The organism is Actinomadura nitritigenes (genome assembly GCF_017573545.1).
Lineage (GTDB): Bacteria > Actinomycetota > Actinomycetes > Streptosporangiales > Streptosporangiaceae > Spirillospora > Spirillospora nitritigenes.
In genome coordinates, this window is sequence record NZ_JAGEOK010000050.1 from 1 (window position 1) to 53,274 (window position 53,274).

At 72.2% G+C, this 53,274-nt stretch carries 54 protein-coding genes and 1 pseudogene; 22 read left to right on the forward strand and 33 right to left on the reverse strand.

The annotated features are described in order from the left end of the window. Nucleotides 1–120: 120 nt before the first annotated feature. Nucleotides 121–408, reverse strand: coding sequence for a helix-turn-helix domain-containing protein (locus tag J4557_RS44765; protein WP_208273288.1), 288 nt, complete (start codon nt 406–408; stop codon nt 121–123). A 99-nt stretch (nt 409–507) separates the two neighbouring features. On the opposite strand from J4557_RS44765, the gene J4557_RS44770 reads away from it, so the two are divergent. The 4 genes from J4557_RS44770 (at nt 508) to J4557_RS44785 (ending at nt 2,812) form a co-directional block, all read left to right on the forward strand. After that, complete coding sequence (locus tag J4557_RS44770) at nt 508–927, forward strand: ATP-binding protein (RefSeq protein WP_208273290.1); 420 nt, start codon at nt 508–510, stop codon at nt 925–927. A gap of 286 nt (nt 928–1,213) precedes the next feature. After that, nucleotides 1,214–1,483 (forward strand): hypothetical protein, encoded by a 270-nt coding sequence (locus J4557_RS44775; protein ID WP_208273388.1) that lies wholly within the window; start codon nt 1,214–1,216, stop codon nt 1,481–1,483. After that, nucleotides 1,476–2,081: a DUF6879 family protein gene (locus tag J4557_RS44780; RefSeq protein ID WP_208273292.1), complete on the forward strand. Its 606-nt coding sequence runs from the start codon at nt 1,476–1,478 to the stop codon at nt 2,079–2,081. Before J4557_RS44775 ends, J4557_RS44780 begins: the two co-directional genes overlap by 8 nt. Nucleotides 2,082–2,095: 14 nt before the next feature. Next, entirely contained in the window at nt 2,096–2,812 is a 717-nt protein-coding gene (locus J4557_RS44785) for a DUF6082 family protein (protein WP_208273293.1), read from the forward strand. A gap of 101 nt (nt 2,813–2,913) precedes the next feature. Here the strand turns inward: J4557_RS44785 and J4557_RS44790 are convergent, their stop codons facing one another. The 7 genes from J4557_RS44790 to J4557_RS44820 form a co-directional block, all read right to left on the reverse strand. After that, on the reverse strand, nt 2,914–3,279 hold the full coding sequence (locus tag J4557_RS44790) for an MmcQ/YjbR family DNA-binding protein (RefSeq protein WP_307800570.1): 366 nt from the start codon (nt 3,277–3,279) through the stop codon (nt 2,914–2,916). Between the two features lie 151 nt (nt 3,280–3,430). Further along, complete coding sequence (locus J4557_RS44795; RefSeq protein WP_208273295.1) at nt 3,431–4,258, reverse strand: TNT domain-containing protein; 828 nt, start codon at nt 4,256–4,258, stop codon at nt 3,431–3,433. Nucleotides 4,259–4,546: 288 nt separating this feature from the next. Continuing rightward, nucleotides 4,547–5,236 (reverse strand): class F sortase, encoded by a 690-nt coding sequence (locus J4557_RS44800; protein ID WP_208273297.1) that lies wholly within the window; start codon nt 5,234–5,236, stop codon nt 4,547–4,549. A 4-nt stretch (nt 5,237–5,240) separates the two neighbouring features. Continuing rightward, on the reverse strand, nt 5,241–5,906 hold the full coding sequence (locus J4557_RS44805) for an SH3 domain-containing protein (protein ID WP_208273299.1): 666 nt from the start codon (nt 5,904–5,906) through the stop codon (nt 5,241–5,243). Nucleotides 5,907–6,298: 392 nt separating this feature from the next. Next, a complete protein-coding gene (locus tag J4557_RS44810) occupies nt 6,299–6,793 on the reverse strand; it encodes an SH3 domain-containing protein (RefSeq protein WP_208273300.1) in 495 nt (164 codons plus the stop codon). A gap of 369 nt (nt 6,794–7,162) precedes the next feature. Next, on the reverse strand, nt 7,163–7,642 hold the full coding sequence (locus tag J4557_RS44815) for a hypothetical protein (protein WP_208273302.1): 480 nt from the start codon (nt 7,640–7,642) through the stop codon (nt 7,163–7,165). 369 nt (nt 7,643–8,011) lie between these two features. Next, nucleotides 8,012–8,491 carry a hypothetical protein gene (locus J4557_RS44820; protein WP_208273304.1) on the reverse strand — a complete coding sequence of 160 codons (480 nt, stop codon included), beginning with the start codon at nt 8,489–8,491 and terminating at the stop codon, nt 8,012–8,014. A 308-nt stretch (nt 8,492–8,799) separates the two neighbouring features. Between J4557_RS44820 and J4557_RS44825 the strand changes: the two genes are divergently transcribed. After that, nucleotides 8,800–9,567, forward strand: a complete 768-nt coding sequence (locus J4557_RS44825; protein WP_208273306.1) for a creatininase family protein — start codon at nt 8,800–8,802, stop codon at nt 9,565–9,567. On the opposite strand, the pseudogene J4557_RS44830 reads toward J4557_RS44825, so the two are convergent. The 9 genes and pseudogenes from J4557_RS44830 to J4557_RS44870 all read right to left on the reverse strand — a co-directional run. Continuing rightward, nucleotides 9,559–10,395: pseudogene (locus tag J4557_RS44830) on the reverse strand (lysylphosphatidylglycerol synthase transmembrane domain-containing protein); the annotation flags it as partial. The gene J4557_RS44825 and the pseudogene J4557_RS44830 overlap by 9 nt on opposite strands. Beyond that, nucleotides 10,323–11,120: a methyltransferase domain-containing protein gene (locus tag J4557_RS44835; protein WP_208273308.1), complete on the reverse strand. Its 798-nt coding sequence runs from the start codon at nt 11,118–11,120 to the stop codon at nt 10,323–10,325. The pseudogene J4557_RS44830 and the gene J4557_RS44835, both read right to left, overlap by 73 nt. Then, nucleotides 11,117–12,208: a glycosyltransferase family 4 protein gene (locus J4557_RS44840; RefSeq protein WP_208273310.1), complete on the reverse strand. Its 1,092-nt coding sequence runs from the start codon at nt 12,206–12,208 to the stop codon at nt 11,117–11,119. Before J4557_RS44840 ends, J4557_RS44835 begins: the two co-directional genes overlap by 4 nt. Then, the gene (locus J4557_RS44845) at nt 12,205–12,603 is read right to left on the reverse strand and encodes a 6-pyruvoyl trahydropterin synthase family protein (protein ID WP_208273312.1); all 399 of its coding nucleotides are present in this window, start codon (nt 12,601–12,603) and stop codon (nt 12,205–12,207) included. Before J4557_RS44845 ends, J4557_RS44840 begins: the two co-directional genes overlap by 4 nt. Before the next feature lie 95 nt (nt 12,604–12,698). Next, nucleotides 12,699–13,679: a zinc-dependent alcohol dehydrogenase gene (locus J4557_RS44850; RefSeq protein WP_208273314.1), complete on the reverse strand. Its 981-nt coding sequence runs from the start codon at nt 13,677–13,679 to the stop codon at nt 12,699–12,701. Further along, nucleotides 13,636–14,424, reverse strand: coding sequence for a CDP-alcohol phosphatidyltransferase family protein (locus J4557_RS44855; protein WP_243777365.1), 789 nt, complete (start codon nt 14,422–14,424; stop codon nt 13,636–13,638). Before J4557_RS44855 ends, J4557_RS44850 begins: the two co-directional genes overlap by 44 nt. Continuing rightward, nucleotides 14,421–15,086: a GTP cyclohydrolase II gene (ribA, locus tag J4557_RS44860; protein WP_208273317.1), complete on the reverse strand. Its 666-nt coding sequence runs from the start codon at nt 15,084–15,086 to the stop codon at nt 14,421–14,423. The genes J4557_RS44855 and ribA overlap by 4 nt, the downstream gene beginning before the upstream one ends. Nucleotides 15,087–15,253: 167 nt before the next feature. Continuing rightward, nucleotides 15,254–16,000 (reverse strand): nucleotidyltransferase domain-containing protein, encoded by a 747-nt coding sequence (locus tag J4557_RS44865; protein ID WP_243777366.1) that lies wholly within the window; start codon nt 15,998–16,000, stop codon nt 15,254–15,256. Further along, a complete protein-coding gene (locus tag J4557_RS44870; protein ID WP_208273319.1) occupies nt 15,997–16,686 on the reverse strand; it encodes a nucleotidyltransferase domain-containing protein in 690 nt (229 codons plus the stop codon). The genes J4557_RS44865 and J4557_RS44870 overlap by 4 nt, the downstream gene beginning before the upstream one ends. Before the next feature lie 198 nt (nt 16,687–16,884). Here J4557_RS44870 and J4557_RS44875 point away from each other — a divergent pair, with 198 nt between their 5' ends. The 10 genes from J4557_RS44875 to J4557_RS44920 all read left to right on the forward strand — a co-directional run bounded on the left by J4557_RS44875 (nt 16,885) and on the right by J4557_RS44920 (nt 28,848). Next, complete coding sequence (locus tag J4557_RS44875; RefSeq protein ID WP_208273321.1) at nt 16,885–18,234, forward strand: ABC transporter substrate-binding protein; 1,350 nt, start codon at nt 16,885–16,887, stop codon at nt 18,232–18,234. A gap of 5 nt (nt 18,235–18,239) precedes the next feature. Beyond that, entirely contained in the window at nt 18,240–19,265 is a 1,026-nt protein-coding gene (locus tag J4557_RS44880; protein ID WP_208273323.1) for a carbohydrate ABC transporter permease, read from the forward strand. Then, entirely contained in the window at nt 19,262–20,092 is an 831-nt protein-coding gene (locus J4557_RS44885; protein ID WP_208273325.1) for a carbohydrate ABC transporter permease, read from the forward strand. The genes J4557_RS44880 and J4557_RS44885 overlap by 4 nt, the downstream gene beginning before the upstream one ends. Nucleotides 20,093–20,137: 45 nt before the next feature. Further along, the gene (locus J4557_RS44890) at nt 20,138–21,775 is read left to right on the forward strand and encodes a glycoside hydrolase family 13 protein (protein WP_208273327.1); all 1,638 of its coding nucleotides are present in this window, start codon (nt 20,138–20,140) and stop codon (nt 21,773–21,775) included. A gap of 10 nt (nt 21,776–21,785) precedes the next feature. Continuing rightward, the gene (locus J4557_RS44895) at nt 21,786–22,847 is read left to right on the forward strand and encodes a LacI family DNA-binding transcriptional regulator (RefSeq protein ID WP_208273337.1); all 1,062 of its coding nucleotides are present in this window, start codon (nt 21,786–21,788) and stop codon (nt 22,845–22,847) included. Between the two features lie 155 nt (nt 22,848–23,002). Then, nucleotides 23,003–24,292 (forward strand): ABC transporter substrate-binding protein, encoded by a 1,290-nt coding sequence (locus J4557_RS44900; RefSeq protein WP_243777367.1) that lies wholly within the window; start codon nt 23,003–23,005, stop codon nt 24,290–24,292. Between the two features lie 99 nt (nt 24,293–24,391). Further along, complete coding sequence (locus tag J4557_RS44905; RefSeq protein ID WP_307800571.1) at nt 24,392–25,384, forward strand: carbohydrate ABC transporter permease; 993 nt, start codon at nt 24,392–24,394, stop codon at nt 25,382–25,384. Beyond that, entirely contained in the window at nt 25,381–26,274 is an 894-nt protein-coding gene (locus J4557_RS44910; RefSeq protein ID WP_307800572.1) for a carbohydrate ABC transporter permease, read from the forward strand. Before J4557_RS44905 ends, J4557_RS44910 begins: the two co-directional genes overlap by 4 nt. A 5-nt stretch (nt 26,275–26,279) precedes the next feature. Beyond that, a complete protein-coding gene (locus J4557_RS44915) occupies nt 26,280–27,713 on the forward strand; it encodes a GH1 family beta-glucosidase (protein WP_208273398.1) in 1,434 nt (477 codons plus the stop codon). A 124-nt stretch (nt 27,714–27,837) separates the two neighbouring features. Continuing rightward, complete coding sequence (locus J4557_RS44920; protein WP_208273342.1) at nt 27,838–28,848, forward strand: LacI family DNA-binding transcriptional regulator; 1,011 nt, start codon at nt 27,838–27,840, stop codon at nt 28,846–28,848. Between the two features lie 35 nt (nt 28,849–28,883). Here the strand turns inward: J4557_RS44920 and J4557_RS44925 are convergent, their stop codons facing one another. Beyond that, nucleotides 28,884–29,666 carry an SAM-dependent methyltransferase gene (locus J4557_RS44925; RefSeq protein ID WP_208273344.1) on the reverse strand — a complete coding sequence of 261 codons (783 nt, stop codon included), beginning with the start codon at nt 29,664–29,666 and terminating at the stop codon, nt 28,884–28,886. A 52-nt stretch (nt 29,667–29,718) separates the two neighbouring features. Here J4557_RS44925 and J4557_RS44930 point away from each other — a divergent pair, with 52 nt between their 5' ends. Together J4557_RS44930 and J4557_RS44935 are read left to right on the forward strand one after the other, a co-directional pair. Beyond that, complete coding sequence (locus J4557_RS44930; RefSeq protein WP_208273346.1) at nt 29,719–30,201, forward strand: nucleoside deaminase; 483 nt, start codon at nt 29,719–29,721, stop codon at nt 30,199–30,201. Nucleotides 30,202–30,284: 83 nt separating this feature from the next. After that, entirely contained in the window at nt 30,285–30,755 is a 471-nt protein-coding gene (locus tag J4557_RS44935) for a nuclear transport factor 2 family protein (RefSeq protein ID WP_208273348.1), read from the forward strand. Nucleotides 30,756–30,777: 22 nt separating this feature from the next. On the opposite strand, the gene J4557_RS44940 is transcribed toward J4557_RS44935, so the two are convergent. From J4557_RS44940 to J4557_RS44980, 9 genes are all read right to left on the reverse strand, one after another. Next, nucleotides 30,778–31,323, reverse strand: coding sequence for a TetR/AcrR family transcriptional regulator (locus J4557_RS44940; RefSeq protein ID WP_208273350.1), 546 nt, complete (start codon nt 31,321–31,323; stop codon nt 30,778–30,780). Nucleotides 31,324–31,335: 12 nt separating this feature from the next. Then, the gene (locus tag J4557_RS44945; RefSeq protein WP_208273352.1) at nt 31,336–31,968 is read right to left on the reverse strand and encodes a hypothetical protein; all 633 of its coding nucleotides are present in this window, start codon (nt 31,966–31,968) and stop codon (nt 31,336–31,338) included. A 115-nt stretch (nt 31,969–32,083) separates the two neighbouring features. Then, a complete protein-coding gene (locus J4557_RS44950) occupies nt 32,084–35,077 on the reverse strand; it encodes a glycoside hydrolase family 3 protein (RefSeq protein WP_307800573.1) in 2,994 nt (997 codons plus the stop codon). 108 nt (nt 35,078–35,185) lie between these two features. Beyond that, nucleotides 35,186–36,220, reverse strand: a complete 1,035-nt coding sequence (locus tag J4557_RS44955; protein WP_307800574.1) for a LacI family DNA-binding transcriptional regulator — start codon at nt 36,218–36,220, stop codon at nt 35,186–35,188. After that, nucleotides 36,217–37,590: a GH1 family beta-glucosidase gene (locus tag J4557_RS44960; protein ID WP_208273356.1), complete on the reverse strand. Its 1,374-nt coding sequence runs from the start codon at nt 37,588–37,590 to the stop codon at nt 36,217–36,219. The genes J4557_RS44955 and J4557_RS44960 overlap by 4 nt, the downstream gene beginning before the upstream one ends. Further along, nucleotides 37,590–39,881, reverse strand: coding sequence for an alpha-xylosidase (gene yicI, locus J4557_RS44965; RefSeq protein ID WP_208273367.1), 2,292 nt, complete (start codon nt 39,879–39,881; stop codon nt 37,590–37,592). The genes J4557_RS44960 and yicI overlap by 1 nt, the downstream gene beginning before the upstream one ends. Next, nucleotides 39,881–40,771, reverse strand: coding sequence for a carbohydrate ABC transporter permease (locus J4557_RS44970; RefSeq protein ID WP_243777368.1), 891 nt, complete (start codon nt 40,769–40,771; stop codon nt 39,881–39,883). The genes yicI and J4557_RS44970 overlap by 1 nt, the downstream gene beginning before the upstream one ends. Continuing rightward, on the reverse strand, nt 40,768–41,730 hold the full coding sequence (locus J4557_RS44975) for a carbohydrate ABC transporter permease (RefSeq protein WP_307800575.1): 963 nt from the start codon (nt 41,728–41,730) through the stop codon (nt 40,768–40,770). The genes J4557_RS44970 and J4557_RS44975 overlap by 4 nt, the downstream gene beginning before the upstream one ends. Continuing rightward, entirely contained in the window at nt 41,727–43,013 is a 1,287-nt protein-coding gene (locus J4557_RS44980; protein ID WP_208273369.1) for an ABC transporter substrate-binding protein, read from the reverse strand. Before J4557_RS44980 ends, J4557_RS44975 begins: the two co-directional genes overlap by 4 nt. A 527-nt stretch (nt 43,014–43,540) precedes the next feature. Between J4557_RS44980 and J4557_RS44985 the strand changes: the two genes are divergently transcribed. Further along, entirely contained in the window at nt 43,541–43,996 is a 456-nt protein-coding gene (locus J4557_RS44985; RefSeq protein WP_208273371.1) for a hypothetical protein, read from the forward strand. Nucleotides 43,997–44,079: 83 nt separating this feature from the next. Here the strand turns inward: J4557_RS44985 and J4557_RS51370 are convergent, their stop codons facing one another. Genes J4557_RS51370 through J4557_RS45010 form a run of 5 tightly spaced genes read right to left on the reverse strand, consistent with a single transcriptional unit; the run spans nt 44,080 to nt 49,028 of the window. Continuing rightward, complete coding sequence (locus J4557_RS51370; RefSeq protein WP_279576420.1) at nt 44,080–45,468, reverse strand: protein kinase domain-containing protein; 1,389 nt, start codon at nt 45,466–45,468, stop codon at nt 44,080–44,082. Between the two features lie 20 nt (nt 45,469–45,488). Beyond that, nucleotides 45,489–46,280, reverse strand: a complete 792-nt coding sequence (locus tag J4557_RS44995) for a putative hydro-lyase (protein ID WP_208273373.1) — start codon at nt 46,278–46,280, stop codon at nt 45,489–45,491. Beyond that, nucleotides 46,277–47,182 carry a 5-oxoprolinase subunit C family protein gene (locus J4557_RS45000; RefSeq protein WP_208273375.1) on the reverse strand — a complete coding sequence of 302 codons (906 nt, stop codon included), beginning with the start codon at nt 47,180–47,182 and terminating at the stop codon, nt 46,277–46,279. The genes J4557_RS44995 and J4557_RS45000 overlap by 4 nt, the downstream gene beginning before the upstream one ends. After that, nucleotides 47,179–47,787, reverse strand: coding sequence for a 5-oxoprolinase subunit B family protein (locus J4557_RS45005; protein ID WP_208273378.1), 609 nt, complete (start codon nt 47,785–47,787; stop codon nt 47,179–47,181). Before J4557_RS45005 ends, J4557_RS45000 begins: the two co-directional genes overlap by 4 nt. 8 nt (nt 47,788–47,795) lie before the next feature. Further along, complete coding sequence (locus J4557_RS45010; RefSeq protein ID WP_208273380.1) at nt 47,796–49,028, reverse strand: NRAMP family divalent metal transporter; 1,233 nt, start codon at nt 49,026–49,028, stop codon at nt 47,796–47,798. A gap of 101 nt (nt 49,029–49,129) precedes the next feature. Between J4557_RS45010 and J4557_RS45015 the strand changes: the two genes are divergently transcribed. Next, nucleotides 49,130–49,885, forward strand: coding sequence for a GntR family transcriptional regulator (locus J4557_RS45015; RefSeq protein ID WP_307800576.1), 756 nt, complete (start codon nt 49,130–49,132; stop codon nt 49,883–49,885). Nucleotides 49,886–49,967: 82 nt separating this feature from the next. Here the strand turns inward: J4557_RS45015 and J4557_RS45020 are convergent, their stop codons facing one another. Next, nucleotides 49,968–50,600: a GntR family transcriptional regulator gene (locus J4557_RS45020; RefSeq protein ID WP_307800577.1), complete on the reverse strand. Its 633-nt coding sequence runs from the start codon at nt 50,598–50,600 to the stop codon at nt 49,968–49,970. 144 nt (nt 50,601–50,744) lie between these two features. Between J4557_RS45020 and pdhA the strand changes: the two genes are divergently transcribed. The 3 genes from pdhA to J4557_RS45035 form a co-directional block, all read left to right on the forward strand. After that, nucleotides 50,745–51,908, forward strand: a complete 1,164-nt coding sequence (pdhA, locus tag J4557_RS45025; protein WP_208273382.1) for a pyruvate dehydrogenase (acetyl-transferring) E1 component subunit alpha — start codon at nt 50,745–50,747, stop codon at nt 51,906–51,908. An 11-nt stretch (nt 51,909–51,919) separates the two neighbouring features. Beyond that, nucleotides 51,920–52,936 carry an alpha-ketoacid dehydrogenase subunit beta gene (locus J4557_RS45030; RefSeq protein WP_208273384.1) on the forward strand — a complete coding sequence of 339 codons (1,017 nt, stop codon included), beginning with the start codon at nt 51,920–51,922 and terminating at the stop codon, nt 52,934–52,936. Further along, nucleotides 52,933–53,274: biotin/lipoyl-containing protein (locus tag J4557_RS45035; protein WP_208273386.1), on the forward strand; the 342-nt coding region annotated here is incomplete at its 3' end. The genes J4557_RS45030 and J4557_RS45035, both read left to right, overlap by 4 nt.

The following is a 53,274-nucleotide window of genomic DNA, read 5'->3' on the forward strand; positions in this document are numbered from 1 at the left end:
TTGGACGGAGGGTTGTGAGAGATCAACCGTCCTACCAGGGGCTCCTTGACGTTCCGGGGCAGATGCACCGACCGCGACCATCATGTGATCAACAGTCACCACACCGCTGCTGAAAAAGGCTCACTGGATGAATTGCTTGAACCAGTCCGGGTCATGCCCAGTGCGGGCATAGTGCATCAGTCGCTGGAAGTGCCCGCCCGTGTTCCATGCCTCGTCGAGAAGCACCACGTGATCGTCGTTAGGCCGATACCTGCCGGCCTCCCAATTCGATACGGTCCCCCTCGTGGCCTTGACGATACGTGCCACCTGAGCGAGCGATAGACCTCGCTGGGTTCGGTAAAACCACAGGTCAAAGGCCAGCCAGCCCCAGAGTGACGAGTTCGGGTCGATCGTCTCACGCACTGACATCGGACCTCCTCGCGTATCGCATGCTTTGCAATCCAGTGCAGGCTAACTCTCGAGCGCCAATCCTGTGAAGCGGATCACACAACAAACAGGATGGCGGCCATGACCGAACGAGTTCCAACACTCCAAATGCACAAATCAGGCGAAATTCGGATGACCCTGCTCGCCGTGGAGTCTTCGGTCGCGCTCGCTCGCAACCTCGTCCGCTACGCCCTCTCCAATTGGGGCTACAGCCGATCCCTGGTGGATGACTCGGTCCTCGTTATGAGCGAAATCACGACAAATGCCGCCGTCGTGGCACGCGGTCACCACATCCGGATCCGCATCGCCACGCACAACGGCGCACCCCTGCTTGAGTGCTGGGACCCGGTCCCGGAGCTCCCGCTCCCCCGCGACGCCGACGCAGACGCCGAGAGCGGACGCGGTCTCGCGATCATCGCCGCCTACGCCAAGGACAACGGCGTCCGCTCATCCGCCACCGGCACAGGCAAGATCATCTGGGCCCTCATGCCCCCAGCGTGAGCGCACGCGTCCCGACTGACCGGAAGAGGACCCTCGCGCGGCACCCCCAGCCCAGATCCCCGCCACAGGCGGCACTGCCGGTCGACCACCGACCGCCCTCACGCATGCGAGACCTGACCAGCCAACCCTCGCTTCAAGCGAGCACTTACACGAAGCTTGCCACCACACATTTCATCCCCGAAACACACGAACTGGAACTAGTTGGACGATTAGGGCCACACTTGCCGTGGCGGGGCGCTGGTGAGAATATTCGAAGTAGTACCGGCTATTGGAAGTGAGTGACATCATGTCCAGGCCATGGGAAGCCGATCATGGCGCGGGGTTCCAGCGGAGACTCGGCAAAACGGCCGCTGAGGTGGGCGATAGCCGCACGACACAGGACTGTCCCGAGATCTGGGAGTTGGACAACGGTGACATCGCCGTCATCGGCCGTGACGCCACCAGCGCCTACAGCGACCGGCTTCCGCCGGGTGTGAGCATCGGCTCCGATGAACGCATTGTGATCATCTCAGGACGGCTGCTTTCGGCTGCGAAACCGGATATCCGCGATGCTTGACCAGATCCCGACCATTCCCGGGGACGCACTCGACCATGCCGCGTACCACCGGGACTTCGCACGCCAGATCGAAGACCTGACCGGCGTGGTCTGGAAGCTCGAGCGCTCCCAGACCTTCCGTGAGCTGAACGACCCCAGCTGGCAGGCATTCGCCGCAGGGGACTGGCAACGTTCCCTCCGCCTCCTGGAGAAGGATCGGGAGGCCGTCCGCGGCGAAGCACGCCACAACAAGCGCCAAGGGCTGAGCGTCCGGCGAGTCCGCGTGGTCGAGTACCCGGTGAGTCCGTACCTGCAATGGGAGCTGTACGCCCTCCGGATGCTCGCTGAGGAAGGCTTCGAGCTGAGCGTGCTCCAGGCCGATGAACTCTCGTCACTCGAGACCCGGGGCCAACTGCCCGAAGTGGTCGTCATCGGCAAGCGCGTCCTCTACGAGGTCCAATACCTGCCAGATTGGACGCCTTGCGGGGCCAGGTGCATCAGGGCCCCTCACATCGTCCGCACGGCCGCCTCCGAGATAGCCGACCTCTACAGCAGGGGCGAACCTCTCCTCGATTTCTTCGAGAGAGAGGTTGCGCCACTCCCCGCCCCAGCGGTCTGAACTATCGTTCGTGGATGCCTTCTGTTCGCATGGGCCGGAGCAGGCTGAGCATGCTTCTCCTCAGCCTCGGCACGCTCCTCATCATCGGTCTCATCGGTGCGTCGCCGTGGGCCCTGCGAGCCTTCAGCGGGCCGACCTCCCGCTGGGAGCGGTGGAGCTTCATCGGGCAGACCTACGGCGCCGCGTCGGCGCTCCTGTCCGTCCTCGCCCTCATCGGCATCGTCGCCACCCTCATCTTCCAGGCCCACGACACGAAGATCGCTCGCGAGGAGGCCCGGCGCATCGCGATCGCCGAGCTGCTCAAGATGGCGATGGACGACCCGGCCCTCGACGAGGCATGGGGTCCGGTCCCAGAGGGTGACGACCGCAAGGCCCGCCGCCAGCTCATGTACATCAACATGATCGTCTCTGAGTGGCAGATGTCGTACGAGACGAAGGCCCTTCCGGAAGTCCGCCTACGAGCCATCTCCCGCGAGATGTTCAGCGGCCGCCCTGGACGCGCCTACTGGGAGGAAGCCCGCCGAGTCCGCCTGAACACGTCCGCCGACAAGCGAGCTCGCCGCTTCCACGAAATCCTCGACGAGGAATACGACCGAGCCCCCGTTCCCCCGCCCGAGCCTCGGCCTTCTCGTCGCCGCCCGTGGGCACTCCTCGCCGCCACAGCCGCCGGCGCCCTGGCCCTGACCCCCATCCTCCGCCGCGCCCTAACCCACCGCGCCCCCCGTAGCTGAACCAGCATCGCCCTCGATGGAACGCCGCAGGGAGATCATGTTCTGGCAGGAGCCCGGTCGCTCCCGGCGATGGCGCGGCCTGAGGCTCGTCCAGGGAGGTGTCAGCTTGTCAGCGTGTTGCGCTTCGCCCGGGGCAGGCGGGCCACCACCAGGTCGTAGGAGTGGTCGATCATCTCCTGGAGCTCGTCGTCGGGGACCGAGCCGTCCAGGGCCACGGTGTTCCAGTGCCGCTTGTTCAGGTGGTAGCCGGGCGTGATCGCGGCATGGCGGTCGCGCAGTTCGACGGCCAGGTCGGGATCGCATTTGAGGCTGACGGCTCCCGGGGGCGGGCCCAGAGACACGAGCGCGAACATCCGTCCGGCCACCTTGAACACCGCCACGCCGTCGCCGAAGGGGTAGTCCTCCACCGCACCCGTCTTGGCGGCGCAGTCATCGATCACCTGGTCGCGCAGTGAAGGGTGCGCCACATGGGCCTCCGTCGTTCTCCGGACCGGTTTCGCTCCCAGGATCGCACGCGAGAGGCGGTGCAACGGCGGCCCCGGCTCCGCGCGGTTCGCGCGGAGCCGGGGCCGTTGCCGGGTCAGCCGGACGACCTGGATCCGCCGTCCGGGACGCAGGTCAGTTGATCCGCCGGAGGTAGCCGTGGTCGGCGAGCCACTTCGCGCTGAGCGGGTTGGGCGCCTTCTTGACGTACCGGCTCACGAGGACGTACTGGAGCCCCTGGCCCGGCTGCTGGAAGGCCGGCTGGGCCGGGCCCGCGTCGACGGAGAACTTCCGGGTCACGCTGTACAGGTGGTAGTTGCACAGGTGCTTCGGGTCCTCGGGGTTCGTGTTGAGGTTGTCCGGTGGCAGCGCGCGGGACCCGAACGAGGCCCCGCCGGGAGACAGGAACTTGCCGCTCTCCAGGCCGAAGCGGTCGATGTACTGGCCGACGTCGAGCCGCACCTTGAACCGCAGCGGCCGGCTGTTGATGTCCTTGAGCTGGTGGACGAACCCGTCGTCCGGCGGATAGCGCCAACCGGGCTTCGGAAGCTTGGTCAGGTCCCAGTACTGGTACAGGAACTGCGACGGGGTGAGCCGGCCATAACGGTCGTAGCCGCGCAGCAGGTAGCCGAAATATCCGGTCCGGGGAAGGTAGCGGGGCCCGAGGCGCGGATCCCCGTGGACGTAGGGAGGACCGCAGACCTTCTTCTGCGCGCTCACCGCGGTCCGGACGGCCGCCTCGACGCCTTCGGCGTTCCGCGGCGGTGCCTGCGGGCGTGCTGCTTGCCCGGAGCAGGCCACCGCCCGGTCGAGGACGTCGGCGGCGCTTCCCGTCCGGGAGACGGCGCATGGTCCCCCCGGCGGCGCCGTGCCGCTGGGCCCCGCCGCGACGGCGGTCCCCGTCAGTGTGAGGGTGATCCCGGCGAACACCGCCGAAGCCGCACCGCACCTCAGAACACGCATTCTGCCTCCTGGCAATTCCCTCTCCCGGAGATACGGGAGCCGAAGGCGGCCCACCCGTCAACGAGCCTCGAATGGCTCGGCGGCGAAACGCCTGAAAGTATTCATGCGAAAGCTGCAGCAGCGAGATCTGCTGAAAACGGCACCCGGTTCACTGTCCGGGCGGCGGTCACGGCGGTGGCCGGGGCGCCGGCGCGTGTTCCGCACCGGCGCCCTCGGCCGTCACCGGCGGTCCCGCACCGATCGGCCAAGGCCGGGCGGGGCGGCCGCCGCCGGACGGGGCGGCCTCGCTCAGGAGGCGCGCTCCGCCGTGCCGCTGTTCCCGGCCCCCGCACCGGGGACCAGCGAGGCGTAGACGATGATGTTGTCGACGTAGTGGCCCCGCTTGCGGTCGAATCGCCCACCGCACGTGATGAGGCGCAGCTCAGGGCCGCCCTCACGCCCGTACACCCGGCCGGTGGGGAACTTGTTCTTGTTGACGCGTTCGATGCGGTCGATGCGGAACACCGGGCGCGTCCCGTCCTTGCGGACGACCTGGATCTGCCGTCCGGGACGCAGGGCGCCCAGCTTGTAGAAGGCGCCGGGACCGGTCTTGGAGTCGACATGGCCGACGATGACGCTGCGGCCGTTCTCGCCCGGTGTCGGGCCCTCGGTGAACCAGCCGACCTCGTCGACCCGGCTCAGCGGCGGCACCCCCAGCTCCCCGTCCCCCGTCAGTCCGACCGGGATCACCGGCGCGTCGACCTTGATGGACGGGATCTCGACCCGCTTGGGAGCGGACGGCGACAGCGCCTGCTCCGGGTTCGGGCCCGTCTTCTCCGGCGCGTTCGCCACCACCTCGGACGACGGCGGCTGCGGCGGCGCGTCCGGGCCTCCGATCCCCAGTCCGATGACGCACATGACGGCTCCCGCCGCGGCGACCGCGGCGGCCAGCCAATACCACGGGTGGATCGGCCGGCCGCTGCGTCGTGCTCTGCTCATCGGCTCAGGACAGACCCTTCACCTGACGGCGCCGCGCCGCGACCGCGACACCGCCGCCGAGCGCGATGGCCCCGAGGCCGGCGGCGGCCAGCGCCGGGTTCGTCGCCGGCGAGGTGCCGCCCGCACCGGCGGAGGCGCCGCGGCTCGGCGTGATCGGCTTCAGGTACGCGCCGGAGGACCACTTGCCGATCTGGTTCGCCGGCACGCTCTGCCGGAGCGACCTCCACCCGGACTCGCTGCCCCTGCAGTCGGCGGTGATGTGCTGGCCGTGCTTCAGCGGAGGCGGCGTCGTGTCCCACCCCGTGCCCGGGCCCGTACGGACGTTCAGGCTGCTCGCCGTGACCTCGTACCGGCAGCTCCTGCCGCTGGAGCTGATGAGCTTCAGGTACTGGCCGCTCACCCACATGCCCACCTGGTTCGAGCGGAGCTGGTGCCAGTTGGACTGGCTGGTGATGCAGTCGGCGCCGAGGTGCTTGCCGTGCGCCAGCGGAGGCGGCACCGTGTCCCACCTCGTGCCCGGGCCCGTACGGACGTTCAGGCTGCTCGCGGTGACCTCGTACCGGCAGATCTTCGGTGCGGCGGCCAGGTGCGGCGTGACCGCCGCCGCCTCGGCCGCACCCCCGGCCAGCAGCATCAGGCCGCCGGCCGTCCCGGCCACCGCGAGCGCCATTCCAGTACGCGCGCTTGAGCTCATTCTTCCCCCAACTAGTGATCTTGTTGATGCCGGAGGTGTCCGACATCATCATGATCAAGCTGCCCGCAGCGAATTAGGCACATGCCGCCGACGTCGCAAACGTTGGGAATAGCGTTCCGCCGGTAGATCGAAAAAATCACCGTTCAACGACAAAGCAGCGCCCTGCACGGCCCCGCCACGAACACCATTACAGACAATGGCCCCATTCGTCCACAGAACCCAGGCCATTCTCTTGAATTCGCTCTACAGCGGGCAAGCCAGCCGTGATAGGAACAATGGCGGCAGAACTGCCTCCAAACCAACAAAAGCGGCGGCCGGCCGATCCTGGGACGGATCGGCCGGCCGCCGCGCGACGCGCGCTCGCGCGATCAGGCGGCGCCCTGCGCCCGCCGGCGCCGCGCCGCCACAGCGACGCCGCCGCCCAGCGCGATCGCACCGAGGCCGGCACCGGCCAGCATCGGGTTCGCCGCGGCCGAGGTACCCCCCGCACCGGCTTCAGCGCCGCCGAGCGCCCTGATCGGCTTCAGGTACGCCGCCGAGACCCACATGCCCATCTGGTCCTCCTGGACGCCCTGCCACACCTGGACCCAGCCGCCGTGGGACGACGTGCAGTCGGCGCCGATGTGCGCGGCGCGGTACAGCGGGGGCGGCACCGGGTCGTAGTTGACTCCCGGGCCCGTGCGGACGGTCAGGGTGCTCGCGGTGACCTCGTACCGGCAGATCTTGGCGGGCGGCGTCTGCTGCGTGGCCTCCGCCCGGTGCGGCGCGGTGGCCGCGATGGCGGCACCCCCGGCCAGCAGCGTCAGACCGCCCGCCGCCCCCGCCACCGCGACGGCCAGCCCGGTACGCGCACTTGTCCTCATTCTTCCCCCAAAACTGATGGTGATCTCCACGATGCCGAAGGTGTCCGACATCGTTGATCAAGGTCCCCCGGCACGCCGGACACAAGCCGCGATCAGCGCAAAGGTTCGGAATGGCATTCCCGTCGTCACCGTGAAAAGCCCGCCGATCGACGACGGGCGACGCTCTTCGCACATCGCGCCGCAAAGCTCCAATGCGGACAATCGGTCGATGCATTTCTAATCCGCCAGGAATTTTTCTAATTCACCCCAGAGCGCCAGGCAGTCGCGAGGCCGCCGAGGGCGGCGCGCAGGTCCGGCCCCGGAAACGACGGAGGCCGGCCGATCCGCGAACGGATCGGCCGGCCTTCGCGTGAGGCGCGGCTCGTACGGTCAGGCGGCGCCCTGCGCCCGCCGGCGCCGCGCCGCCACCGCGACGCCGCCGCCCAGCGCGATCGCACCGAGGCCGGCACCGGCCAGCATCGGGTTCGCCGCGGCCGAGGCGCCGCCCGCACCGGCGGACGCGCCGCCCCTGGGCTTGATCAGCTTCAGGAAGTGCCGGAAGACCCACCCGTGCCGCTGGCTCACCGGCACGCCCCCGTGCACCTCGACCCAGCCGCCGTGGGTCGGCCTGCAGTCCGCGTCGATGTGCAGGCCGTACTTCAGCGGCGGCGGGATGATCTTGCCCCGCGGCGTCTGGTGGACGTTCAGGCCGTGCCGCGCGATGACCTCGTAGCGGCAGATGTTGCCGGCGCCGACGGGCCCGCCGTGCGGCGCGGTGGCCGCCACGGCGGCGGCACCGCCGCTCAGCAGGGTCAGGCCGCCCGCCGCGCCGGCCACCGCGAGCGCCATGCCGGTTCGCGCGCTTGTCATCATTCTTCTCCCCGAACTAGTGATCTTGTTCTTTGTCGGAGGTGTCCGACATCGTTGATCAAGGTGCCCCGGCGCGCCGGACACAAGCCGCGATCAGCGCAAACATTCGGAATAGCATTCCCGTCATCATGGTGAATGGTCCGCCGCTCAACGACAGGGACGGCACTCCCGCACCATCCTTAAGCCTTAATACGGACAATCAGTCGATGGATGTACATTCCAACAGGAATTTCTATTTCGCCCCAGAGTGCCGAGCCGGTCGCAAGGGCGCGGCCGAGGGCGGCGCGCAGGCCCGGACACGGAAAAGCCGGCGGCCGGCCGATCCCGTGGATGGATCGGCCGGCCGCCGCGCGACGCGCGCTCGTGCGATCAGGCGGCCCCCTGCGCCCGCCGGCGCCGCGCCGCCACCGCGACGCCGCCACCGAGCGCGATCGCACCGAGGCCGGCGCCGGCCAGCATCGGGTTCGTCGCGGCGGAGGTGCCGCCGGCACCGGCGGAGGGACCGTGGTGCGGCCTGATCGGCTTGAGGTAACGGCGCGCGACCCACTTGCCGACCTGCCTCTTCGTCACGCCCTGCCACACCCGGACCCAGCCGTGGGTCGCCCGGCAGTCGGCGCCGATGTGCGCGCCGTGCCTCAGCGCGGGCGGCACCTCCTTGAACCGGATGCCCGGCCCGGTGCGGACGCTCAGCGTCCTCGCGGTGACCTCGTACCGGCAGACCTTGGACACGGCCGTCCCGTGCTGCGGGGCGGTCGCCGCCTGGGCGACGCCTCCGCCGGTCAGCAGCGCCAGACCGCCCGCGGCCCCGGCCACCGCGACCGCCACACCGGTTCGCGCGTCTGTCCCCATACTTCTCCCCCTACTGGTGAACTTGCTGTTTGCCGGAGGTGTCCGACATCGTTTCGTTGATCACACTTCCCGGGGAGAATTCGACTGATGTCGCGCTGATCGCAAACATTGGGGACAGCGGTGAGCGGAGATCGTGAAGCCCGCACCGGACTCTTCCCAAGCCAATGCCTTCCGCCTCCGCCAGAAGCCCAGATAATGGACATGCTGATCATGTACGACAAAAACCATGAGCAATGCGAGTCGCGGCTATCGGGTCATCCGGCGGGGCATGCCGCCCCGAGCCGCGTGCGGCGTGGCAGGGTGGGCGCATGGTGCCGACGCACACGAGCACGGAGGAACGGGACGTCCGCGTGGCGCTGCTGCCCGTCGGGAGCTTCGAGCAGCACGGGCCGTTCCTGCCGCTGGCCACGGACACGGTGATCGCCTGCACCGTCGCCGAGGAGATCGCCGAGCGCTATCCCGTGCGGGTGCTGCCGCCCGTCACGATCTCCTGCTCGCACGAGCACGCGGGCTGGCCGGGGACGGTCAGCATCTCGGCCGCGACCCTGTACGCGGTGGTGCGGGACGTCGCGGAGTCGCTGCGGAAGGCCGGCGTGCCCAAGCTGGTGCTGGTGAGCGGGCACGGTGGCAACTACGTGCTCGGCAACGTCGTCCAGGAGTCGGCCGGCGCCATGGCGCTGTTCCCCGGGATCGACGAATGGGAGGACGCGCGCGCGGCCGCCGGAATGACGACGTCCGGCATCTCCGACATGCACGCCGGGGAGCTGGAGACGTCGATCCTGCTCCACGCCCACCCGGAACTGGTGCGCCCCGGATACGAGGGCTCCGATCACCTCGCCGACGACCGGCGCCACCTGCTGACCGCCGGGATGGCGCCCTACACCGCGTCGGGGGTCATCGGGCGGCCGTCACTGGCCTCGGCCGGCAAGGGCCGGGACGCGCTGGCCAGCCTCGTCGGGGCGTTCGGGAGCTGCCTCGCGGTGCTGGACCAGCAGGGTGAGGGCGCCCGGCAGGGCGGACACGAAGGTCAGGACGCCGTAGACGACGGAGACGGTGAGGCCCTCGCCGGAGCCTAGGCCCGCGGCGCCGAACGCCAGGGCGGTCACGGCCTCGCGGGGCCCCCAGCCGCCGACGTTGACCGGCAGTCCCATGACGAGCAGCGCCAGCAGCATCAGCGGCAGCAGTTCGGTGAGGGGCGCGTGGGAGCCGGCGGCGCGCGCGGCGACGACGAACAGGGCGAGATGCCCGGCGAGCGCCGCGGCGGACAGCGCGGCGATGCCCGGCCAGGCCGCGAGGACGCCCCGGGCCTCGGCGAGCGCGGCGGCGACCGCGCGGTGCCGCCACCGGGCCAGCGCGAGCAGGACGCTCAGCACCAGCGCCGCCGGGATCAGCGCGGGCGCCAGCGACGCCAGCAGGGACGGGCGGGCCGGCAGGACGGCCAGGCACGCCAGCACGAGGACGACCTGCCCCGCCGCGCGCTCCAGGACGACCGCGCGGACGCCGCGTCCGACGTCCCCGGACCGGTGGCCGTGGCTGACGGCGCGGTGCACGTCGCCGAGGACCCCGGCGGGCAGCACCGCGTTGAGGAACAGCGCCCGGTAGTAGGCGGCGACGGCGCCGGACAGCGGCAGCGGCAGGCCGAGGCGCCCGGCGATCAGCCGCCAGCGGGCCGCGGCGCACACGGTGCTGAGCAGGCCGACGGCCAGCGCGGCCGCGACGGACGGGCCGTCGACCGCCTTCAGCGCGGCCACGAACGCCGACGTGCTGTGCCACCACAGCAGGCAGGCGAGGATCGCGAGCGCGGCCGCGACGCGCAGCCAGGGACGGAGCTTCACGACGTTCCCCCGGGGAGTGCGAGCAGGTCGGTGTGGTGGACCTCGACGGCGAGGCGGCCCGCGTCGCACTCGGCGAGGCGGCGGCGCAGGTACTCGGCGGCGGGTTCGGCGAGGTCGGGGCGCTGCTCGACGGCGGCGCCGACCCAGCCCCGCAGCCATTCGGCGGCGAGCTCGGCCCGGTCCGGGCCGAGCCGCCACGGGCTGGGACGGGTCTGGACGGCCGCGCCGCGGCGGCGGAACGCGGTCGCGGCGGCGGCGGACGCGTCCGGGCCGAGCAGCCCGTCGCGCCGCTGGTGGGCGTCGAACGCGGCGCCGATCTCGGCGTCGAGCGGGTCGTGCGGGAGGATCCGGACGCGTCCGGCGACCGTGAGGGTCAGCAGCGCCGGGCAGGACGCGGCGGCGGCGATCCCGTCGACCTCCTCGGCGGTGAGGACGTCCAGCAGCGCGGACGCGGTGACCAGCGACGCGCCGACGAGGTCGGCGGCGCGCAGGTCCGCGATGCCGCCCTCGCGGGTCTCGAGGGTGGCGGGCGTGCCGTCGGCGGTGCGGTAGGCGTTGGCGCGGGCCTCCTCCAGCAGCGCGGGGTCGCCGTCGTACAGGACCCAGTGCTGGGGGCCGGGAAGGCGGGGGGCGAGCCAGCGCCCGAGCGCGCCGGTGCCGCAGCCGAGGTCCCAGATGACCAGCGGCCCGCCGGCCGGCAGGCGGGCGCGCAGCGGGGCGAGCAGCTCGCCGGCGCGGGCGGCGGCGTCGGCGTCCTCGCGCAGCGCCAGCCAGGACGGGGCGAAAGCGGTCATGGCGTCTCCTCGGCGAGCCCGTCCAGGACGGCGGCCATGCGGCGGGACGTGTCGTCCCAGCCGGACAGGGTGCCGCGGCGCCGCCGAGCGGCGTCCCGCAGCCGGTCGCGCAGGCCGGGGTCGAGCAGCCAGCGGCGCAGGGCCTCGGCGAGCGCGGCGGGGTCGTCCGGGGGGACGAGCAGGCCGGGAACGGTGCCGCCGGGCGCGTGCCCGAGGGTGCCGGGAACGCCGTCGACGTCACTGGCCACGACGGGGGTGCCGCGTGCGAGCGCCTCGGTGACGACCATGCCGTAGGTCTCCGAGCGGGTCGGCAGGACGGCGAGGTCGGCGGCGTCGTGGACGGCGGCGAGCCGGGGCCCGGTGAGGGGCCCGGCGAGGCGGACGCGGTCGCCGAGCGAGTACCGGGCGATCAGGTCGCGCACCCGCCCGGCGTGGGCGGGGTCGCGGTCGAGGGGCCCGGCGCAGACGCAGCTCCACGGCAGGCCGGCGACGCGGGCGAGGGCCTCGACGAGGACGTCGTGCCCCTTGCGCGGGGTCACCGACGCGACGCACAGCAGGCGCGACGCCCCGTCGGTGCCGGCGGCGAGCGGCGCGGGATCGGTGCCGGGCGGGACGGCGTGCACCCGGGCGGGATCGAGGTCATGGTGCCTGATCAGGCGTTTCATCGCCCACGGGCTGGTCGCGACGACCGCGGCGGCGGAGTGCAGCGTGTCGCGTTCGAGGGCGTCGAGCCGGTCGTCGCCCTCGTCGACGAGCGGCATGTGGACGAGGACGGCGAGCCGCAGCCGGGACGCGTGCGGGACGACGACGTCCGGCACCCCGCACGCGACCAGGCCGTCCATCAGGACGGCGGTCCCGTCGGGCAGGGCGGCGAGAAACCGGCCGAGCCCCGCGCGGGCCGCCGCGCCGGGCCGCGGCCAGCTCCCCGGCGCGGCGATCTCCCGGACGGGCCGCCCCGCGGCGGCGAGCGCCCGGCAGAGCCGCCGGTCGTAGACGTTGCCGCCGCTCGGGACGTCCGGGTCGTCGATGTCGCCGGGGACCACGAACGCGGTGCCGCCGGGGGCGGCGAACGCGGTGCCGCCGGTCACAGCCCGCGCTCGTAACTCGCCCAGGCGATGTGCGACTCCCGCAGCGTCACCGCGATCCCGGACAGCCCGCGCGCGCTCTCCCCCATCGTCCCGGCGTGGATCCGGGCGGCGAGCCGGTCGGCGAGGACCTTCGCGAGGTACTCCGTCGTCGTGTTGACCCCGGCGAACTCGGGCTCGTCGTCCAGGTTGCGGTAGTTCAGCTCCCGCAGCACCTCGCCGAGCTCGCGGGTGGCGAGCCCGATGTCGACCACGACGTTGTCGGCGTCGAGTTCCGCGCGGCGGAACGTCGCGTCCACGACGAAGGTGGCGCCGTGCAGCCCCTGCGCCGGGCCGAAGACCTCGCCGCGGAAGCTGTGCGCGACCATGAAATGGTCGCGGACGGTGATGCCGAACACGTGCCCTCCCTGTTCCGTCCCTGCCGGGGCGTGCTGTGCGTTTCCGTGCCTGCCGTGCGTTTCCGTGCCTGCCGTGCGTTGCCGTCCGTGCCGCGCTAGTCCGCCGGGTAGTCGATCCGGTGGCAGAGCGCGGGCGGCTCCCCGCGCGCCAAGCGGGCCATGGCATGGGGAAGCTCGTCGAAGGGGCTGTTCCCCGTGATCAGTGCGTCGAAAGCCGGGGCGGCCAGCAGCCGCAGCGCCAGCGCGAGCCGGTCGCCGAACGACCGGCGGGACCGCCGGGCCGGCGCCACCATGCCGACCTGGCTGGCGCGGACGGCGAGCCGGCGCGAGTGGAAGAACTCGCCGAGCGGGAGGCTCACCTTCCGGTCGCCGTACCAGCTCAGCTCGATCACCTCGCCCTCCGGCGCGAGCAGCTCCAGCGACCGGACCAGCCCGTCCTCGGTCGCGCTGGCGTGGAACACCAGGTCGCGCCCGCCGTCGGCGTCGCCGGGCAGCGCGAACCGGACGCCGAGCGCGCGCGCCGTCTCCGCCCGCGCCGGGTCGACGTCGACGAGCTGGACGTCGCACCCGGGCAGCCCGGCGAGGACGCCCGCCACCGAGCAGCCGACCATGCCCGCGCCGACGACCGCGATCCGGTCGCCGACCAGCGGCGCCGCGTCCCACAGCGCGTTCACCGCGGTCTCCACGGTCCCGGCGAGGACCGCGCGCTCGGGCGGGACGCCGTCCGGCACCGGGACGACGGCGCCCTCCGGGACCACGTAGCGGGTCTGGTGCGGATAGAGGCAGAACACGTGCCGCCCGGCCAGCTCCGGCGGGCCGTGCTCGACGACCCCGACGTTGAGGTACCCGTACTTGACCGGCCCGGGGAACGCGCCGTCCTGGAACGGCGCCCGCATCACCGCGTACTGGTTCTCCGGGACGCCGCCGCGGAAGACGAGCGTCTCGGTCCCCCGGCTGACACCGGAGAACACCGTCCGGACGACGACCTCGCCGGGCCCCGGCTCCGGCAGCTCCACCGGGCGGATCTCCCCCTCACCGGGCGACCGGATCCAGAACGCGCGCGCGTCGAGCCCCATGCACTTCCCTCCCCCGCCGGGTCCTGCGGTGCCGCGCGGCCAGCGCCAGCACGTCCCTCCCGAACGACCACGCCAGCAGCGCCAGCGCCGCCGCCACGAACACCGCCGCGTACGGCACGGCCCCGGACGCGGCGGCCGTCAGCACGACGCCCTGCACCACCGCGACCGCCTTGCGCGCGAAGCTCGGCGGCAGCGGCGCCCGCAGCCACGGCGCCGCCCACGACGCCGCGGCGAACGCGTACCGCATCGCCCCGATCGCCAGCACCCACAGCCCGACCACCGCCGCGACCTGCACCGACAGGACCAGGATCAGCAACGCGTCGGCCTCCATGTCGAAGCGCGCGCCGAGTTCCGACGCCGTCCCGGTGCGCCGCGCGACACGTCCGTCCACCCCGTCCAGGACGAGCGCGACGGCCGCGAGGGCGACCGGCGCCCCGGCCGGCCCGCCGTGGACGAGCCGTCCCGTGACGAGCGCCGCGACGCATCCGATGAGCACGAGCCGCGCCAGCGTGACGTGGTCGGCGGGGCGCAGCGCGCGCCGTCCCCGGAACGCGAACTCCAGGACGCCCCACGCGGCGAGGGCGCAGGCGACGCCCGCGGCGAGCCCCGCCGGGCCCGGCCGCAGCCACGCCACGGCCGCCACCTGGACGCACGCCGCGCCGGCCAGCTCCCACGCCCGCCACACCACGGGCCGGCGCCGCCCCGGCCGCGGCACGGGGCGCGGCACCGTCATCGGCCTGGTCATCGGCGCGCCTCACCGGCGTCGACCGGGGCCGCCTTCGCGGGCGGCACGCCGTCCAGCTGCGGCAGGTCGTGGCCGAGGCGGTCGCGCTTGGCGGTCAGGTAGCGGAGGTTGTCGTCGCTGACCGGGACGAGGAGGGGGACCCGGGCGGCGACGTCGATGCCGTAGGACCGCAGGGCGCTGACCTTCACCGGGTTGTTCGACAGCAGCCGCACCGACCCGACGCCGAGGTACCGCAGCACCCGGGCGGCGGGCCCGTAGTCGCGGGTGTCGACCGGCAGCCCGATCGCGGTCGCGGAGTCGACGGTGTCGAGCCCCTGGTCCTGCAGGACGTGCGTGCGGACCTTCGCCACCAGCCCGATCCCCCGGCCCTCGTGGCCGCGCAGGTAGATCAGGACGCCGGCGCCCTCCCGGACGAGGGCGTCCATCGCCGCGTCCAGCTGGTCGCCGCACTCGCACCGGGTGGCGCCGAAGATGTCGCCGGTCATGCACTCGGAGTGCATCCGGACGAGGACGTCCGCGCGGCCGGCGACGTCGCCCCGGACGAGCGCCATGTGCTCGTTGCCGTCGACCGGGTCCCGGAACGCGACGGCGCGGAACGTGCCGCGCCGCGTTCTCAGGTCCGCCTCCGCGATGTCCTCGCTGTCGATGCCCTGGTCGTGCATCTTCCCCTCCTCGGCTCGTGATCACCGTGCCCCGCAGCGATCGGTACGCAGCGGCCGCGGCCCGTGGTCGCGTCCCCGGCGATGAATCTACCCGTGAATCATTCAGATTCTGAATGGATTCTCCGGGCCACCACACCGACTGGCACGGAAGGGAGGTACCCGAGGGTTCAGCCGATTCGCGCGCGGACCACGAGTTCGTGCAGGGCACGGCGCGCCGGCGGCTGCTCGGGGAGCGCGCTGCGGCCGCGCTCGTCCTCCAGCCGGGACGTGAGCGCGGCGACGTCCGCCTGCAGGATCTCCCGCGACGGGGCGTCCGCCGGCAGCGTCCCGTGCTCGGCGGCGCGCTTGGCCTCGACGAGTTCCGGCAGGTAGGCGGGGCCGTATCCGGTCAGGCGGGTCAGGTCCGCCTGGAGCTCCGCCTCCCGCATCAGGTGGACGCCGGTCAGCAGCACCCGGAACGTGTAGAGCAGCGGCTTCAGCTCACCGGTCCGCTCGAACAGCTGCCACTGCGAGCGCGCGAAACCGAGGTAGTGGTGCGCGTGGTTCGACGTGAACAGGCCCGGCGTCAGCGCCACCAGTTCCTCGTGCAGCGGCGACGTCGCGACGACCAGCGGCGACAGCACCTGCTCCAGCACGTACCCGTTGCGCCGCAGCAGCAGCGCGCAGAACTTCGCGAGGTCGTGGGTGACCACGTCGGCCTCGACGCCCGCGTGGTCCCACATGAGCGTCACGGTCTCCTCGCCGGTCTCCAGCCCGACGATCTCCTCCAGCGGGAGCAGGTGGACGCCCCGCAGGTCGACGTCGGAGTCCTGCGACGGGAAGCCGTACAGGTGGGCGCCGCTGACCGTGACGAACGCCCGCGGGTACGGGTGGTCGGCGGCCAGCGCGTCGAGCATGCCTTCCGGAAGGTTCAACAGTCCACGCTCCTTCGGCGGACCGAGACCAGCAGGGCCTCGACCCGGTCGCGGTCGGGTTCGGGGGGCAGCGGGCTGCGGTCGAGGGCGCCGTCGAGGCCGGCGGTGAGCGAGGCGCGCCACCGCTCGATCTCGTCCCAGCCGGTCTCGCCGCGCCGGACGGCCAGCAGCCGGTCGCGCAGGGCGCCGACGTCCACCAGCGGCTCGCCCGTCCGGACCAGGTGCTCGCCGCTCAGCAGCAGGCGCAGCAGGTGCATGACGTGCTTCCACTTGGGCTCGCCGCGGTTGCGCAAGTCGCCTTGCAGCTTGCGGAACTGCGCGTCGGCGTAGCGGAGGAAGGTGCGGTGCGCATGCCGGGACAGGAACGCCTCCCGGACGGCCAGCAACTCCTCCCCGACGGGCGTGACCGTCTCGACGATCGGCGACCAGAGGCACTCCAGGACGGTCGGGTTGGCGGCCAGCGCCAGCTCGCAGAACCGCTCCAGCTCCCACGAGAACTGCTCGGGCAGCGGGCCGTCCAGATGGGTCGGCGGCTTGGTGAAACGCCAGAACAGCGGCGCGGGCGCGACGAACACGCCGCGCCGGTCGGTGTCGCTGTCCCCGGTCGCGAGGCCGTACGCGCGCGAGCCGGTGACGACCGACAGCACGGTGTGGTCGCGGACGAGCCGGAGGTCTTCGGAGGTCACGACGGAAGCCTGGCGCAGGCGCCGCCCGCACGCCACCGGGTTTGCCGGCGGGCTGTAAGGCGTTACGGCCCCGCAACGAACTTGCAGAAAGTTTCTGCAAGCTATTTACGCGACTGCAAGCCGTTGCTAGCGTCCCGGTCCAGCCACCCCAACCCCGGACTTGCGGGACGACGTCCGCGTCCCGCGAAGGAGGACCCCATGCGGCGCATCCCCCCGATCGGCGCCCCCGGTACCACCGGCCGCCGCGCCACCGGCCCCCTCGTCACCGGCACCGTCGTGTGCGCCGCCCTCGCGCTCTCGCTCTCCGCCTGCGGCGGGGACGACGGAGGCGGCTCGAAGGGCGGAGCGGGCACGGCGAGCCTCACCGGACGCGGACCCATCACCTTCGTCACCGGCAAGGACCGCTCCGGCAACCTCCAGAAGCTGGTGGACGCGTGGAACACCGACCACCCGAAGGAGAAGGCCCGCGTCGTCGAACTGCCGGACGAGCCGAACGACCAGCGCCAGCAGATGATCCAGAACGCGACGACGAAGTCCGACGCGTACACGGTGCTGAACCTCGACGTGGTGTGGACCGCGGAGTTCGCCGCGAACCGGTGGCTGACGCCGCTGCCGAAGGACCGGGTCGACCTGTCGGCGATGCTGCCCGCGACCGTCACCACCGGGCAGTACCGCGGCAACCTGTACGCGGTGCCGTCCACCTCCGACGCCGGGATGCTGTACTACCGCAAGGACCTGCTCGCCGAGGCCGGGATCTCCGCGCCGCCGAAGACCTACGCCGAGATGTGGTCCGACTGCGACAAGGTCAAGAAGCTGCCCGAGGGCAAGGGCGTCGACTGCTTCTTCACCGAGGTCAACAAGACCGAGAGCGTCACCATCAGCGCGGTCGAGGCGATCGGCAGCGCCGGCGGGTCGATCGTCGGCCCGGACGGCAGGCCGACGCTGAACACGCCGCAGGCCAAGCAGGGCCTGGAGTTCCTCGTCGACGCCAAGAAGGACGGTCGGATGCCGAAGGAGGCCGTCACGCTCGACACCGAGGGCGGCCGCCGCTACTTCCAGTCCGGCAAGCTGCTGTTCCAGCGGCAGTGGCCCTACCAGTACGCGCTCGCGAACTCCGGCGACGGGTCGTCGAAGGTGGCGGGCAAGTTCGCGGTCGCGCAGCTGCCCGGCCCGAACGGGCCGGGCGTCGCCAACCTCGGCGGCCACAACCTCGCGATCTCCTCGTTCGCCAAGAACAAGGCGACCGCGCTCGACTTCATCCGGTACCTGACCGGTGAGCAGTCGCAGCGCGCGAACCTCCTCGCCACCTCGCAGGCGCCGACGCTCGCCTCGCTCTACGACGACCCGGAGATGGTGAAGAAGTTCCCGTACCTGCCGGTGCTGAAGCAGGCCATCACCAACGCCAGGCCGCGCCCGGTCGCGGTGAAGTACGGCGACGTCACCGCCGCGATCCAGGGCGACGTGTACGACGCGGTGACCGGCGGCAAGACCGTCGACCAGGCGCTGGCCGACCTGCAGGCCAAGCTCGGTCCGCTGACCGCGCAGTGAGCGCCATGACCACCACGTACGACGGTGCGCCGTCCGCCGCGGACACCGCCGCGGCGGGCGGGGCGCGCCCCCGCAGGCGCGACGTGCAGGGCACGAAGCGGCTCGCGGCGCTGCTGCTGTCCCCGACCCTCCTCGTGCTCGCGCTGGTCATCGGCTACCCGGTGCTCGCCGGGTTCCGCGAGTCGCTGTACGCGCGCGGCGAGGGCCTCGACGCCAACGGGTTCGTCGTCCAGGGCGAGCGCTTCGTGGGGCTGGACAACTACACCGCGATCTTCCACGGCGACCGCGGCGACGCGTTCTGGAACGCCTTCGGCAACACGACGTTCTTCACCGTCACGACCGTCGTGCTGGAGACGGTGATCGGCGTCGCGATGGCGCTGATCATGCAGCAGGCGTTCCGCGGCCGGGCGTTCGTGCGGGCCAGCATCCTCGTCCCGTGGGCGATCCCGACCGCGATCTCCGGCCTGCTGTGGCGGTGGATCTTCCAGGCGGACGGCGCCGCGAACGCGGTGCTGCGGCACCAGGTCCTGTGGACCGCCGACGGGTTCCAGGCGAAGGTGGCCGTCGTCATCGCCGAGGTCTGGAAGACCTCCCCGTTCATCGGGCTGCTCGTCCTCGCCGGCCTGCAGATGATCCCCCGGGACGTCTACGAGGCGGCCCGGGTGGACGGCGCCGGGCCCGTCCAGCAGTTCTGGCGGATCACGCTGCCGCTGGTCAAGCCCGCTCTGCTGGTCGCGGTGCTGTTCCGGATGCTCGACGTGCTGCGGATGTTCGACCTGCCCGCCGTGCTGATCGGGGTGAACCAGAAGTCGGTGGAGACGCTGACGATGATCGCCTGGTTCGAGGCGTCCAACCTGCGGTACGGGTCCGCGGCGGCGTACGCGACGATCCTGTTCCTGTACATCGCGCTGATCGCGTACCTGTTCGTGAAGCTGCTCGGCGCCGACATCATCGGCGAGGCGCGGCAGCAGGCGAGGCGGCCCCGCAGGCACCGCCCGGTCAGGGGAAAGCGGAAGAAGGTGACCGCATGACGGGCTCCCTGCCGAAGCGGGTGCTGTCCTACGTCGGGCTCGCCGTCGTGGCCGTGTACTGCCTCGCGCCCTTCTACTGGATGTCCGTGTCGGCGTTCCGGCGCCCGCAGGACCAGTTCGACAACTCGATCGTCCCGACGCGCTGGTCGTGGGAGAACTTCCACGCGGTGTTCTCCGGCGACAACGGCTTCGGCCGCGCGCTGCTGAACAGCCTCGTCGTCGCGGGCTGCACCACCGTGCTGACCCTGCTCGTCGGCACGTTCACCGCGTACGCGCTGGCCCGGCTGGACTTCCGGTTCAAGAACGCGGTGCTGGGGCTGATCGTCGCGACCACGATGTTCCCGGGAATCTCGCAGCTGGTGCCCTTGCTGAAGCTCTTCACGGACATCAAGTGGATCAACACGTACCAGGCGATGATCCTGCCCAGCCTGGGGTTCGCGCTGCCGCTGTCGGTCTGGCTGCTCACCGCCTTCTTCCGGCAGCTGCCGTACGAGCTGGAGCAGGCCGCGATGGTGGACGGCTGCACCCGCGGCCAGGCGTTCCGCAAGATCATCGTCCCGCTGGCGGCGCCCGGGGTGTTCACCACGGCGATCCTGACGTTCATCGCCGCGTGGAACGAGTTCCTGATCGCGCTGTCCATGGTCAACAAGAAGGAGATGCAGACCGCCACCGTGGCGATCTCCAAGTTCACCGGCGTCTCGGGCTTCGACCAGCCGTTCGGCACCCAGATGGCGGCGGGCGTCATCGTGACCGTCCCGCTGATCGCCGTCGTGCTGGTCTTCCAGCGCCGGATCGTCGCCGGCCTCACCGCCGGCGGCGTCAAGTGACGGCCCGCCCGTGACCCCGACAAGCTCCCTACCAGAAGGACGTTCATGACGCAGGACACCCTCGCCGTCCCCGCCCCGGGCTCCCCCGCCGGGGGCGCCGCCCGCTGGTGGCGCGACGCCGTCATCTACCAGGTGTACGTGCGCAGCTTCGCCGACTCGGACGGGGACGGCGTCGGCGACCTGCCGGGCATCCGGTCCCGGCTGCCGTACCTGGCCTCCCTCGGCGTCGACGCGCTGTGGCTGACGCCGTTCTACGTCTCGCCGATGGCCGACTTCGGCTACGACGTCGCCGACTACCGCGACGTCGACCCGCTGTTCGGCACGCTCGCCGACGCCCGCGCCCTGATCGAGGACGCGCACGCCGCGGGCCTGCGGATCATCGTCGACGTCGTGCCGAACCACACCTCCGACCGGCACGCCTGGTTCCGGGCGGCGCTCGCCGCCGCGCCCGGCTCGCCCGAGCGCGCCCGCTACGTCTTCCGCGACGGCCGCGGGCCGGACGGCGCCGAGCCGCCCAACGACTGGGAGTCGGTGTTCGGCGGCCCCGCGTGGACGCGGGTGCCGGACGGGCAGTGGTACCTGCACCTGTTCGCCGCCGAGCAGCCCGACCTGGACTGGGAGAACCCCGAGGTCCGCGCCGAGTTCGCGGACATCCTGCGGTTCTGGCTCGACCTCGGCGTGGACGGGTTCCGGGTCGACGTCGCGCACGGCATGGCGAAGGCGCCCGGCCTGCCCGACGTCGGGCACCCGAACCAGGTCGAGATGCTCGGCACCGACGTCCTGCCGTACTTCGACCAGGACGCCGTCCACGACATCCACCGCGAGTGGCGCCGCGTCCTCGACGGCTACGGCGGGCAGCGGATCGGGGTCGCGGAGGCGTGGGCGCCGACCCCCGAGCGGCTCGCGCTCTACACCCGCCCGGACGAGCTGCACCAGGCGTTCAACTTCCACTACCTGACCGCGCCGTGGGACGCGGCCGGGATGCGGGAGGTGGTCGAGGAGTCGCTGCGCACCGCCGGAACCGTCGGCGCGCCCGCGACCTGGGTGCTGTCCAACCACGACGTGAAGCGGCACGTGACCCGCTACGGCGGCGGCGACACGGGCCTGCGGCGGGCCCGCGCGGCGGCCCTGCTGACGCTCGCGCTGCCGGGCTCCGCGTACGTCTACCAGGGCGAGGAGCTGGGCCTTCCCGAGGTTCTCGACCTGCCGGAGGAGTTCCAGCAGGACCCGCAGCGGCTGCGCGGCGAGGGCCAGGGCCGGGACGGCTGCCGCGTCCCGCTGCCGTGGGAGGGCGGGGAGCCGCCGTTCGGCTTCGGCGCGGGCGCCTCGTCCTGGCTGCCGATCCCGACGTCGTGGCGCGACCTGACGGTGGCGGCGCAGAGCGAGGAGCCCGGCTCGATGCTCGCGCTGTACCGGACGGCGCTGCGCCTGCGGCACGAGCATCCCGCGCTCGGCGACGGCCCGCTCCGCTGGCTGGACGGCCCCGAGGGCACGCTGTCGTTCGTCCGGGAGGACCCCGCGACCGGACGCGCGTGCGCCTGCGTCGTGAACATGGGCGACCGGCCGGTCCGCGTCCCGGCCCGGGGCGTCCCGCTGCTCGCGAGCGGACCGGTCCACATCGACGGCGACACCGCCGAGCTCCCGCCCGACACCGCGCTGTGGCAGAGCCTTGAAGAGGGATAATTTGAGACCTATGACGACACGCCTGGCGGACATCGCCGCGCACGCCGGAGTGAGCGAGGCGACCGTGAGCCGGGTCCTGAACGGCAAACCGGGCGTGTCGCCGTCCACCCGCCAGGCGGTGCTCACCGCGCTGGACGTGCTCGGCTACGAGCGGCCGGCCCGGCTGCGCCAGCAGCGGGCCGGGCTGATCGGGCTGATCATCCCGGAGCTGACCAACCCGATCTTCCCGGCGTTCGCCGAGGTCATCGAGAGCGCGCTGGCCCGGCACGGGTACATGGCGGTGCTGTGCTCGCAGGCGCCGGGCGGCGTCGCCGAGGACGACTACATCGAGATGCTGCTGGAGCGCGGCGTCGCCGGGATCATCTTCGTCAACGGGCTGCACGCCAACGTGCGCTCGGACCGGGCCCGGTACGCGCGGCTGATCGAGCAGGCGCTGCCGGTCGTGCTCGTGAACGGGTACCGGCCGGACATCGACGCGCCGTTCATCTCCAATGACGACGTCGCGTCGCTGGAGGCGATCGTCGGGCATCTGGCCGCAATGGGCCACCGCCGGATCGGGCTGGCGATCGGGCAGGACGTGTACGTGCCGACGCGCCGCAAGACCGAGGGGTTCCGGCGGGCGATGGCGGCGCACACCGGGCTGCCGGCGGACGAGGTGGACGCGCTGATCGTCAACACCATGTACACGGTCGAGGGCGGGCAGGCCGCGGCGGCGCGGCTGCTGGACGCCGGGTGCACGGCGATCTGCGGCGGCAACGACATCATGGCGCTCGGCGCGATCCGCGCGGCGCGGGCGCGCGGCCTGCGGGTGCCCGAGGACGTGTCGGTGACCGGGATGGACGACTCGCTGCTGACCGCCTATCTCGACCCGCCGCTGACCACGATCCGGCAGGCCGTGCGGGAGATGTCGATGGCGGCGGTGAGCACGGTACTGGACGAGATCCGGGGCGCGCGGTCGCCCCGGACGGAGCTGCTGTTCCGTCCGGAGCTGGTGGTGCGGCGGTCCACGGCGCCCGTCCCGGCGGCCCCGCCCCCGGCGGACCGGCGGCTGTCCACCGTACAGGAGGGCTGAGCCGGGCCCCGACCGGGGCCCGGCCGGTTCGGTCCGAGTTGTAACGGTTGTGTTGCGGCGGATTGACAGTGAGGCGGCTCACGGTCTTTCCTTCGTGGGAGCGCTCCCACGCAATGGAAGACACAACCTGAGAGGGGTCCGCCATGAGGGCCATCATGCGGCGCGGACTGGGTACGGCGATGGCGGTCCTGCTCGCCGGCGGTCTCGCGGCCGCCTGCGGCGGGGACGACAAGAAGGACTCGGACTCGGGGCCGGTGACGCTCACCGTCGACGTGTTCGGCGAGGTCGGCTACGACCAGCTGTACAAGCAGTTCGAGCAGTCCCACCCCGGCGTCACCGTCAAGCAGCGCAAGGTCTCCGACCTGGACACCTACAAGCCGCGCATCCAGCAGTGGATGGCCACGGGCAGCGGCGCCGGCGACGTGGTGATGCTGGAGGAGGGCATCCTCCCGCTCTACATGCAGCAGCGGGCGAAGTTCCTCAACCTGTTCGACTACGGCGGCAAGGCCCTGCAGGACAAGTTCCTGCCCTGGAAGTGGCAGATGGGGGTCAGCCCCGACGGCAAGCAGCTCGTCGGGCTCGGCACCGACGTGGGCCCGCTCGCCATGTGCTACCGCACGGACCTGTTCAAGAAGGCCGGCCTGCCCACCGACCGCGAGGCGGTCGGCAAGCTCTGGCCGACGTGGGACGCGTTCCTGCAGACCGGGCAGAAGTTCCAGCAGAAGGTGTCCGGCACCAAGTGGCTCGACGGCCCCACCGCCGTCTTCCGCGCCACCGTCCTGCAGAACGCGGGCGCCGGCCCCGGCTACAGCTTCTTCGACAAGAACGACAACCTCGTCTTCGACACCAACCCGGCGGTGAAGCAGGCGTTCGACACCTCGCTCAAGTTCGAGGAGAGCAAGCTCACCTCCGACATGTCGATCTTCACGCCGCCGTGGCAGGCCGGCCTCAAGCGCGACACGTTCGCCACCGTGCCCTGCCCGTCCTGGATGCTCGGCGGCATCGAGCAGTTCTCCGGGCCGTCCGGCAAGGGCAAGTGGGACGTGGCGACCACGCCCGGCGGCTCCGGCTACTGGGGCGGCTCGTGGCTCGCGGTCCCCAAGCAGACCAAGCACGCGAAGCAGGCCGCCGCGCTCGCCGAGTTCCTGACCTCCCCGCAGGGGCAGATCGGCGCGTACACGGCCGCCAACACCTTCCCGTCGTCGCCGCAGGCCGAGCAGGACCCGGCCGTCACCGGCTCCAAGAACGCCTACTTCAACGACGCCCCCGCCGGCAAGATCTTCGGTGACCTGGTCGCCTCGGTGAAGCCGGTCCACCTCGGTCCGAAGAACGAGGACGTCCGGGCCGCCGTGGAGAACGTGCTGATCTCGGTCGGGCAGGGCAAGGTCAAGCCGGACGAGGCCTGGTCGAAGGCCGTCGAAGCGGCCAAGAAGGCCGCCAGGTAAGCCGCCTCCCGCCGCGGCGGCGGCGCCGTGCCCCACCTCCCCGTACGGCGCCGCCGCCGTTCCTTCTCCCGCTCAGTCCCGTCCTCGGAAAGGAGGCGCATGGCCATGGCCACCGAACTGCGCCCCAGCCGGAACGGCCCCCAGCATCCCCCGGCGCAGGCCCCTCCGGCGGCCCGCCGCTCCCTGCGCTCCCGGCTGACCCGGCTCGACGTGAAGGGCGCGCCGTACGCCTTCATCTCGCCGTTCTACATCGTTTTCGCGATCTTCGGCGCGTTCCCGCTGGTCTACACGCTGTGGGTGTCCCTGCACGACTGGGAGCTCGCCTCGGGCACCCGCAAGTGGGTCGGCTTCGACAACTACAAGTACCTGTGGAGCGACGCCGACTTCTGGCACGCGACGGTCAACACGATCGCCATCTTCGTGCTGTCGACCGTGCCGCAGCTGCTGATCGCGCTGTTCATCGCCAACGCGCTCAACCGGCGGATGCGGGTGCCGACGCTGTTCCGGATCGGCATGGTCGCGCCGCTGGTCACCTCGACCGCCGCCGTCGCGATCGTGTTCACCCAGATGTTCGACCACGACTGGGGCATGATCAACTGGGCGCTCGGGCTGGTGGGCATCGACCCGATCAGCTGGAGCACCAACCGCTACTGGTCCTGGGCGGCGATCGCCACCATGGTGGACTGGCGCTGGACGGGCTACAACGCGCTCATCTACCTCGCCGCCATGCAGGCGATCCCGAAGGACCTGTACGAGGCCGCCTCGATCGACGGCGCGTCCCGGATCCGGCAGTTCTGGCAGATCACCGTGCCGATGCTGCGCCCGACGATCATCTTCACGACGATCATCGCGACCATCGGCGGGCTGCAGCTGTTCACCGAGCCGGTCCTGTTCAGCGTGGGGACGCCCAACAAGATGGACGGCGGCCCGCTGCACCAGTTCCAGACGCTGACGATGTACATGTACGACAACGCCTTCGGCCATGACCGGTACGGCTACGGCGCCACGATCGCGTGGGCCCTGTTCGTGATGATCATCCTTTTCTCGCTGATCAACTTCCTGTTCGTGCGGCGCACGGGAGGCACCAAGTGACCACGCTCCTGGCCGGTCCCGGCGACGCCCGGCACGCCCGCGACCGCCGGTCCGGCCGGTTCCACAACCTGTGGAACGCCAGCCCGCTGACCTATCTCACGCTGATCGTCGCGCTCACCCTGTCGGTCTTCCCGATCTACTGGATGATCGCGGTGGCGACCCGCACCAACGACGTGGTCTCCGACGTCCCGCCGCCGCTGCTGCCCGGCGGGCACGGCGGCGCCAACGTGAACCGGCTGTTCGACAACCCCGACGCCTACTTCGCCAAGGGCCTGCTGAACTCCGCGATCGTCTCGGCGTGCGTGACCGTCTCCACCGTGTTCTTCGCCTCGCTGGCCGGCTTCGCGTTCGCCAAGCTGCGCTTCCGCGGCAAGAACGCGCTGCTGGTGACGATCGTCGGGACGATGATGATCCCGGTGCAGATGGGCATCATCCCGCTCTACATGATCATGGTGAAGCTGGGCTGGCAGAACCATCTGCAGGCGGTGATCGTCCCGTTCCTCGTCACCGGGTTCGGCGTGTTCATGATGCGGCAGTACGCCGACCAGGCCGTCCCGGACGAGCTGATCGAGGCGGCCCGCGTGGACGGCTGCACGACGTTCGGCATCTACTGGCGGGTCGTGCTGCCCGCGCTGCGCCCCGCCGCGGGCGTCCTCGGCCTGTTCACGTTCATGCAGTCCTGGAACGACTTCATGTGGCCGCTGGCGGTGCTCACCCCCGAGAACCCCACGGTGCAGCTCTCGATCAACAACCTCGCCAACGCCCATTTCAACGACTACACGCTCATGTTCGCCGGCACCACCGTGGCGGTCCTGCCACTGCTCGTGGTGTTCATCATTTTCGGCCGCCAGATCATCGGCGGAATCATGGAAGGTGCAGTGAAGGCGTGACCTCCCTGGAATCCAGCGCCGTTCAGGACGACGCCGGCGCCCCCGACGCCGGCCCGCGGTTCCCCACGGGGTTCCGCTGGGGAGCCGCCACGGCCGCCTACCAGATCGAGGGGGCCGCGGCCGAGGACGGGCGCGGACCGTCGATCTGGGACACCTTCGCACGCACCCCGGGCAAGGTCCTCGGCGGCGACACTGGGGACGTCGCCGTGGACCACTACCACCGGTACCCCGAGGACATCGCGCTGATGCGCGACCTCGGGCTGTCCTCCTACCGGTTCTCGATCTCCTGGCCCCGGGTTCAGCCGGCCGGGGCCGGGGCCGTCAACGAGCGGGGGCTCGACTTCTACCGGCGCCTCGTCGACGCGCTGCTGGACGCGGGGATCGAGCCCTGGCCGACGCTCTACCACTGGGACCTGCCGCAGCCGCTGGAGGACGCGGGCGGCTGGCCCGAGCGGGACACCGCGCACCGGTTCGCCGACTACGCCGGGCTCGTGCACGAGGCCCTCGGCGACCGGGTGAAGCACTGGACGACGGTGAACGAGCCGTGGTGCGCGGCGTTCCTCGGCTACGCGTCGGGGGACCACGCGCCCGGCCGGCTCGACCCGTCCGGGTCCCTGCTGGCCGCGCACCACCTGATGCTGGGCCACGGCCTGGCGGTGCAGGCGATGCGCGCCCGCCGCCCCGGCAACCTGTTCGGCGCGGCCGTCAACCTGTACGCGGTCTCCCCGGCGACGGACGACCCCGCCGACGCGGACGCGGCGCGCCGCATCGACGGCATGCAGAACCGGCTGTTCCTCGACCCGCTGCTCCTCGGCCGCTACCCCGAGGACGTGCTGGCCGACACGGCCCGGCACGGTTTCGAGCCCGGCGCGGCGGACCTCGCCGTCATCAACCAGCCGATCGACCAGCTCGGCATCAACTACTACACGCGGCACACGGTCGCGGGGACGCCCGGCGAGGCGGCGCAGACGGCGTCGGGGCCGTTCGCCGTGCACTCGCCGTGGGTGGGCAGCGAGCACGTCCGGTTCGTCGCGGCGGGGCGGCCGACGACCGGGATGGGCTGGGAGATCGACGAGGGCGGGCTGCACGAGGTGCTGACCCGGGTGCACCGGGAGTACCCGGCCGTCCCGCTGTACATCACCGAGAACGGCGCGGGCTACGACGAGACGCCGGACGGCGATGGCACGGTCCACGACGCGGGGCGCATCGCCTACATCGACGCGCACCTGCGCGCGTGCCATGCCGCCATCGCCGACGGCGTACCGCTTGCGGGCTATTTCACATGGTCGCTGCTGGATAATTTCGAATGGGCTTGGGGCTACTCCAAGCGCTTCGGGCTGGTTCACGTGGACTATGCGACGCAGCGCCGGACGCCCAAGGACAGCGCGCGCTGGTACTCGGACGTGATCCGGCGGGGCGGCCTGCCCGGGGGCGGCTGACGATCGCCGAGATCGGCACCGCCTCCCGGGGCGGGCGGTGCCGCCGTCCGGCCGGGCCGGCGCCCCGGTGGCCGCCGGCCCGGCGGGGCGGCGACGACGCCGCAGGAACGACGGAGGGGGCCTGATGACGCAGAGGGGCACGCGCCCGACCCTGGAAGAGGTCGCGGCGCGCGCCGGGGTCGGCCGCGGCACGGTCTCCCGGGTGGTCAACGGGTCGCCGCGGGTCAGCGAGCGGGCCCGGCAGGCCGTGCTGAAGGCGATCGACGAGCTCGGGTACGTGCCGAACCGCGCGGCCCGCACGCTGGTCACCCGGCGCACCGACACGGTGGCGCTCGTCGTCGCGGAGTCCGACCAGCGGCTGTTCGGCGAGCCGTACTTCGCCGGGATCATCCGCGGGATCAGCAACGGCCTCGGCGACACCGGGCTGCAGCTGCTGCTCGCGCTCGCCCGCTCCCCCGCCGAGTACGCGCGCCTCGAGCACTACCTGACCACCCAGCACGTGGACGGCGTGCTGCTCACCTCGCTGCACGCCGAGGACCCGCTGCCCGCGAAGCTGGAGGCCAACGGGGTGCCGACGGTGCTCGGCGGCCGCCCGCCGGGGCTGTCGCCGGTCAGCTACGTCGACGTCGACAACCGGCTCGGCGCCCGCGAGGCCGTCGGGCACCTCATCGCCGACGGGCGGCGCCGCATCGCGACGATCGCCGGCCCGCAGGACATGGGGGTGGGCATCGACCGGCTCGCCGGCTACCGGGAGGCGCTCGGCGAGGCGGGACTGCCGGAGTACGTCGCGTTCGGCGACTTCGGCGAGGCCACCGGCATCAGCGCCGCGGAACGGCTGCTGGCCGACGAGCCCGCGGTGGACGCGGTGTTCGCCGCGAGCGACCCGATGGCGCTCGGCACGCTGCGGGTGCTGCGCCGGCTCGGCCGCCGCGTCCCCGACGACGTCGCGGTGATCGGCTTCGACGACTCCGCGGCGGCGCCGCTGGCCGACCCGCCGCTCAGCAGCGTGCACCAGTCGCCGGAGGAGATGGGCGTGGCGATGGCGCGGCTGCTGGTGTCGCGGATCCGCGGCGAGGCCGTCGCGGACCCGGTGGTCATCATGCGCCCGCACCTCGTCCTGCGAGAGTCGGCGTAGCCCGGGGACTGCTCGGGGACTGCTCGGGGCGCGGCTCAGCGGCGCGCGACGCCGGCGTACATCCAGCGGGTGCCCTCGCCGTCGCCGTCGGGCCGCCACTGCGGCACCCACACCACGCCCGGCTCCACCAGCTCGAACCCGTCGAACAGGGCCTCCACCTCGGCGCGGTCGCGGCTGCGGAGCCGGGCCGTCGCGTCGCGCCACGCGCCGACGGCCTGCCTGCCGCGCTCCGGCTGGCCCTCCGCGGTGCTGTGCGAGAGGGCGAGCAGGCTGCCCGGCGCCATGACGTCGCGGAACGCGGCGATGGCCGCCCGCGCCTGCTCGTCCTCGGCGAAGTGCAGCACCGCGAGCATCAGCACCGCCACCGGGCGGTCGAAGTCGATCAGCTCGAGCAGCTTCGCGTCCTTGAGGATGCCGGCGGGTTCGCGGACGTCCCCGCGGATCACCGCGGTGGTCGCGGACGCCGGCAGCAGCGCCCGCGCGTGCACGAGCACGATCGGGTCGTTGTCGACGTAGACGACCCGCGCCGACGGGTCCAGCGCCTGCGCGACCTCGTGCACGTTGCCCTGCGTCGGCAGCCCGGTGCCGATGTCGACGAACTGCCGGACGCCGGACTCGATCGCGAACCGCACGGCGCGGCCGAGGAACGCCCGGTTCTCCCGCGCGGCCTGCGGGATGTCGGGGCCGGCGTCGGTGGCGACCTTCGCGGCCGCGCGGTCGACGGCGAAGTTGTCCTTGCCCCCGAGGAAGACGTCGTAGATCCGCGCGGGGCTCGCGGTGCGCGTGTCCACGCCGGGCGGGGCGAACTCCTCGTTCATGCCCCCACCTTATGATCATTGGGGACAGTCCGGACCCGAGATGAGGACCTCCATGGCCTACGCACCGACCGAAGAAGAGCTGGTCCATCTGCGCCGCGCCGTCGAGCTGGCCGCCGAGGCGCTGGCCGACGGGGACGAGCCGTTCGGCACCGTGCTGGTCTCGGCGTCGGGCGAGGTGCTGTTCGAGGACCGCAACCGCACCGCCGGCGGCGACCAGACCCGGCACCCCGAGTTCGAGGTCGCGCGCTGGGCCGCCGCGCACATGGCGCCGGACGAGCGCGCCGCCGCCGTCGTCTACACCTCCGGCGAGCACTGCCCGATGTGCTCGGCCGCGCACGGCTGGGTCGGCCTCGGCCGCATCGTCTACGTCCACTCGTCCGCGCAGGTGGGCGCGTGGCGCGCCGCGCTGGGCGTCCCGCCGTCCCCGGTCAGCGCGATCCCGGTCCAGGACGTGGTGCCCGGCGTCCGGGTGGACGGGCCCGTCCCCGCGCTGGAGGCCGAGGTCCACGACCTGCACGTGCGCGCCTGCTCCTGAGTCCCGCCGAGCGGGACCGTTCCACCGAGCCCGGCGCGCCGCGGCTTGAATGGCCGGCCGTCCCCACCGTCAGGAGTTCCCGCATGTCCGACGCCCTCCCGGCCGACCAGGCCGTCCGGAACCTGATCTTCGCGTACGCCGAGGCCGTCGACCGCGGCGACTTCGCCGCGGTCGGCGCGCTGTTCGCGCACGGCGACTTCGTCAGCAGCGGCGCCACGCTGACCGGGGCCGCGGTGGCGCGGATGTTCGAGAAGACGATCATCCTCTACGACGACGGCACGCCGCGGACCAAGCACGTCACGACCAACGTCGCCGTCGAGCTGGACGGCGCGGTGGCCGCCGCGACGTCGTACTTCACCGTGATGCAGGCGACGCCGGAGCTGCCCTTCCAGGCGATCTGCGCCGGCCGCTACGACGACCGCTTCGAGCTGCACGACGCCCGCTGGCGCTTCGCCGAACGCCGCATCACCCTGGAGCTGGTCGGCGACGTCGGCCACCACCTGCGCCGCCCCGGCGCCCTCCCCGCCCACCTGCGCCCCGCCGCCCCCCGGTGAGCCGTGACGGCGCGCCGCACCGTCACCGGAAGGACGCGTCGAGGGCGTCGATCAGGCGGGTGAAGGTCTCGTCCAGGGACTCCGGCAGGCCGAAGGCCGCGTCGCGCTCCAGCGACGCGAACCCGTGGCAGGCGATCCGCCACATGCGGATCGCGTGGACCAGGTCGCCGCCCTCGAGCCGGTAGCCCCTGAACGCGGACGTGATGACGGCGATCGCCCGGTCGGAGACCGCGGCGTGCTCCGCGTCGCCGGGCACCGGCGCCCGGACGCTGGCGGCGTACCGTCCGGGATGCGCGGCGGCGTAGGCGCGGTAGGCGGCGGACAGCTCCGCGAGCGCCTCCCGCCCGGTCACGCCGGCGACGGCCGCCGCGAGCCGCGCCGTCATCTCCTCCACGGCCAGCATCGCGATGCCGCGCTTGACCGCGTCCAGGCCGTCGACGTGCTTGTACAGGCCGGGCAGCGACACTCCGCACCGCTTCGCGACGGCCGCGAGGGTGAGCCGTTCGAGGCCCGTCTCGTCCGCGACGTCCGCGGCGACCTGGACGACCCGCTCCGGGGTCAGGCCCACGCGCGGCACGCCCTACCGGGCCTTCCGGGCGAGGGCGAGACCGGAGCCGGTGACGAAGAGGATCAGCAGAGGCAGCGACACGTAGGCCAGCGTAGCGACGCCGGTGAGCAGCAGCGCGTAACCGATGCCGGAACCCGCGATGGCGACGGCCAGCGCGAAGCCGGTGTAGTTCAGCCAGCGCGGCAGCACCCCGGCCAGCGCGCCCGCGACGCCGACGGTCGCGAGGAAGAACATCTTGACGCCGTCCGCGCGGTTGAGCGCTTCCAGGAGCGTGTGCGCGGTTCCCGGCGCCGACGCGGCGACCAGCACCAGGCCGGTCGCGAACTGCGCCAGCGAGATGACCGCGGCGACCAGCCCGGCGCCCGCCGCGATCCGCCCGGCGCGCGACCACCGGGCCGCCCGCCCGAGCGCGAGCGGGACGAGCGCGAGCGCGAGCGCGGGCAGCCCCTCGGTGAGCAGGAACTGCACGGACGCCGCGCCGCCGTGCCCCGCGTAGTCGCGGACGATCTCGGCTCCGCTCGCCCCGAACCCCGGCGAGGGCACCGGGACCGACAGCCCGGCGGCCCACGAGACCAGGAATCCGGCCCCGGCGACGGCGGGGACGCTCAGCAGCTTCTTGCGCGACGCGACGGCGATGGAGGCCATGCCACTCTCCTCAGAACGGTTAATGCCATTAGCTGAAGGTTAATGTCATTAACCGCCGTTGGCAAGCCCTCCCCGGCGGGCCCCGTCCCGGGCTCGCCGGGACGGGGCCTGCGGATCAGCGGAGGGTGAGGGTGGTGAGGCGGGCCTCGCCGGTGAAGACGAGGTAGAGGTCGTGGCGGCCGGTGGCGTGCAGGGCGGCCGTCACGTCCTTGTAGGTGTACTTGTCGCCGGTGGACGGGATGGTGAAGGTCGCGGCGACGGGCCCGGTCGGACTGTCCAGGCGGGCCTGGACGGTGGTGTTCCCGGCGGTCTCCTTGGCCGCGCGGAGGGTCAGGGTGCCGTTCTTCAGGGCGGAGTCCTTGAACGAGATCCACGCGTTCGCGGCGCCGGCGACCGCGTCGCCCGCCGCCTTGGACTCGTCGACGAGCTGCACGGCGCTCTGGTCGTCGAAGTCAGCGGCGCGGGTCGGCCGGGTGAGGTCGCGGGCGGGGACCCGCTCGCCGTGGACGTCGACCGTGGCCCGCTGCCGGATGTCGGTCGCCGAGGAGCCGATCAGGACGTCCTGCCTGGCGGTCTCCAGCGTCCACTTGTTGCGGGTGACGTCCCAGGTCGCGAGGTCCGACGCCTTGACGCGCAGCGTCACCGAGGCGGTCCGGCCCGGGGCGAGGTGCACCTTCTGGAAGGCGCGCAGCTGCTCGGCGGGCTGCTTCACGCGGGACGTCCGCTGGTGCGTGTAGAGCTGGACGACCTCGTCCGCCGCCCGCTTGCCGGTGTTGGTGACCGGGACGGTGACGGTCAGGGTGTCGCCACCGGACAGCGAGCGGCCGCTGAGCTTCGGCCTGCCGTACCGGAACGTCGTGTAGGTGAGGCCGTAGCCGAACGGGTAGAGCGGCTTGCCCTTGTAGTACAGGTACGTGCGGTCGGACTTGATGATGTCGTAGTCGAGGATGTCGGGCAGGTCGCTCGCGGAGCGGTACCAGGTCTGGGGCAGCCTGCCGGACGGGCTCTCATCGCCGAACAGGACGGACGCGAGGGCGTTGCCGGTCTCGGCGCCCGCGTGGCTCGTCCACAGGATCGCCGGGACGTTCGCCTGCTCCCAGGTGAGGGCCGTCGGGTAGCTGTTCTCCACGACGACGACCGTGTTCGGGTTGGCCTTGCGAACGGCCTTGATGAGCTCTTCCTGGCCCTCGGCGAGCGCCATCGTGGTGCGGTCGTGGTCCTCGCGGCCGTTGATGAACGGCATGCTGCCGACCACGACGACGGCGGTGTCCGCGCTGGTCGCGGCCTTGACGGCGGAGTCGACGCCGCTGCTGACGACGTCCTTGGCGAACGCGCTGGCGCCGTCCTTGGTGGTGAGGGCGAGGGTGCCGTCGTCCTGGACCTTGACGTAGGTCTTGGCGGGGTCGGCCCAGTCGTACGCCTTCTCGTAGCCCGCGTAGCGCAGGAGGTAGTTCCCGTCCGGCTGCTTCTCCAGCTTGAACATCTGCTGGACGAACCAGCCGTTCGGCTGGTCCTGGTCGTTGGCGAAGGTGTCGCCCCAGTTGTAGCGGCCGACGGTCTTGCCGTTGGCGGCGCTGCGCAGCGTGACGATGCCCTGGCCCCAGTCGAAGACGTCGAACTGCGTCGAGGCGTCGGCGGTGGTCGGGCCGGTCTTGAGGACGGCGCCGGCGGCGGCCGTCCCGCCCGCCACGTACCTGCCGGTCTTCACGTCCTTGAGGGCGATGCGGTCGACGCCCTCGCTGGACGCGACGTTGCCCGCGCCGGCCTTCGCCTTGACGCCGTCCAGCGGCGTCACGCCGTACGGCAGTGAGCCCGAGTACCAGTCGGTGTAGAGGGTGTTCGACAGCGGGCCGACCACGGCGACCTTCTTGCCGGACGCGAGGGGCAGCGCGCCGTGCCCGTTCTTCAGCAGCACCATCTGCTCGGTCGCGGCCTTGCGTTCGAGGGCGCGGTGGGCGGGGCTGTCGATGACGTCCTTGGTGATCTTCCCGTACTCACCGCCGCCCGGGTCGAACTCGCCGAGCCGGACCCGGACGCTGAGGACGTCGCCGACCGCGCGGTCGAGGTCGGCCTCGCTGAGCAGGCCCTTGGACAGGGCCGTCTTCACCGCGTTGACGGTGATGGACGAGTTCGTGTCGTCGGTGGTGAAGCTGTCGACGCCCGCCTTGATGGTGGCGGCGTCGCCCGCGGGCAGGTCCGGGTAGTACTGCTCGGAGCCGACGAGGTTGTTGGGCGCGCCCGCGTCGGTGACGTTGAGGAGGGTCCTGCCGCTCCACCTCCGGGCGTCGTTCACCAGCGGCGACGCGGTCGCCGGACGCCCGTTGACCAGGTTGTAGGAGGTCATCAGGCCGGTCGCGGCGTCCTGCGTCAGCGGCAGCTTGAACGGGACCTCGTCGTACTCCTTCAGCACGCGGGGCCGCACGCTGGACGACGTCTGGTCGCGGCGGATCTCGTTGTTGTAGGCGAGGTAGTGCTTGAGGACGGGCGCGGCCTTGAGGTGGTCGGGGTCGTCGCCCTGCATGCCCTTGCCGTAGGCGGTGGCGAGCAGGCCGGTGAGCAGCGGGTCCTCGGAGTAGCCCTCCTCGTTGCGGCCCCAGCGCGGGTCGCGCAGCAGGTTGACGACGGGCGCCCACAGCTGCAGGCCCCACACGTCCGGGTCGATGGTGTTGTAGCCGCGGGCCTCGTCGCCGACGGCGGACCCGATCTGCTGGAGCAGCGCCGGGTCCCACGTCGCGCCGAGGCCGACGGACTGCGGGAACACCGTGCCCTTGGCGGTCCGGACGGCGCCGGAGGCGTTGACGTCGGTGGACCAGGCGACGCCGTGCAGCGCCTCGGTCCCGGTCTTGAACCGCTTGATCCCGAGGCGCGGGATCGCCGGCTCGTACTGGTGGAGCAGGGAGACCTTCTCGTCGGTCGTGAGCCGTCCGAGCAGGTCCCTGACGCGGGCGTCGACGGACAGCCGCGGATCGCGGAACGGGTAGGTCTCGGCGGCCGAGGCGGCGGGGACCGCCGTCCACACGGCCGGTGCCGCGATCACGGCGGCGACGGCCAGCGACAGGGCCCGGCGGCGACGGCCGGGGAAACGGGGGGTGGGGCGGGTGGTGTGCACCTGTTCTCCTCTGTGGCTCGTCCCCCGAGTACGGTTGTCGAAGCGCTTCGACGATCGGGCCGCGCGGGCCCGGGGCATGCCTCCTTCAGGTCCGGCGGGGCGGGACGGTCAGCGCGGTGCCGGGGCGGAACTCGCGCGCGGGGTCAGGGTCGGCGGCAGCAGCGTCGCGGCCGGGACGGTCCCGCCGCCGAGCTTGCCCATCAGCAGCTCGACGGCGCGCCCGCCCACCTCCTGGGCGGGGATCGCGACGGACGACAGCGGCGGTTCGGCGTGCTCGGCCATCTCGTCCGGGCAGATCGCCACGACCGACACGTCCTGCGGGACGGCGCGGCCGTTCGCGCGCAGCGCCCGCACGACCGTGTCCACGACCGGCTCGTTGTGGACGAGGATCCCGGTCAGCCCGGGACGTTCGGCGAGCAGCCGGGCGACCAGCGCGCGGGCCGCCTCCGGGGCCGCCTCGCACGGGTGGACGCCGCCGGCGAGCCCGTGCTCGCGGACGGCCGCGCCGAAGCCGTCCGCGACCCGCTGCGCGAACCCGGTCCGCCGCGCGTACACCTCGGGCGGCGAGCCGATCAGCGCGACCTCGCGGTGCCCGAGCCCGGCCAGATGCTCCACGCAGACCGCGCCGGCCGCGTGGAAGTCCAGGTCGATGCAGGTCAGGTCCTCGGCGTCGGCGGGGAAGCCGATGAGCACGCTCGGCCGGTCCAGGGAGCGCAGCAGCGGCAGCCGCGGGTCCTCCATCTGGACGTCCATCACGATGAGGGCGTCCACGAGCGCGCTGTCGGCGACGCGGCTCAGGCCGTCCTCGCCCTCCTCCTGGGTCAGCAGCAGGACGTCGTGGTCGTGCCGCCGCGCGGCGGTCACCACCGACATCGCGAACTGCATGACGACGGGCACCGCGATGCCGGAGCGCAGCGGGATCATCAGGGCGAGGACGTTGGAGCGGCTGCTCGCCAGCGCGCGGGCCCCGGCGTGCGGGCGGTAGCCGAGCTCGCGGATGCTGTCGCGGACGCGCCGCCGGGTCTCCTCGGAGATCGTGCGCTTGCCGCTCAGCACGTAGGACACCGTGCTCGGGGACACCCCGGCGTGCCGCGCCACGTCGGTGATCTTGACCACGGACCGTCCCGTCGTCGAGCGGTTCACTTCGCGTCCGATGCTAGCGATGCGCGGATCGCGTCGCGGTACCAGAACGCACTGTCCTTCCAGGTTCGTTCGCCCGTGCCGTAATTGACATGGATCAACCCGAAACGCCGGTCGTAGCCGTAGGCCCACTCGAAGTTGTCGAGCAGCGACCAGGCGAAGTATCCGCGCAGGTCCACGCCCGCGTCGCAGGCGCGCTCCGCGGCGGCGACGTGGTCGCGCAGGTAGGCGATGCGGCGGTCGTCGCGCACCCGGCCGTCCACGACCTCGTCCTCGAACGCGGCGCCGTTCTCGGTGACCATCAGCGGCACGTCCGGGTACTCGCGGTGCAGCCGCAGCAGCAGCTCCTCCAGGCCGGACGCGTCGATCGGCCAGCCCATCGCCGTGTACGGGCCGGGCTGCCGCACGAACTCCAGGCCCTCGCAGCCGACGAACGGGGTCGCGGCGCCCCGCTTGTGGCCGTCGTCGGACTCGCGCGGCGACGTCCCGTCCCACACGCGGACGAGCGTCGGCGAGTAGTAGTTGACGCCGAGGACGTCGAGCGGCGCGGCGATGACGTCGGCGTCGCCGTCCCGGGCGAACGCCCAGTCGGTGATCTCCGCGGTGTCGGCGAGCAGGTCGGCGGGGTAGCCGCGGCCGAGCATCGGATCGAGGAAGATCCGGTTCGCGACGGCGTCGGCCCGCCGGACGGCCTCGGCGTCGCCGCGCAAGTGGTGCAGGTTGAGCGTGACCGAGTGCCGCGCGGACGGCGACACGACCCCGCGCAGCGCCCGCACCGCCAGCCCGTGCGCGAGGTTGAGGTGGTGGGCGGCGGCGAGCGCGTCCGCCGGGTCGGTGCGGCCGGGCGCGTGGACGCCCGCCGCGTAGCCGAGGAACGCCGAGCACCACGGCTCGTTCAGCGTCGTCCAGGTCTCGACGCGGTCGCCGAGGACCCGGCCGACGCGCTCGGCGTAGTCGGCGAAGCGGCGGGCGGTGTCGCGCTCCGGCCAGCCGCCCGCGTCCTCCAGCTCCTGCGGGAGGTCCCAGTGGTAGAGGGTCGCGACAGGCGAGATGCCGTGTTCGAGGAGTTCGTCCACGAGCCGCGAGTAGAAGTCGAAGCCCTTCCGGTTCGGCCTCCCCTCCGGCAGGACCCGCGACCACGAGATGGAGAACCGGTACGCGCCCAGCCCGAGCCGCGCCATCGACGCGACGTCCTCCTTCCAGCGGTGGTAGTGGTCGGTGGCGACGTCGCCGGTGTCGCCGTTCAGCACCTTGCCCGGCGTGCGGCTGAAGGTGTCCCAGATGGACGGCGTGCGGCCGTCCTCGCGGGCGGCGCCCTCGATCTGGTAGGACGCGGTCGCCGCGCCCCACAGGAACCCCTCCGGGAAGCCCATCAGTTCTCCTCTTCCAGGGTGATGACGAGTTCGTCGCCGGCCGCCTTCACCAGGACTCCCTGCGGGTGGCCGGACGCCTCGCCTCCCTCCACCGCCGCGACGCGCGCGTTCACCAGGAGAACATTCCAGTCGCCCGCGCCGGTGACCCGGAGCGTGGCACCGTTCCGCACCGTGGTGAAAGCCGTGTCGTCGACCTGCGTGAGCACGGTCGTCCCGTCGGCCGGTTCGTAGACGCGCAGCGTCACGCCGTCGGCGTGGTCGTAGTCGGGGCGGTCCTCCACCGAGCCCTCGGGGATCACCGCGCCGGGACGGGCCAGCAGCGGCACGCTGCCGAATCCGTGCCGCTCCCGCACCCACCGGCCGCCGTGCACGCGCTCGCCGGTGAGGTAGTGCGTCCACACGCCGTCCGGCACGTAGTAGGAGACGTCGCCGTCCGCCGAGAACACGGGCGCGACGAGCAGGTCGTCGCCGAGCATGTACTGGCGTTCGAGGTGCGTGCAGGCCGGATCGTCCGGGAACTGCAGGACCATCGCCCGCATCATCGGCAGGCCCTCGCCGTACGCCTGCCGCCCCGCCCCGGAAAGGTAGGGCATCAGCCGCATCTTCAGTCTCGTGAAGTCGCGGAGGACGTCCACCGACTCCTCGTCGAACAGCCACGGCACCCGGTACGAATGGCTTCCGTGCAGGCGGCTGTGCGAGGACAGCATCCCGAACGCGATCCACCGCTTGAACAGCGCCGGATCGGGCGTCCCCTCGAACCCGCCGATGTCGTGGCTCCAGTACCCGAACCCCGACAGGCCGAGGGAAAGGCCCCCGCGCAGGCTCTCCCCCATCGCCTCGAACGTCGATTCGCAGTCCCCGCCCCAGTGCACCGGGAAACGCTGCCCCCCGGTCGTCGCGGACCGGGCGAACACCACCGCCTCGCCCTCGCCGCGCTTCTTGCGCAGCAACTCGAAAACGGTCTGGTTGTAGAGGTAGGTGTAATAGTTGTGCGCGCGTTCCGGGTCGGAGCCGTCGTGGTAGACGACGTCGGTCGGGATCCGCTCGCCGAAGTCGGTCTTGAAGCAGTCAACGCCCATGTCCATGAGCGCCTCCAGCTTCGCCGCGTACCACTCCCGCGCCTCGGGATTGGTGAAGTCGACGACCGCGAGACCGGGCTGCCACTTGTCCCACTGCCAGACGTCGCCGTTCGGCCTGGTCAGCAGGTAACCGCGAGCCCGCCCCTCGGCGAACAGCGGCGAGCGCTGCCCGATGTACGGATTGATCCAGACGCAGATCCGCAGCCCGCGCTCCTTGAGCCGGCGCAGCATTCCCGCCGGGTCCGGGAACACGCGCGGGTCCCATTCGAAGTCGCACCACTGGAACTCGCGCATCCAGAAGCAGTCGAAATGGAACACGCTGAGCGGCAGGTCCCGCTCGGCCATCCCGTCGATGAACGAGGAGACGGTCGCCTCGTCGTAGTCGGTGGTGAACGAGGTGGACAGCCACAACCCGAACGACCAGTCCGGCAGCCGCGCCGGCCGCCCGGTCAGCGCCGTGTACTTGCGCAGGATCTCCCGCGGCGACGGCCCGTAGATGACGAAGTACCGCATCGACTGGCCCTCGACGCTGAACTGCGTCCGCGCGACGGCCTCGGAGGCGACCTCGAACGAGACCCGCCCCGGGTGGTCGACGAACACGCCGTATCCCGCGTTCGTCAGGTAGAACGGCACGTTCTTGTACGCCTGCTCGCTGGCGGTGCCGCCGTCGGCGTTCCAGATGTCGACGGACTGGCCGTTCTTCACCAGCGGCCCGAACCGTTCGCCGAGCCCGTACACGAAGTGGTCGACGCCGAGATCGAGCTGTTCGCGGACGTAGTGCCCGCCGTCGTCGGTGTCGATGACCGCCGTCGCCTTCGGCGCCGTCCCGGTCAGCCGCCGTCCCTCCGCGAGGAAGTCGACGCCCCACTCCCCGCCGCGCCGGACCCGCACGGTCAGCGCGCCGGACGTCAGTTCCGCCGCGTCCTCGCCCACCCGGACGTCCCCGGTGGGGTCGGCGGCCAGCTCGAACCGCGGCCCGCGGTCCTTCTCCCCCGCGAAATGGGTGATGGTGACGCCGATGACGTCCGGCATGGGCGACGCGCAGTCCACCGTCACCACCGGGCCCTTGAGAAGGTCGCCCCGGTGCCGGATCCGCTGCACGGGCGCCTGCACGGAGAACGAGCCGGGCCCTTCCGCGACGTCGAGGACCTCCACCGGATGAACGGCGTGCACACCCTCGCGCATCATCCAGTAGCCGTCACTGAACTTCATTACTTGATTGCCCCCGCAGTCAGTCCGCGCGACAGGGTGCGCTGGAAGATGAGGAAGAACACGACGGTCGGGAGGAGGCCGAGGAGCGCGGCGGCGCTGGACATGGTGGCGTCCATCAGGCGCTGCCCCTGCAGCACGCCGAGCGCGACGGAGACCGTCTGGTTCTCGTTGGAGATGAGGAAGACCATGGGGATGAGGAACTCGTTCCACGTCCACACGAAGAAGAAGACGAGCAGCACGCTCAGCGTCGGCCGGACGACCGGGACGACCACCCGCCACAGCACCTGCCAGCGGTTCGCGCCGTCGATCCGGGCCGCCTCCAGCAGCGGGCGCGGGAACGCCGACATCACCGACGACAGCAGGTAGGTGCCGAACGCGCTCTGCACCACCGTGAACACGATGATCACGCTGAGCCGGGTGTCGTAGATCCCGAACTGCTTCGCCAGGTAGTACAGCGGGTAGACGAGCGCCTCCTGCGGCAGCGTGTTGGCCAGCAGCAGCAGCGCGAGCAGCCAGATGCGGCCCTTGATGCGGCCGATGCCGAGCGCGTAGGCGTTGAACACCGACAGCAGGACGGCCAGCACCGCGACCGAGCCGCTGATCAGCACGCTGTTGAGCAGCACGTGCCCGAAGTCGACCCGGTCCCAGAAGTCGCGGATCGCGTCGAGGTTCAGGCCGGACGGCGGCGCGAGCGGCCCCTTGGAGGTGTACTCCTGCGGGGTCTTCAGCGCGTTGGACACCACGACCAGGAACGGGATCAGCATGATCCCGGCGAGCGCGACGAGCGCGACGAGCACCGCGTAGGCGGACGGGCCGCGGCGGCGCCTCCGGCGCGGGGCGCCCTGCCGGTCGCGCGCCGGCGCGCCCGGCTTGGTCATCGTCACGGTCATCGCTCCTCCCCCAGGTCACGTCCTTGCAGCCGCAGGAAGACGACGGTGAGCGCGATGATGACGAGCGTCAGCACGGTCGCGATCGCCGAGCCGTAGCCGACGTCGGACTTCTCGAAGAAGTTGACGTAGGAGTAGTACGACGGGACGTTCGTGGCGCCGCCCGGCCCGCCCTTCGTCAGCACGAAGATCTGCGGGAACGCCTTGAGCGCGGCGATCGTCGTCCACAGCAGCACGACGAAGATCTCCGGGCGGATCTGCGGGATCGTGATGTGCCGGAACCGCCGGGCCCAGCTGGCGCCGTCGATCTCCGCGGCCTCGTACAGCGACGGGTCGACGCGCTGGAGCCCCGACATGAAGACCACCAGCGGGAACCCGATCTGCATCCACACCATGACGCCGAGGACGGACCACAGCGCGGTGGACGGGTCGCCGAGCCAGTCGTGCGCGAGCGAGCCGAGCCCGACGTCCTTCAGCAGGGTGTTCACCGCGCCGCCGTCGGGCGCGAGCAGCCAGCTCCACACCACGCCGGCGATGACGACCGGCAGCACCTGCGGCAGGTACAGGCAGGCGCGCAGGATCGCCGCGGCACGCGGCCCGAAGTGCCGGTCGATCAGGTCGGTGAGGGCCGCCGCGAGCACCAGCCCGATCGCGGTCGGGACGATCGCCATCCCGAGGATGACCAGGACGTTGTGCCGGAACGAGGCCCAGAACTCCCCGTCCTTCACGAGCTCCCGGTAGTTGTCGAGGCCGGCCCAGGACGGGCTGCCGACGCCGGACCACTCGGTGAAGCTCGTCCCGATGTTCATCAGGAACGGCACGCCGATGACGGCGGCGAACAGCAGCAGCCCGGGGATCAGGTACGGCAGGTAGGCGAGCTGCTCACGCCCCCTCCCCCGGCCGCCCGGCCGGGGCGCGGCCGCGGCGCCGCGCCCCTTCCGGGCCTCGTGGTGCGTGGTCACTTCGGCAGGCCGGAGTCGTAGGTCTTCTGCAGCGCGCCCAGCGCGTCACCCGGCGCGGTTCCGTTCATGATCTTCTGGGTCTGCGCGACCCAGGCGTCGTAGAAGCCGGAGACCGGCCAGTCCGGGTAGTACGCGAGCTGGTTGTTCTGCGCGAGCGTGGTGAAGTCGTCGGTGAGCTTCTTGACCTTCGGGTCGGTGATCGCCGACGGGTCGGCCGCGACGGGGATGCCGCCGAGGTTGCCGAGCATGTTCTGGACCTTCTTCTTCATCGTGATGTCGATGAAGTCGTAGGCGAGGTCCTTGTTCTTCGAGCCCTTGGGGACGACCCACAGGTTGCCGCTGGAGCCGAGCGTCATCTTCGCGCCGGGCCAGACGGAGGTCTCCCAGTCGAACTTGGCCTCCTTGGCGACCCGGCCGAACCACCAGGACCCGGAGAACATCATCGGGAACTTGCCGCTCATGAAGGCGACGCCCGCGTCCTCGGCCTTCTTGCTCACCGAGTCCTTGGCGATGTAGCCCTTCTTCACCCAGTCGGCGAACGTGGTGGCGCCGGCCGTCCAGGCGGCGTCCTTGAAGTCCGGCTTGGCGGTGTAGCGCTGGTAGGCGTCCACCCACGACCGGTCGGGCGCCTTGTCGAGGGCGAGCTGGTAGACGAACTGCTGCGCCATGTACTCGGCGCCGGCGTTGGTCAGCGGCGTGACGCCCTTGGCGACGAACTTGTCCATCGCGGCGGTCAGCTCGGCGAACGTCGTCGGGATCTCGACGCCGTTCTTCTTGAACAGGTCCTTGTTGTAGTAGACCTGCAGGTACTCACCATAGTTGGGCACGCCGTACCATTTGTCGCCGCCCATGGTGCCCTTGGCGTCGTACTTGGCGGTGACCTGGACGCCGGGGCCGATCAGCTTGTCCCAGCCGCGCTTGGTGACCTCGGGGGTGAGGTCCTGGAGGAGGCCCTGCTTGGAGAGCGTCCCGGCGGTCGCGTTGCCCTTGTTGTACTCCAGGACGTCGGGGGCGTCCTTGGAGTTGAGGACCATCGGCGCGGTCTTCTGGATCTGCTCGAAGCCCTTCTCCTCGAACTTCACCTTCACGCCGGGGTGGGCGGCCTCGAACTCCTTGATCGCCTCGTTCCACGCCGCGCCCATGGCGCTGTCGGGGGCCTCGTAGTGCCAGAGCTTGAGCACCTTGCCGCCGGAGTCGCCGCCGTCGCCGCCACAGGCGGAAAGCGACAGGGCCGCGGCGGCGAGGGCGGCGAGCAGCGCCGCGCTCCTGCCTGCCTTGAACATGGGGGATCCTTCGCGGGGGTGGGACCGGGGGTGGTCGGATCGATGAGGGTGTCGAAGCGCTTCGATTGACCGGGATGCTAAGCCCTCGGGAAGCCGCCGCACAATAGGCCGGACGGCATTGACCGCCGAAAAGGGGCGCTGAACTGCGACGACTTTCTGGGAGCGCTCCCATTACGCCGCGTCCGGCATGCCGTCCCGCCCGAGGTCCCGGCCCGCGCGACCGGCCTCGCCGGCCTCTTCCGCGACCCGCCGCGGGGCGTCGCGGACGAGGCCGCCTACGACGAATTCGACCGTGGAATCCGCGCCCGCCTGCCGGCAGATCGGCCGCCGGGGCCGCCCATCTCGCCGAGGCCGTCCGCGTCTTCCGGAACCGCCCTTCCAACGGACGCCGAAACGGTCATGATGCGTGGCCGCTCCGTCCACCGGGGGTTAATGCGCGATTCAGGTGATCGCCAACACTTCCCAAGATCCTCTTCACTGTCAGAACGGAGTCATTCTCTCCCGAGAGGAACGCCCCCACTATGCGCATGCGAACCGCACTCCCCACGACCGCCGCAGCGGTCGCGGCGGTCGGCTCCCTGCTCGCTCTGCCCTCGGTGGCGGAGGCAGCCTCCAACCCCTACACGCCCGTAGGTGTCTGCGGTTCCGGCTACCACGTCATCGACTCCCGGACGCTCCGCCACCAGAACGGCAGCGCCGGGGGCACGGTCTACCTGCTTTACAACAACTCCAATGGCTACAACTGCGCGGTCACGATCAAGGGCGTGTCGGTCGGCACCGCCACCAAGACGGGCATCGATCTCCTCGTCATGACCGGCGACAAGTTCACCAGGCACCGCAACGAGGGCAATTTCAAGTACTACGCGGGGCCCGTGCGCGCGCGTGCGGCCGGCCATTGCGTTCAGGAGATCGGTTACACCTTCTCCACCTCCTCGAGTACGAGTTATGCGGCGACCATCCCTGAGGGCCACTGCGGCAGCTGACGCGAGGAGGACCCCGCCGGATCCGAGCGAAGCGTGAGCGGGGCGCCGTCTCCCGGCGCCCCGCCCACCGCCGCTGAGATCGTCTAGCGGCACTCCCCGCCGTTCAGGGTGAACCTGGACGGCCGCCCGTTGCCCGCGTCCCGCCTGCCGAGGAAGCCGAACTCGACCGTCCCGTGCGGCGGGATCGACCGGTTCCAGTCCGCCGCGGTGACGGTCACCGACGTGCCGTCCTGCCGCTGCCCCGCGTTCCACACCTGCGTGATCGACTGGCCGTCGGGGAAGTCGAACGCCAGCCGCCAGCCGTCGATCGCGGCCGTCCCGAGGTTGGTGATCCGCACCGTCGCCTGGAAGCCCTGCGGCCACGACCCGTCGACCCGGTACGCCACCGAGCACGCGGTGACCGCCGCGGTCGTCCGCGACGGGGACGGCGCCGGCGGGCGGCCGGTTCCGTCCGAGGACCGGGACGAGCCCGGCGTCAGCAGGCCGATGAGCAGGGCCGCCAGACCGGCCGCACCGATCCCCGCACCGGCGATGACCAGCGGCCTGCGGCCCGGCGGGCGGGACGCGGGCGCGGGCGCGGCCGGGGGCGGGCCGGGCGGCGGTTCGTCCAGCACGCGGGTCGGCGGGTGCTCCTCGTCCGGCGGGGGCTCCGGCTCCGGCGGGGCCTGCGGGAAGGGGGCGAGCTGGACGCCGGCCGCGTCCGCGAGGACCCGCGCGACCTCCGGCGCCGCCGGGCGGGCCTCGGGATCCTCGTCCAGGCAGCGGCGGCACAGCTCCGTGACCTCGGCGGGGACGCCGTCCGGCGGCGTCCCGGGGACGGGGGCGGGCGCGTCGCCGGTCAGCGCCTGGTTCAGCACGACGCCGAGCGAGAAGACGTCGGCGGCCGGTCCCGGCTCCGCGCCCGCGAGCAGCTCGGGGGCGACGTAGGCGGGGGTGCCGAGGAGGGGCCCGCCGGACGTCCCGGTGAACGCGATGCCGAAGTCGAGCACCTTCACCCCGACCGGCGTCAGGAACACGTTCGCCGGCTTGATGTCGCGGTGCACGACCCCGGCGGCGTGGGCGGCGGCCAGCGCGTCGGCGATCCGGGCGCACACCCCCGCCGCCTCCCGCCAGGGCATCGGGCCGCGCGCGAGCCGCGCCGCCAGGGTCTCCCCGTCCAGCAGCTCCATCACCACGTACGGGACGCGGCGCCGCTGCGCGAACCGCCCCGTCCGCGGGGTGACGTCGTCCTCGCCGTAGTCGTACACGCCGGTGATGCTCGGGTGGGCGAGGCCGGCGGCGGCCTTGGCCTCCTGGCGGAGCCGGCGGCCGAGCTCCTCCGGCCAGCCGTCCGCCGGGACCTTGACCGCGACGGCGCGGTCCAGGACGAGGTCGGTGGCGCGCCAGACGGTGGCCATCCCGCCGGCGCCCAGCGGCGCCTCCAGGAGGTAGCGCTCGCCGAGCCGGTCGCCGGGGGCGACGATCTCGGGCATGGACGAAGCCTATGCCGCCCTCAGGGCACGAGGTACCGGGAGTCGCGGGCGTCGGTGATCGCCATGTGCCCGGGCGCGTGGCCGATCGCCAGCTTCGGGCGGGACGCCATGACCGCGGCCTGCGGCGTCACACCGCACGCCCAGAACACCGGGATCTCGTCCACCCGGACCTCCACGGGGTCGCCGAAGTCCGGCTCGTCCAGGTCGGCGATGCCGAGCTCGACCGGGTCGCCGACGTGGACGGGGGCGCCGTGCACGGACGGGTACCGGGCCGTGACGCGGACCGCGTCGGCGACCTGGGCGGCGGGGACGGGCCGCATCGACACCACCAGCGGGCCGCCGAACTCGCCGGCGCGGCGGCACATCCGGTTCGTCCGGTACATCGGGACGTTGGTGCCCTGCTCGATGTGCCGGACGGGGACGCCCGCCTCGCGCAGCGCGTCCTCGAACGTGAAGCTGCACCCGATGAGGAAGGAGACCAGGTCGTCGCGCCAGTACCCGGTGACATCGGACACCTCGGCGACCGGTTCGCCGTGCTCGTACACGACGTAGCCGGGCAGGTCGGTGCGCAGGTCGCCGGCGAACAGCGGCGCCGACACCGCGCCCGGTTCGGTGACGTCCAGCACGGGGCACGGCTTGGGGTTGCGCTGCGCGAAGAGCAGCAGGTCGTAGGCCTGGTCGCGGGGAACGGCGATGAGGTTCGCCTGCGTCCAGCCGGAGCACCACCCGGCCGTGGGGACGCGCAGTCCGGCGCGGAACAGCGCCCTGGCCTGGTCCGGGGAGAGCGAGCCCGGGTCGATCGGATTCGTCACGGTCCCTCCTGTCTCGTCGGCGGTCCTGCGAGCGGCTGCGCGGGATGCGGCCGGAACCGCAGCCGCTGCCCGGGGCGCGCCTGGGCGGCGCGCCCGACGTCGGCGGAGACGACCACCGCGATCACCGGGTAGCCGCCGGTGACCGGATGGTCGGCGAGGAACAGCACGGGCAGCCCGGACGGCGGTACCTGCAGCGCGCCGGTGACGGTGCCCTCGCTGGGCAGCTCGCCGCGCCCGGCGTGCGCGAGGCGCGGGCCGTCCAGCCGCATGCCGACCCGGTCGATCTCGCTGGTCACCTCGTACGGCGCGCCGAACAGGACGTCCAGGGCGCCGGGGGCGAGCCAGTCGGCGCGGGGGCCGGGGATCGCGCGCAGCATGATGTCGTGGGCGGGCGGCGGCGCGACCGGCAGGACGTCCAGCGCCGGATGCCGGCGGGGCGCCGGGCCGATCGGCAGCAGGTCTCCGGGCTTGAGCGGGGACGGGCCGAGGCCGGACAGCGTGTCGGTGGAGCGGGAGCCGAGGACGGGCGGGACCGCGATCCCGCCGCGGACGGCCAGGTAGCTGCGCAGGCCCGTGGAGGGGGCGCCCATCCGCAGCTCGGCGCCGTCCGGAACGTGGAAGACGGAGAAGGGGGCGACGGCGCGGCCGTCGACGGTCATGGGGACGGGTGCGCCGGTCACGGCCGCGAACACGCCCCCGCGGCAGCGGACGTGGAGCCCGCCGAAGGTGGTCTCGATGGCGGCGGCGTCCTCGGGGTTGCCGACCGCGCGGTTCGCGAGCCGGAACGAATCCGGGTCCGCGGCGCCCGCCACCCCCACGCCGAGCGCCGCGTGACCCGGACGTCCCAGATCCTGAACGGTCGCCAGGAGTCCTGATTGGAGAACGTCCAGGCCCCGCTTCATGGTTCCCTCCGGACGAAACGAACTTTCCCCCCGGGCCGGAGCAGGGCGGGCGGGTCGCGGTCGAGGTCCCATAGGACGGCCTCCGTACGCCCTATGAGCTGCCAGCCTCCCGGCGAGTCGACCGGGTACACGCCGCTGAAGCGGCCCGCGAGGCCGACCGCGCCGGCCGGGACCCGGACCCGCGGGGTGCCGCGGCGCGGGACGTCCAGCCGCGGGTCGCCGCCGTCCAGGTAGCCGAATCCGGGCGCGAACCCGGTGAACGCGACCCGCCACGGGGTGCCGGTGTGGGCGGCGACGACGCCGTCCGGGGTGAGTCCGGTGAGCGCGGCGACCTCGGCGAGGTCGGGGCCGTCGTAGACGACGGGGACCTCGACGGCCGCCGCGGGCCCGGCCGCCGCGCCGGGCCGCGCGCCGCGCACGGCGGCGGCGACCGCGGCGGGGTCGGCGGACGGGTCGAGCAGCAGGGTGAGGGTGCGGGCCGCCGGGACGACGTCGGCGACGCCGGGCGGCGGAGCGGCGCTGAGCGCGGCGTACAGGCCGAGCGTCGCCTCCGCTCCGGGCGGCTCGACGAGCAGGGCCCGGTCGCCGTTGCGCAGGATCCGCACCCGTCCCCTCACTTCCACAGGTCTTCGATGCCGGAGAGCGCGTTCCAGCCGAGGTACAGGGAGAGCAGCCAGGCGGCGACGCCGAGCGCGAGGAGCCAGGCCGGGTACCGGTACCCGCCGAGCAGGTCGCGGCGGCGGGCGGCGACCCACAGCAGCACGGCCAGCCCGAACGGCAGGATGAGCCCGTTCAGCGCGCCGGCGAGGATCAGCAGCTCGGCCGGGGTCGTCCCCATCGCCAGATAGATCGCGGTGGAGACCAGGATGAACGCGACGACGAGCCGGTTGCGGTGCCGCTCGATCCAGCCGGAGAACGACACCAGGAACGACACCGAGGTGTAGGACGCGCCGATCACCGAGGTGATCGCGGCGGACCACATGATCAGGCCGAACACGCGCAGCCCGGTCTCGCCGGCGGCGTGCTGGAAGGCCGACGGCGCCGGGTTGTCCTTCGCGAGGGTGACGCCGCCGGCGACGACGCCGAGCACGGCGAGGAAGAGCAGCACCCGCATCACCGCGGTGACGAGGATCCCGGTGACGGCGCTGCGGTTGATCTCGCGGATGCTGTCCGGCCCGGTCAGCCCGGACTCGATCATGCGGTGCGCGCCGGCGTAGGTGATGTAGCCGCCGACGGTCCCGCCGATCAGGGTGGTGATGACCAGGAAGTCGACCTGTCCGGGCGCGACGCTCTGGCGGAGCGCGTCGCCGAGCGGCGGCCCGGACTCGACCGCCACGTACAGCGTCATCACGATCATGACGGCGCCGAGCACCACCACGATCCGGTCCATCGCGACGCCGGCCCGCCGGATGAGGAAGACCGCGATCGCGACCAGCGCGGACACCGCGCCGCCGATCTTGACGTCCAGGCCGAGCAGCGCGTTCAGGCCGAGCGCGCAGCCGGCCACGTTGCCGATGTTGAACACCAGGCCGCCGAAGACGTCCAGCGCGGCCAGCGCGTAGCCGCCGCCGGGCACCACCCGGTTGCCGAGGTCCTGGGCGCGCCGTCCGGAGACGCCGACGATCCGCCACACGTTCAGCTGGATCGCGATGTCCACCAGCACCGACACCAGGATCGCGAACGCCATCGCGGCGCCGAGCTTGGCGGTGAAGGTGGTCGTCTGGGTGATGAATCCGGGGCCGATGGCGCTGGTGGCCATCAGGAACATGGCGCCGAGGAGCGCGCCGCGGCGGGAGGAGGAGGTGGGCGGGGAGGCCGGCGTGTGGTCGAGGGTGGTGTCCGTCATGGCTGCCCCTTCCGGGGTGTCGGCTTTCCGCCAGGGTAAGGATTGTTCAACAATCCTTCAATCCCCTTGTTGATGAATCCTCCTCGTCAGGGGATACGGTGGTGGCGTACGAGTCACGCGCGCGCCCCGCGGCGCCGCGCCACCGCGGGGAGGACGGGCCGATGCCGGCGCAGGAGTCGTGGCTGGAGAACATCGCTGCGGCGCGGGACGACATCGGCCGGCTCAGCACCGCCGACCGCGTCGCCCATCTGCTCCGCGAGCAGATCACCGACGGCCGCCTCGCGCCCGGCGACCGGGTCCCCGAGGAGGACCTCGGCCGCGCCGCCAAGGTCTCCCGCAACACCATCCGCGAGGCGTTCCGGCTGCTCATCAACGAGCGGCTGCTGGTCCACGAGTTCAACCGGGGCGTGTTCGTCCGCCGCGTCACCGCGGACGGGCTGGCCGACCTGTACCGGGTCCGCCGCATCCTGGAGTGCGAGGGCGTGCGGTGCGCGCCGTCCGCGCCACGCGAGGCGCTCGCCCGGGTGGAGGCGGCCGTGACCGACGGCGAGGACGCCGCCGCCGGGGAGCACTGGGCGCAGGTCGGCACCGCCGACATCCGCTTCCACCAGGCGCTCGCCGCGCTGGTCGGCAGCCCCCGGGTGGACGAGATGATCCGGCACCTGCTGGCCGAGATGCGCCTGGTCTTCCACGAGATGGGCTCGCCGCGCGAGTTCCACGAGCCGTACCTCGCCCGCAACCGGCGGCTCTGCGACCTGCTGGAGCGGGGCGACGTCGCGGCCGCCGAGGCGGAGCTGCGCTCCTACCTCGACGACGCGGAGGCGCAGCTCACCAAGGCGTACCGCGAGAAGGGATGACCCCTGCCGCGAGGCGGAGGGAAGCCCCGGAGGGACCGTGCGCGGGAGCCGGGCGCCGGAGCCGGGCGCGGGCGCGGGCGCCTCAGGGCGCGTAGTTCATGACGTGGTCGTGCAGCAGCTGCGGGGCCTGCGGGTCGCGGCGGCGGAACGCCTCGATCAGCTCGGCGTGCTCGGCCGACTTGGAGTAGATCTCGGTGTGGTGCAGCCGCAGCGACAGGGTCGTCCACAGCTCAATGCCGAGGCCCTCCCACACCGAGAACAGCAGCCGGTTCCCGGCCGCCTCGACGATCTCGCGGTGGAAGGCGATGCTGAGCCGCATCTGCTCGTGCAGGTCGCCCTCGCGCGCCGCCTCGCTCAGCTGCCGGTTGCGCTCCTCCAGCGCGTCCAGGCAGCCGCCGATCCGGGCCATGCCGAGCTCGGCGGCGGTCCGCTCCAGCCCGGCGCGGACGGGGAAGATCTCGGCGAGGTCCTGCTCGGTGAACTCGCGGACGCGGGCGCCCCGGTTCGGCAGCGACTCGATCAGCCGCTGCGCCTCCAGCTGCCGCAGCGCCTCGCGCACCGGTCCCTGGCTGACGCCGAGCTCGGTGGCGATGCGGCGCTCGACGATGCGCTCGCCCGGCTCCCACCGGCCCGAGCTGATGCCCTCCACGATGAACTCGCGGATCTGGTCGGCGAGCCCGGTGCGCAGCAGCTGGGCGGGGACGGGCGTGTTCACGGAAGCCAATATTAGACGGGGCGACGGTAAGTGAGTCTTGACGCCCGAGGAGATAGACTCGAATATGATCGATCATTGATCAATGATGATCGGTGAGCGTCGTGGCGATCCTACGGCGTTCCCCCGGACTTAGGAAGGTCGCCGATGGCTGAGACCACCCGGTCAGCTACCAAGGCCGCTCCGGCTCGCACGACCCGGAGAGCGCGCGGCACCAAGGCCTCCGGGCCGACGGCCGCTCCGGCGGGCAGCGGCGCCGCGAGCGGGCGCGCCGTCGACGGCGCCGCCCCGGACGCCCCGGCGGAGAGCGCCGAGACGCTGGTGGCGTACTACCGCCAGATGCTGCTGATCCGCCGCTTCGAGGAGCGGGCCGCCCGTGCCTACACCGAGGCGAAGATCGGGGGCTACTGCCACCTGAACCTCGGCGAGGAGGCGACCGTCGTCGGCCTGATGGCCGCGCTGCGCCCCACCGACTACCTGTTCACCAACTACCGCGAGCACGGCTACGCCCTCGCCAAGGGCATCTCCGCCGAGCGCGTGATGGCCGAGCTCTACGGTCGCTCCACCGGCGTCTCCAAGGGCTGGGGCGGCTCCATGCACCTGTTCGACGCCGACGCACGGCTGCTCGGCGGGTACGGCATCGTCGGCGGGCAGGTCCCGCTCGCGGCCGGCGCCGCCCTCGCCGTCTCCTACAAGGGCGGCGACGAGGTCGTGATGTGCCACATGGGCGACGGGACCACCGCGATCGGCGCGTTCCACGAGTCGCTGAACATCGCCGGCCTCTGGGACCTCCCGGTCGTCTTCGTCGTGATCAACAACGGTCTGGGCATGGGCACCACCGTGGAGCACTCCGCCGCCGAGCCCGAGCTGTACCGGCGCGGCGCCGCCTACCGGATGGAGAGCGTCCGGGTGGACGGCACCGACGTCGTCGCCGTGCGGGACGCCGCGCGCCACGCCGTCGAGCGCGCCCGCAGCGAGAGCAAGCCCTACCTGCTGGAGACCACCAGCCCCCGGCTCAAGGGCCACTCCGTGGTGGACCCGGCCCGCTACCGGTCCAAGGAGGAGAAGGAGGCCCTGAAGGCCGCCGACCCCCTGGCCCGGATGGCGCTGGAGCTGGAGGAGGCGGGCATCCTGTCGCACGACGAGCGCGACCGCCTCGACGCGGAGGTCACCGCCGCGATCGACGCCGCCGCCGCGTTCGCCGACGAGAGCCCGGCCCCCGAGGTCTCCACCCTGTTCGACTACACCTACGCCACCCCGGTCCCGGGCGAGCTGCGCCGCCTGCCCGCCGACCCGGTGTTCGGTTCCTGAGGAGCATGCTGATGGCACCCGTCACTTACCGCCAGGCGCTCCGGGACACGCTGCGCGCGGAGATGCTCCGCGACGAGAACGTCTTCCTGATGGGCGAGGAGATCGGGCTCTTCGAGGGCTCCTACAAGATCACCGAAGGGCTGCTGAAGGAGTTCGGGCCGAAGCGCGTCCGCGACACCCCGATCGCCGAGGAGGGCTTCGTCGGCGCCGCGATCGGCGCCGCGATGCTCGGCCTGCGCCCCGTCGTGGAGATCATGACGATCAACTTCTCGCTGCTCGCGCTGGACCAGATCGTCAACCACGCCGCCAAGATCTACGGCATGTTCGGCGGCCAGGCCAGCGTGCCGATGGTGATCCGCACCCCGGGCGGCGGCGGCCAGCAGCTCGGCGCCACCCACTCGCAGAACGTCGAGCTGTTCTACTCGTTCATCCCCGGCCTGAAGGTCGTCGCGCCGAGCACGCCCGCCGAGGCGTCGGCGATGCTGAAGGCCGCGATCCGCGACGACGACCCGGTGCTGTTCCTGGAGAACCTCGCCCTCTACAACAGCAAGGGCGAGCTGCCGGCCCCGGTCGAGGAGATCGAGCCGGCCGAGATCGGCCGCGCCGCCGTCACCCGACCCGGCACCGACATCACGATCATCGGCTACTCGCGGATGGCGCGGGTCGCCTCCGAGGTCGCCGAGACCCTCGCCGCCGAGGGCGTGTCCGCCGAGGTCGTGGACCTGCGCAGCCTGCGCCCGCTGGACCGCGCCACCATCGTCGAGTCCGTCCGCAGGACCGGCTGCGCCGTCGTCGCCGAGGACGACTGGCTGACCTACGGGATCGGCGCGGAGATCGCCGCGACGATCCAGGAGGGCGCCTTCGACTGGCTGGACGCGCCGGTCCGCCGCGTCGCGATGGCGGAGGTTCCGCTGCCCTACGCCAAGTCCCTGGAGACGGCGGCGCTGCCGTCCGCCGACTCCCTGCTCACCGCCGTCCGCGACACGCTCCGCGCGACCGGCCGTCCCACGCTGGAGCCCGCCCGATGACCGAGATCCTCATGCCGCGCCTCTCCGACACCATGGAGGAGGGCGTCATCAGCTCCTGGCAGAAGCAGCCGGGCGACGAGGTGGCCGTCGGCGACGTCCTCGTGGACATCGAGACCGACAAGGCGGTCATGGAGTACGAGGCCTACGAGGCCGGCGTGCTCGAGAAGATCCTCGTCGGCGAGGGCGAGACCGCCGCGATCGGCGCGCCGATCGCGGTGATCGCCCCGAAGGGCGGCGCGCGCACCGAGGCCGCGGCGGCCGAGCCCGCTCCCGCCCCGGCCGCCGCTCCCGCCCCGGCCGCGCGGCCCGGCTCGGACGCGGCGCGCGGGGGGGCAGGG

Coding starts and splice junctions, on each gene's coding strand:
- J4557_RS44805 (WP_208273299.1), bottom strand. CDS start 5,906: ATGGCGCTCGCGGTGGCCGGGACGGCCGGCGGCCTGATGCTGCTGGCC.
- J4557_RS44970 (WP_243777368.1), bottom strand. CDS start 40,771: ATGACCGTGACGATGACCAAGCCGGGCGCGCCGGCGCGCGACCGGCAG.
- J4557_RS44770 (WP_208273290.1), top strand. CDS start 508: ATGACCGAACGAGTTCCAACACTCCAAATGCACAAATCAGGCGAAATT.
- J4557_RS44810 (WP_208273300.1), bottom strand. CDS start 6,793: ATGAGGACAAGTGCGCGTACCGGGCTGGCCGTCGCGGTGGCGGGGGCG.
- J4557_RS44900 (WP_243777367.1), top strand. CDS start 23,003: ATGCGGCGCGGACTGGGTACGGCGATGGCGGTCCTGCTCGCCGGCGGT.
- J4557_RS44795 (WP_208273295.1), bottom strand. CDS start 4,258: ATGCGTGTTCTGAGGTGCGGTGCGGCTTCGGCGGTGTTCGCCGGGATC.
- J4557_RS44780 (WP_208273292.1), top strand. CDS start 1,476: ATGCTTGACCAGATCCCGACCATTCCCGGGGACGCACTCGACCATGCC.
- J4557_RS44775 (WP_208273388.1), top strand. CDS start 1,214: ATGTCCAGGCCATGGGAAGCCGATCATGGCGCGGGGTTCCAGCGGAGA.
- yicI (WP_208273367.1), bottom strand. CDS start 39,881: ATGAAGTTCAGTGACGGCTACTGGATGATGCGCGAGGGTGTGCACGCC.
- J4557_RS44930 (WP_208273346.1), top strand. CDS start 29,719: ATGGCCTACGCACCGACCGAAGAAGAGCTGGTCCATCTGCGCCGCGCC.
- J4557_RS44885 (WP_208273325.1), top strand. CDS start 19,262: ATGACGGGCTCCCTGCCGAAGCGGGTGCTGTCCTACGTCGGGCTCGCC.
- J4557_RS44800 (WP_208273297.1), bottom strand. CDS start 5,236: ATGAGCAGAGCACGACGCAGCGGCCGGCCGATCCACCCGTGGTATTGG.
- J4557_RS44985 (WP_208273371.1), top strand. CDS start 43,541: ATGCGAACCGCACTCCCCACGACCGCCGCAGCGGTCGCGGCGGTCGGC.
- J4557_RS44935 (WP_208273348.1), top strand. CDS start 30,285: ATGTCCGACGCCCTCCCGGCCGACCAGGCCGTCCGGAACCTGATCTTC.
- J4557_RS44890 (WP_208273327.1), top strand. CDS start 20,138: ATGACGCAGGACACCCTCGCCGTCCCCGCCCCGGGCTCCCCCGCCGGG.
- J4557_RS44905 (WP_307800571.1), top strand. CDS start 24,392: ATGGCCATGGCCACCGAACTGCGCCCCAGCCGGAACGGCCCCCAGCAT.
- J4557_RS45000 (WP_208273375.1), bottom strand. CDS start 47,182: ATGAAGCGGGGCCTGGACGTTCTCCAATCAGGACTCCTGGCGACCGTT.
- J4557_RS44825 (WP_208273306.1), top strand. CDS start 8,800: ATGGTGCCGACGCACACGAGCACGGAGGAACGGGACGTCCGCGTGGCG.
- J4557_RS44880 (WP_208273323.1), top strand. CDS start 18,240: ATGACCACCACGTACGACGGTGCGCCGTCCGCCGCGGACACCGCCGCG.
- J4557_RS45010 (WP_208273380.1), bottom strand. CDS start 49,028: ATGACGGACACCACCCTCGACCACACGCCGGCCTCCCCGCCCACCTCC.
- J4557_RS44815 (WP_208273302.1), bottom strand. CDS start 7,642: ATGACAAGCGCGCGAACCGGCATGGCGCTCGCGGTGGCCGGCGCGGCG.
- J4557_RS44835 (WP_208273308.1), bottom strand. CDS start 11,120: ATGACCGCTTTCGCCCCGTCCTGGCTGGCGCTGCGCGAGGACGCCGAC.
- J4557_RS44875 (WP_208273321.1), top strand. CDS start 16,885: ATGCGGCGCATCCCCCCGATCGGCGCCCCCGGTACCACCGGCCGCCGC.
- J4557_RS44855 (WP_243777365.1), bottom strand. CDS start 14,424: ATGACCAGGCCGATGACGGTGCCGCGCCCCGTGCCGCGGCCGGGGCGG.
- J4557_RS51370 (WP_279576420.1), bottom strand. CDS start 45,468: ATGCCCGAGATCGTCGCCCCCGGCGACCGGCTCGGCGAGCGCTACCTC.
- J4557_RS44785 (WP_208273293.1), top strand. CDS start 2,096: ATGCCTTCTGTTCGCATGGGCCGGAGCAGGCTGAGCATGCTTCTCCTC.
- J4557_RS44920 (WP_208273342.1), top strand. CDS start 27,838: ATGACGCAGAGGGGCACGCGCCCGACCCTGGAAGAGGTCGCGGCGCGC.
- J4557_RS44960 (WP_208273356.1), bottom strand. CDS start 37,590: ATGGGCTTCCCGGAGGGGTTCCTGTGGGGCGCGGCGACCGCGTCCTAC.
- J4557_RS44850 (WP_208273314.1), bottom strand. CDS start 13,679: ATGGGGCTCGACGCGCGCGCGTTCTGGATCCGGTCGCCCGGTGAGGGG.
- J4557_RS45030 (WP_208273384.1), top strand. CDS start 51,920: ATGGCACCCGTCACTTACCGCCAGGCGCTCCGGGACACGCTGCGCGCG.
- J4557_RS44765 (WP_208273288.1), bottom strand. CDS start 408: ATGTCAGTGCGTGAGACGATCGACCCGAACTCGTCACTCTGGGGCTGG.
- J4557_RS44925 (WP_208273344.1), bottom strand. CDS start 29,666: ATGAACGAGGAGTTCGCCCCGCCCGGCGTGGACACGCGCACCGCGAGC.
- J4557_RS44820 (WP_208273304.1), bottom strand. CDS start 8,491: ATGGGGACAGACGCGCGAACCGGTGTGGCGGTCGCGGTGGCCGGGGCC.
- J4557_RS44945 (WP_208273352.1), bottom strand. CDS start 31,968: ATGGCCTCCATCGCCGTCGCGTCGCGCAAGAAGCTGCTGAGCGTCCCC.
- J4557_RS44895 (WP_208273337.1), top strand. CDS start 21,786: ATGACGACACGCCTGGCGGACATCGCCGCGCACGCCGGAGTGAGCGAG.
- pdhA (WP_208273382.1), top strand. CDS start 50,745: ATGGCTGAGACCACCCGGTCAGCTACCAAGGCCGCTCCGGCTCGCACG.
- ribA (WP_208273317.1), bottom strand. CDS start 15,086: ATGCACGACCAGGGCATCGACAGCGAGGACATCGCGGAGGCGGACCTG.
- J4557_RS44980 (WP_208273369.1), bottom strand. CDS start 43,013: ATGTTCAAGGCAGGCAGGAGCGCGGCGCTGCTCGCCGCCCTCGCCGCC.